This is a genomic window from Shewanella sp. KT0246 (genome assembly GCF_019654955.1).
GTDB lineage: Bacteria > Pseudomonadota > Gammaproteobacteria > Enterobacterales > Shewanellaceae > Shewanella > Shewanella goraebulensis.
Genome location: NZ_BPEV01000011.1, coordinates 1 through 57,671, shown reverse-complemented (window position 1 = coordinate 57,671; position 57,671 = coordinate 1). Strand labels below are relative to the sequence as shown.

The 57,671-nt window shown below is 41.6% G+C and carries 54 protein-coding genes (1 of these 54 running past the window's edge); 28 read left to right on the top strand and 26 right to left on the bottom strand.

Annotation, left to right across the window (positions count from 1 at the left end):
- Positions 1–287, top strand: the 3' portion of a protein-coding gene (menE, locus tag K5Q58_RS07195; RefSeq protein WP_220753269.1) for an o-succinylbenzoate--CoA ligase. 1,219 nt of this gene lie to the left of the window's left edge; the window shows 287 of its 1,506 coding nt (coding positions 1,220–1,506); its start codon lies beyond the left edge, outside the window; it ends in the stop codon at positions 285–287.
- Between the two features lie 177 nt (positions 288–464).
- On the opposite strand, the gene rpoH is transcribed toward menE, so the two are convergent.
- From rpoH to ftsY, 4 genes are all read right to left on the bottom strand, one after another.
- Positions 465–1,328 (bottom strand): RNA polymerase sigma factor RpoH, encoded by an 864-nt coding sequence (gene rpoH / locus K5Q58_RS07190; protein ID WP_220753268.1) that lies wholly within the window; start codon positions 1,326–1,328, stop codon positions 465–467.
- A 240-nt stretch (positions 1,329–1,568) separates the two neighbouring features.
- Entirely contained in the window at positions 1,569–2,534 is a 966-nt protein-coding gene (gene ftsX, locus K5Q58_RS07185) for a permease-like cell division protein FtsX (protein ID WP_220753267.1), read from the bottom strand.
- Positions 2,534–3,226 carry a cell division ATP-binding protein FtsE gene (gene ftsE / locus K5Q58_RS07180; protein WP_220753266.1) on the bottom strand — a complete coding sequence of 231 codons (693 nt, stop codon included), beginning with the start codon at positions 3,224–3,226 and terminating at the stop codon, positions 2,534–2,536. Before ftsE ends, ftsX begins: the two co-directional genes overlap by 1 nt.
- Before the next feature lie 6 nt (positions 3,227–3,232).
- A complete protein-coding gene (ftsY, locus tag K5Q58_RS07175; RefSeq protein WP_220753265.1) occupies positions 3,233–4,852 on the bottom strand; it encodes a signal recognition particle-docking protein FtsY in 1,620 nt (539 codons plus the stop codon).
- Between the two features lie 178 nt (positions 4,853–5,030).
- Between ftsY and rsmD the strand changes: the two genes are divergently transcribed.
- Both rsmD and K5Q58_RS07165 read left to right on the top strand, forming a co-directional pair.
- Positions 5,031–5,612 (top strand): 16S rRNA (guanine(966)-N(2))-methyltransferase RsmD, encoded by a 582-nt coding sequence (gene rsmD / locus K5Q58_RS07170; protein ID WP_220753264.1) that lies wholly within the window; start codon positions 5,031–5,033, stop codon positions 5,610–5,612.
- 9 nt (positions 5,613–5,621) lie between these two features.
- Positions 5,622–5,909, top strand: a complete 288-nt coding sequence (locus K5Q58_RS07165) for a DUF1145 domain-containing protein (protein WP_220753263.1) — start codon at positions 5,622–5,624, stop codon at positions 5,907–5,909.
- A 316-nt stretch (positions 5,910–6,225) separates the two neighbouring features.
- Here the strand turns inward: K5Q58_RS07165 and K5Q58_RS21340 are convergent, their stop codons facing one another.
- The 6 genes from K5Q58_RS21340 to K5Q58_RS07135 form a co-directional block, all read right to left on the bottom strand.
- Complete coding sequence (locus K5Q58_RS21340; RefSeq protein WP_220753262.1) at positions 6,226–6,324, bottom strand: NapC/NirT family cytochrome c; 99 nt, start codon at positions 6,322–6,324, stop codon at positions 6,226–6,228.
- Between the two features lie 98 nt (positions 6,325–6,422).
- Positions 6,423–6,521 (bottom strand): NapC/NirT family cytochrome c, encoded by a 99-nt coding sequence (locus K5Q58_RS21335; protein WP_220753261.1) that lies wholly within the window; start codon positions 6,519–6,521, stop codon positions 6,423–6,425.
- Between the two features lie 98 nt (positions 6,522–6,619).
- On the bottom strand, positions 6,620–6,718 hold the full coding sequence (locus K5Q58_RS21330; RefSeq protein WP_220753260.1) for a NapC/NirT family cytochrome c: 99 nt from the start codon (positions 6,716–6,718) through the stop codon (positions 6,620–6,622).
- A gap of 98 nt (positions 6,719–6,816) precedes the next feature.
- Positions 6,817–6,915: a NapC/NirT family cytochrome c gene (locus K5Q58_RS21325; protein ID WP_220753260.1), complete on the bottom strand. Its 99-nt coding sequence runs from the start codon at positions 6,913–6,915 to the stop codon at positions 6,817–6,819.
- A gap of 98 nt (positions 6,916–7,013) precedes the next feature.
- A complete protein-coding gene (locus tag K5Q58_RS21320) occupies positions 7,014–7,112 on the bottom strand; it encodes a NapC/NirT family cytochrome c (protein WP_220753260.1) in 99 nt (32 codons plus the stop codon).
- 98 nt (positions 7,113–7,210) lie between these two features.
- The gene (locus tag K5Q58_RS07135; RefSeq protein ID WP_220753259.1) at positions 7,211–7,774 is read right to left on the bottom strand and encodes a NapC/NirT family cytochrome c; all 564 of its coding nucleotides are present in this window, start codon (positions 7,772–7,774) and stop codon (positions 7,211–7,213) included.
- 761 nt (positions 7,775–8,535) lie between these two features.
- On the opposite strand from K5Q58_RS07135, the gene K5Q58_RS07130 reads away from it, so the two are divergent.
- The 4 genes from K5Q58_RS07130 to K5Q58_RS07115 all read left to right on the top strand — a co-directional run bounded on the left by K5Q58_RS07130 (position 8,536) and on the right by K5Q58_RS07115 (position 14,593).
- Positions 8,536–8,862, top strand: coding sequence for a hypothetical protein (locus tag K5Q58_RS07130; RefSeq protein ID WP_259651268.1), 327 nt, complete (start codon positions 8,536–8,538; stop codon positions 8,860–8,862).
- A 113-nt stretch (positions 8,863–8,975) separates the two neighbouring features.
- A complete protein-coding gene (locus tag K5Q58_RS07125; RefSeq protein WP_220753257.1) occupies positions 8,976–9,566 on the top strand; it encodes a heavy metal-binding domain-containing protein in 591 nt (196 codons plus the stop codon).
- Positions 9,567–9,589: 23 nt separating this feature from the next.
- Positions 9,590–11,437, top strand: a complete 1,848-nt coding sequence (locus K5Q58_RS07120; RefSeq protein WP_220753256.1) for an efflux RND transporter periplasmic adaptor subunit — start codon at positions 9,590–9,592, stop codon at positions 11,435–11,437.
- Positions 11,438–11,449: 12 nt separating this feature from the next.
- A complete protein-coding gene (locus K5Q58_RS07115) occupies positions 11,450–14,593 on the top strand; it encodes an efflux RND transporter permease subunit (protein WP_220753255.1) in 3,144 nt (1,047 codons plus the stop codon).
- Between the two features lie 86 nt (positions 14,594–14,679).
- Here K5Q58_RS07115 and K5Q58_RS07110 read toward each other — a convergent pair whose 3' ends face one another.
- The 4 genes from K5Q58_RS07110 to K5Q58_RS07095 form a co-directional block, all read right to left on the bottom strand.
- On the bottom strand, positions 14,680–14,946 hold the full coding sequence (locus tag K5Q58_RS07110; RefSeq protein ID WP_220753254.1) for a CorA family divalent cation transporter: 267 nt from the start codon (positions 14,944–14,946) through the stop codon (positions 14,680–14,682).
- Between the two features lie 119 nt (positions 14,947–15,065).
- Complete coding sequence (locus K5Q58_RS07105) at positions 15,066–15,854, bottom strand: VOC family protein (RefSeq protein WP_220753253.1); 789 nt, start codon at positions 15,852–15,854, stop codon at positions 15,066–15,068.
- Positions 15,855–16,158: 304 nt separating this feature from the next.
- Positions 16,159–17,382, bottom strand: coding sequence for an HlyD family secretion protein (locus K5Q58_RS07100; protein ID WP_220753252.1), 1,224 nt, complete (start codon positions 17,380–17,382; stop codon positions 16,159–16,161).
- On the bottom strand, positions 17,379–17,723 hold the full coding sequence (locus tag K5Q58_RS07095) for an MFS transporter (protein ID WP_220753251.1): 345 nt from the start codon (positions 17,721–17,723) through the stop codon (positions 17,379–17,381). The genes K5Q58_RS07100 and K5Q58_RS07095 overlap by 4 nt, the downstream gene beginning before the upstream one ends.
- A 158-nt stretch (positions 17,724–17,881) precedes the next feature.
- On the opposite strand from K5Q58_RS07095, the gene K5Q58_RS07090 reads away from it, so the two are divergent.
- Positions 17,882–18,925: a helix-turn-helix transcriptional regulator gene (locus K5Q58_RS07090; RefSeq protein WP_220753250.1), complete on the top strand. Its 1,044-nt coding sequence runs from the start codon at positions 17,882–17,884 to the stop codon at positions 18,923–18,925.
- A 33-nt stretch (positions 18,926–18,958) separates the two neighbouring features.
- On the opposite strand, the gene mtr is transcribed toward K5Q58_RS07090, so the two are convergent.
- Together mtr and plsB are read right to left on the bottom strand one after the other, a co-directional pair.
- A complete protein-coding gene (gene mtr / locus K5Q58_RS07085; RefSeq protein ID WP_220753249.1) occupies positions 18,959–20,203 on the bottom strand; it encodes a tryptophan permease in 1,245 nt (414 codons plus the stop codon).
- Between the two features lie 11 nt (positions 20,204–20,214).
- On the bottom strand, positions 20,215–22,635 hold the full coding sequence (gene plsB, locus K5Q58_RS07080; protein WP_220753248.1) for a glycerol-3-phosphate 1-O-acyltransferase PlsB: 2,421 nt from the start codon (positions 22,633–22,635) through the stop codon (positions 20,215–20,217).
- A 417-nt stretch (positions 22,636–23,052) separates the two neighbouring features.
- Here plsB and lexA point away from each other — a divergent pair, with 417 nt between their 5' ends.
- The 6 genes from lexA to K5Q58_RS07050 all read left to right on the top strand — a co-directional run bounded on the left by lexA (position 23,053) and on the right by K5Q58_RS07050 (position 29,262).
- Complete coding sequence (gene lexA, locus K5Q58_RS07075) at positions 23,053–23,670, top strand: transcriptional repressor LexA (RefSeq protein WP_220753247.1); 618 nt, start codon at positions 23,053–23,055, stop codon at positions 23,668–23,670.
- A complete protein-coding gene (locus K5Q58_RS07070; protein WP_220753246.1) occupies positions 23,667–24,173 on the top strand; it encodes a cell division inhibitor SulA in 507 nt (168 codons plus the stop codon). Before lexA ends, K5Q58_RS07070 begins: the two co-directional genes overlap by 4 nt.
- Before the next feature lie 442 nt (positions 24,174–24,615).
- Complete coding sequence (gene coxB / locus K5Q58_RS07065) at positions 24,616–26,193, top strand: cytochrome c oxidase subunit II (RefSeq protein WP_220753245.1); 1,578 nt, start codon at positions 24,616–24,618, stop codon at positions 26,191–26,193.
- Positions 26,194–26,202: 9 nt separating this feature from the next.
- Positions 26,203–27,825 (top strand): cytochrome c oxidase subunit I, encoded by a 1,623-nt coding sequence (ctaD, locus tag K5Q58_RS07060; protein WP_220753244.1) that lies wholly within the window; start codon positions 26,203–26,205, stop codon positions 27,823–27,825.
- Position 27,826: 1 nt separating this feature from the next.
- Entirely contained in the window at positions 27,827–28,390 is a 564-nt protein-coding gene (locus K5Q58_RS07055; RefSeq protein ID WP_220753243.1) for a cytochrome c oxidase assembly protein, read from the top strand.
- Positions 28,387–29,262: a cytochrome c oxidase subunit 3 gene (locus K5Q58_RS07050; RefSeq protein WP_153913047.1), complete on the top strand. Its 876-nt coding sequence runs from the start codon at positions 28,387–28,389 to the stop codon at positions 29,260–29,262. The genes K5Q58_RS07055 and K5Q58_RS07050 overlap by 4 nt, the downstream gene beginning before the upstream one ends.
- A 10-nt stretch (positions 29,263–29,272) precedes the next feature.
- On the opposite strand, the gene K5Q58_RS07045 is transcribed toward K5Q58_RS07050, so the two are convergent.
- Positions 29,273–29,500, bottom strand: coding sequence for a DUF2909 family protein (locus K5Q58_RS07045; RefSeq protein ID WP_220753242.1), 228 nt, complete (start codon positions 29,498–29,500; stop codon positions 29,273–29,275).
- On the opposite strand from K5Q58_RS07045, the gene K5Q58_RS07040 reads away from it, so the two are divergent.
- From K5Q58_RS07040 to K5Q58_RS07020, 5 genes are all read left to right on the top strand, one after another.
- Positions 29,499–30,320: an SURF1 family protein gene (locus tag K5Q58_RS07040; RefSeq protein WP_259651267.1), complete on the top strand. Its 822-nt coding sequence runs from the start codon at positions 29,499–29,501 to the stop codon at positions 30,318–30,320. The genes K5Q58_RS07045 and K5Q58_RS07040 overlap by 2 nt on opposite strands.
- Positions 30,321–30,360: 40 nt before the next feature.
- Positions 30,361–30,915: a hypothetical protein gene (locus tag K5Q58_RS07035; protein WP_220753240.1), complete on the top strand. Its 555-nt coding sequence runs from the start codon at positions 30,361–30,363 to the stop codon at positions 30,913–30,915.
- Positions 30,915–31,895, top strand: coding sequence for a heme A synthase (locus K5Q58_RS07030; protein WP_220753239.1), 981 nt, complete (start codon positions 30,915–30,917; stop codon positions 31,893–31,895). The genes K5Q58_RS07035 and K5Q58_RS07030 overlap by 1 nt, the downstream gene beginning before the upstream one ends.
- 14 nt (positions 31,896–31,909) lie before the next feature.
- The gene (gene cyoE / locus K5Q58_RS07025) at positions 31,910–32,851 is read left to right on the top strand and encodes a heme o synthase (RefSeq protein WP_220753238.1); all 942 of its coding nucleotides are present in this window, start codon (positions 31,910–31,912) and stop codon (positions 32,849–32,851) included.
- A gap of 96 nt (positions 32,852–32,947) precedes the next feature.
- Positions 32,948–33,568: an SCO family protein gene (locus tag K5Q58_RS07020; RefSeq protein WP_220753331.1), complete on the top strand. Its 621-nt coding sequence runs from the start codon at positions 32,948–32,950 to the stop codon at positions 33,566–33,568.
- Between the two features lie 169 nt (positions 33,569–33,737).
- Here K5Q58_RS07020 and K5Q58_RS07015 read toward each other — a convergent pair whose 3' ends face one another.
- Together K5Q58_RS07015 and K5Q58_RS07010 are read right to left on the bottom strand one after the other, a co-directional pair.
- Positions 33,738–34,103, bottom strand: a complete 366-nt coding sequence (locus tag K5Q58_RS07015; RefSeq protein ID WP_220753237.1) for a hypothetical protein — start codon at positions 34,101–34,103, stop codon at positions 33,738–33,740.
- A 44-nt stretch (positions 34,104–34,147) separates the two neighbouring features.
- Positions 34,148–35,038 (bottom strand): oxidoreductase, encoded by an 891-nt coding sequence (locus K5Q58_RS07010; protein ID WP_220753236.1) that lies wholly within the window; start codon positions 35,036–35,038, stop codon positions 34,148–34,150.
- A 225-nt stretch (positions 35,039–35,263) separates the two neighbouring features.
- Between K5Q58_RS07010 and K5Q58_RS07005 the strand changes: the two genes are divergently transcribed.
- Positions 35,264–36,181: an AraC family transcriptional regulator gene (locus K5Q58_RS07005; RefSeq protein WP_220753235.1), complete on the top strand. Its 918-nt coding sequence runs from the start codon at positions 35,264–35,266 to the stop codon at positions 36,179–36,181.
- A gap of 694 nt (positions 36,182–36,875) precedes the next feature.
- On the opposite strand, the gene K5Q58_RS07000 is transcribed toward K5Q58_RS07005, so the two are convergent.
- Entirely contained in the window at positions 36,876–37,922 is a 1,047-nt protein-coding gene (locus K5Q58_RS07000; RefSeq protein WP_220753234.1) for a polysaccharide deacetylase family protein, read from the bottom strand.
- 9 nt (positions 37,923–37,931) lie between these two features.
- Here K5Q58_RS07000 and K5Q58_RS06995 point away from each other — a divergent pair, with 9 nt between their 5' ends.
- Both K5Q58_RS06995 and K5Q58_RS06990 read left to right on the top strand, forming a co-directional pair.
- A complete protein-coding gene (locus K5Q58_RS06995) occupies positions 37,932–39,269 on the top strand; it encodes an MATE family efflux transporter (protein ID WP_220753233.1) in 1,338 nt (445 codons plus the stop codon).
- A gap of 96 nt (positions 39,270–39,365) precedes the next feature.
- The gene (locus K5Q58_RS06990) at positions 39,366–41,300 is read left to right on the top strand and encodes a S9 family peptidase (protein WP_220753232.1); all 1,935 of its coding nucleotides are present in this window, start codon (positions 39,366–39,368) and stop codon (positions 41,298–41,300) included.
- A 122-nt stretch (positions 41,301–41,422) separates the two neighbouring features.
- Here the strand turns inward: K5Q58_RS06990 and K5Q58_RS06985 are convergent, their stop codons facing one another.
- Complete coding sequence (locus K5Q58_RS06985; protein ID WP_220753231.1) at positions 41,423–43,561, bottom strand: TonB-dependent siderophore receptor; 2,139 nt, start codon at positions 43,559–43,561, stop codon at positions 41,423–41,425.
- Between the two features lie 575 nt (positions 43,562–44,136).
- Between K5Q58_RS06985 and K5Q58_RS06980 the strand changes: the two genes are divergently transcribed.
- The gene (locus K5Q58_RS06980; protein WP_220753230.1) at positions 44,137–45,219 is read left to right on the top strand and encodes a PepSY domain-containing protein; all 1,083 of its coding nucleotides are present in this window, start codon (positions 44,137–44,139) and stop codon (positions 45,217–45,219) included.
- Between the two features lie 111 nt (positions 45,220–45,330).
- On the opposite strand, the gene K5Q58_RS06975 is transcribed toward K5Q58_RS06980, so the two are convergent.
- Both K5Q58_RS06975 and nfuA read right to left on the bottom strand, forming a co-directional pair.
- A complete protein-coding gene (locus K5Q58_RS06975; RefSeq protein ID WP_259651266.1) occupies positions 45,331–45,921 on the bottom strand; it encodes a prepilin-type N-terminal cleavage/methylation domain-containing protein in 591 nt (196 codons plus the stop codon).
- 207 nt (positions 45,922–46,128) lie between these two features.
- On the bottom strand, positions 46,129–46,707 hold the full coding sequence (gene nfuA / locus K5Q58_RS06970; protein ID WP_220753229.1) for a Fe-S biogenesis protein NfuA: 579 nt from the start codon (positions 46,705–46,707) through the stop codon (positions 46,129–46,131).
- Positions 46,708–47,001: 294 nt separating this feature from the next.
- Between nfuA and K5Q58_RS06965 the strand changes: the two genes are divergently transcribed.
- A complete protein-coding gene (locus tag K5Q58_RS06965) occupies positions 47,002–49,578 on the top strand; it encodes a M14 family metallopeptidase (protein ID WP_220753228.1) in 2,577 nt (858 codons plus the stop codon).
- Between the two features lie 7 nt (positions 49,579–49,585).
- On the opposite strand, the gene K5Q58_RS06960 is transcribed toward K5Q58_RS06965, so the two are convergent.
- The gene (locus K5Q58_RS06960) at positions 49,586–50,380 is read right to left on the bottom strand and encodes a ComF family protein (RefSeq protein WP_220753227.1); all 795 of its coding nucleotides are present in this window, start codon (positions 50,378–50,380) and stop codon (positions 49,586–49,588) included.
- 58 nt (positions 50,381–50,438) lie between these two features.
- Between K5Q58_RS06960 and bioH the strand changes: the two genes are divergently transcribed.
- The 4 genes from bioH (at position 50,439) to K5Q58_RS06940 (ending at position 53,846) form a co-directional block, all read left to right on the top strand.
- Positions 50,439–51,239 carry a pimeloyl-ACP methyl ester esterase BioH gene (gene bioH, locus K5Q58_RS06955; protein WP_220753226.1) on the top strand — a complete coding sequence of 267 codons (801 nt, stop codon included), beginning with the start codon at positions 50,439–50,441 and terminating at the stop codon, positions 51,237–51,239.
- Between the two features lie 66 nt (positions 51,240–51,305).
- The gene (locus tag K5Q58_RS06950) at positions 51,306–51,839 is read left to right on the top strand and encodes a hypothetical protein (protein ID WP_220753225.1); all 534 of its coding nucleotides are present in this window, start codon (positions 51,306–51,308) and stop codon (positions 51,837–51,839) included.
- A 418-nt stretch (positions 51,840–52,257) separates the two neighbouring features.
- A complete protein-coding gene (locus tag K5Q58_RS06945) occupies positions 52,258–52,548 on the top strand; it encodes a putative quinol monooxygenase (RefSeq protein WP_220753224.1) in 291 nt (96 codons plus the stop codon).
- Between the two features lie 371 nt (positions 52,549–52,919).
- Positions 52,920–53,846: a hypothetical protein gene (locus tag K5Q58_RS06940; RefSeq protein ID WP_220753223.1), complete on the top strand. Its 927-nt coding sequence runs from the start codon at positions 52,920–52,922 to the stop codon at positions 53,844–53,846.
- 131 nt (positions 53,847–53,977) lie between these two features.
- Here K5Q58_RS06940 and K5Q58_RS06935 read toward each other — a convergent pair whose 3' ends face one another.
- Both K5Q58_RS06935 and K5Q58_RS06930 read right to left on the bottom strand, forming a co-directional pair.
- Positions 53,978–56,326, bottom strand: coding sequence for a Tex family protein (locus K5Q58_RS06935; protein ID WP_220753222.1), 2,349 nt, complete (start codon positions 56,324–56,326; stop codon positions 53,978–53,980).
- A 470-nt stretch (positions 56,327–56,796) separates the two neighbouring features.
- On the bottom strand, positions 56,797–57,671 hold an 875-nt coding region (locus tag K5Q58_RS06930; RefSeq protein WP_220753221.1), incomplete at its 5' end, for a helix-turn-helix transcriptional regulator.

The window sequence follows — 57,671 nt, the reverse complement described above, 5'->3', positions numbered from 1 at the left end:
ACCCAGAAGAGATTGAAGCAGCGCTAAAATCTCATCCTCAGATCGACAATGCTATTGTATTTGCGCAGGAAGATGCCAAATTTAGTTTATTGCCTGCGGCTATTATTCAGTTTACTCAACCAGAGCAAATATTATCACCAGCAATACGTGATTCATTAGAGCAGCATGTGCTTAATCAGATTGCTCGTTTTAAACGACCTCGTCAATATTACCCTTGGCCAAATGATGTAGTCACTACCAGCCTTAAAGTCCCTCGCAAAGCGATCATTGCAGCTGTTACAAAGTAATCTGTTTAGGCCATTGCTACTTAAACTAGCTTTCAATTCGAGTAATTTCATTGAAACAGCCTGCTCAATGACACCCGCAAAAGCCAACCAGCTATCACGCATGAAGATAAATTTTAGCCATAAAAAAACCTGCCGTAGCAGGTTTTAATGATGTCGTTTCATTTGAAACGCAGGAAACTAGATTTCCATACAAGATTTAAGCTTGTTCATCGCATTTTTTTCAAGCTGTCTGATACGCTCAGCAGACACTTGGTAAGTTGATGCTAATTCTTGCAAAGTGGTTTTATCATCGTCTAACCAGCGCGCACGTAAAATGTGCTGACTACGCTCGTCTAATGTTTTAATTGCTGAGAATAAACGTGCTTGAGAATCAGATTCCCAGTTTTCGTTTTCGACTTCAACAGCTACATCAGATGAATGATCTTCTAAATAATGAACTGGTGCAAAATCAACACTGCTGTCATCGTCATTGTCGCTGGCTAAATCAAATGCAGGATCCTGCGCCGCCATACGCGACTCCATTTCGGTGACGTCTTTTTTAGACACCCCTAGGTTCTCTGCTACCATGCCGACTTCTTCATCGCTAAACCAGCCCAAACGCTTTTTAGTTTTACGAATATTGAAGAATAATTTACGTTGCGCTTTAGTCGTGGCAACTTTCACGATACGCCAGTTTTTAAGCACATATTCATGAATTTCAGCTTTAATCCAATGCACAGCAAAAGACACTAAGCGTACGCCAACACCAGGATCAAAACGTTTTACCGCTTTCATCAAGCCGATGTTACCTTCTTGGATAAGATCTGCTTGTGGCAAGCCATATCCAGAATAACCTTTCGCCACATGCACAACAAAGCGCAAGTGAGACATAATCAATTTCTTTGCAGCTTGTAGGTCGCCCGTCTCTTGCAAGCGCTTGGCTAGCTCATGCTCTTCTTCTGCCCCAAGCATTTCGATGCCTGTGACTGATTGCATATAAGCTTCTAAGCTGCTACTTCCCCTAGGGACAGTGAGTGACATAGATTGCGATTGAAAGGCCATTAAAGCTCCTACTATTTACTGCGTTTTTAACACTTATGTAACTTAAATATTTTAAGTCAAGTGGTGAACTATCTATTATCGGACAACATATGTCAACAGTGGTTCAACACAAGTCTGCGCACAAATCGAGCGCTGAATTATACTCTGCTGAAATCAAAGCAATTGCAAGTGAACAAATGTTCATTTTTAGTCCAAAATAATCTTACCAGCGTATTTTACTCACTTTGTACGACAGTAATATTAAGATGGTTCAATCGCACGTAAATGCTGTCTAACCGACAAATATGAGCCTAACCAGCCCAAGAAAGAAGCCAGTAAAACCAACTTAACTAACTCAGCAAGACTTAATGCCTGAATTTGTAGTTGGCTGCCATATAAGCCCAATAGTTCAGCTAAAGCAGAATCAAGATACCAGACTAAAATATTAATGATGATCCATGCGAGCACGCCGCCAATCACCCCATACCAGATTCCGGTATATAAGAAGGGCCTTTGAATAAAGGCCTCAGTTGCACCGACTAACTTCATCACTTCGATTTCGGTGCGGCGGTTCATAATCGCTAATCGAATCGTGTTACCAATCACCAATACCACAGCCAAGACTAATAAGGCGGCAATAGCGAGCACCGTACGCTCAATGAGTCTCACCATAGCTTGTAGACGCTCTAACCATTCAATATCTAAACGGCCAAAACTCACTTCAGGCTCACGCTCAAGTTGTTCCAGTAGCTTTCTGGCACCTTCTGGGCTTGAGTGACGCGCTAACGGTGTAACAACCACAACTGCAGGTAACGGGTTACTGTCTAAATAAGATAGTGCTTCACCGAAACCTGAAAGACGCTGGAACTCTTCGAGTGCTTGATCGCGATTGATGTAATGCACCACATCGACTTCGGAATAGACATTGATCCGCGAAATCAGGCTTTGTATTGATTGCTCACTACGACCTTCATTAATAAATAATGAAATCTCAGCGGCGTTGTTCCAAGACTGAGTAATATTTTCGGCATTTTTAACCAACACTTGTAATGCAGCCGGTAGGCTCAAGCTAACTCCAAGGACAGCCATGGTCATAATGGATGACACAGGGTTACGCCATAATTCACCAATACTCGCCATGGCTTGTTGAATATGACGCACAAAAAACATCACCAAGCGTCCAGTAAAAGGCAGTTTGCTGGCTGTAATCTTAACTTTTTTAGTCATTAAATCTGCCCCTGCGTTTCAGCTGAATAGATTTCATCACCACCAAGCATTTTGCCTTGGCGTAAAGTTAAGGTGCGGTATTTCATTCGTGCAATTAAACCCAAATCATGGGTCGCAATAAGAACGCTCGTCCCTGCATCATGGAAGGTCTCAAATAAACGTAGAATATCCATTGATAGCTTAGGGTCTAAGTTACCTGTTGGCTCATCGGCTAGTAACAAAGGTGGTTTATTAACGATAGCACGAGCGATACCTACACGTTGTTGCTCACCACCAGATAACATCACCGGTAAATGACGTTCTTTGCCGTAGAGGCCAACCATATCTAATGCGCCAGCCACACGTTTACGAATTTCGCCGTGGGAAAAGCCTTCAATCACTAATGGTAGTGCCACATTATCGAACACGCTCTTATCCATTAACAAGTGATGATTTTGAAAAATCATACCGATATTACGGCGAAGGTACGGCACATGTTTCTTACCAAGCTTGGCAGTATCATGACCGTTAATGGAGACCTTACCAGCACTAGCACGCTCAATAACTGTGATCAATTTGAGCAAGGTACTTTTACCTGCGCCAGAATGTCCGGTTAAAAAGGCCATTTCACCTTGTTGAAGACGAAAATTCACTTCAGAGAGTGCTTTTTGGCCACCCGGATATATCTTACTGACTTGCTCAAAATGGATCATATGTGACTATTCTGCCTTATCCTGACTAAATAATGCTTCGATAAAATCGTTTGAATTAAAGGTACGTAAGTCGTCAATCTGCTCACCAACACCGATGTGGCGGATAGGGATATTAAACTTATCTGCAATGGCGAAAATCACCCCGCCTTTTGCCGTGCCATCTAACTTACTAATCGTGATACCTGTAACGCCTACCGCTTCTTGGAATAACTGCGCTTGGCTAATGGCATTTTGCCCCGTACTCGCATCAAGGGTTAGCATGACTTCGTGCGGTGCATTCGGGTCAAGTTTTTTCATGACACGAACCACTTTCTTGAGCTCTTCCATCAAGTGACCTTTGTTTTGCAAGCGCCCTGCTGTATCGGCAATTAATACGTCAACATTACGCGCTTTAGCCGCTTGAAGTGCATCAAATAATACTGACGCACTATCGGCACCAGTGTGTTGAGCAACAACAGGGATTTCATTGCGCTGTCCCCATACTTGTAATTGCTCAACAGCTGCCGCGCGGAAGGTATCACCCGCAGCTAACATGACAGATTTGCCTTGTTTTTGATACTGTTTTGCCAATTTACCAATGGTAGTCGTTTTACCTACGCCATTGACACCAACCATTAAAATAACGAATGGGCCGTCGGTATTTTCAGGCACCAAAGGAATGGCCACAGGATCAAGAATCGTCTGCATTTCATCACGCATTAAATCATAAAGCGCTTCGGCATCTTTAAGCTGTTTACGTGACGCACTGTCAGTAAGGCTGTCGATCAGACGTGTTGTGGTTTCTACGCCAACATCTGCAATTAATAGTTGTTCTTCTAGCTCTTCAAACAACTCATCATCGATTTTTTTACCGCTGAAGATCCCCATAAAGCCACTACCAATGTTTTCACTGGTACGTTTAAGACCACGCTTTAAGCGAGCAAATAGGCCTTCTTTAACGGGTTTAGCTTGAGGCTCTGATACTGCGCCTTCAGTTTGAGCAGTTGCTTCATCTTCAAGTCGCTGTGCTTCTATTCCCTCTGCCTCAACACGTTCAGCTTCTTCTTGTGCTAACTGCTCTTCTGCCAAGCGAGTTTGTTCAGCAACGCGTTGTTGTTCAGCTAATCTATCTGCTTCAATTTTTTCTTGGGCCGCTTTTTCTTGAGCTGCTTGCTCAGCAGCAAGACGTTCTGCCTCTATTTTTTGTGCTTCAGCTTTTTCTGCAGCTAAGCGTTCAGCCTCTAAACGCTCCATCTCTAGACGCTCTGCTTCTAATCGCGCTAACTCGACGCGCTCAGCTTCCAATCTTTCCGCTTCAAGCTTTTCTGCTTCAAGTCTTTCTTTTTCAAGACGGCTTTTCTCTTCAATACGCTGCTGTTCAGCTAAACGCTCTGTTTCAGCACGTTCTTCTGCTGCTTTTTGTTCTGCAGCAAGACGTTCGGTTTCCAAACGCTCTGCTTCAGCTTTATCGGCTGCGGCCTTTTCTTGAGAAGAATGATCGGCAACTTGTTGCTCAACAACCGCTTGCTCAGAGGTTTGCTCTATACTTGTAGTATCTATTTGCTCTTGTGCGTTCTCGGTTGTAACGTTCTCTTGTTCTTTGGTTTTGTCTTTACGAAACCACGAAAAAAAACCTTTCTTTGCCATGTCTACTACCAGTGCTTATTGAGCTAAAAAATTCGGAAAAATATTCTCGATAACCTATAACCTATAATGTCAGAAGGATTGCTCACCTTTACGCATCAGTTTGGTATAAAATATCGAGTATTCTAATTGGTTGCATAGTCTACCACTTTCTTTGTTCAGGCAAAATCACGAGGGCAAAATGTCCAAAAATAAGTCCGCCAGCGGCCAAGTCAGGATCATTTCAGGACAATGGCGTTCAAGAAAACTTCCTATTCATGACCTTGAAGGCCTTCGTCCAACCACAGATCGTGTTCGTGAAACCTTATTCAATTGGTTGGCTGGTGATATCAGTGGTGCAAGAGTATTGGATTGCTTTGCAGGTAGTGGGGCGCTTAGCTTAGAAGCATTATCACGCTATGCTACCTACGCTCGTATTTTTGAACTGCAAGCCAGTGCCGCTAAACAACTACAACAAAACTTACAGACATTAAAATGTGAAACCGCCGATGTCGTTAATGGTGATAGTTTAGCGCTGTTAGGAAATGTTAATAAAGATAAAGGGTTTGATATCGTATTCGTCGACCCTCCTTTTCGTAAAGGTCTCGCTAATAAAACCATTGCATTGCTGGATGAAAAACAATGGTTAAATGAAAATGCACAAATTTATGTCGAAACGGAATCCGACCTAGCTCACCTCGAAGTCCCGAATACATGGGTTGAACTTAAACGAAAATCGGCAGGACAAGTCACCTACCGTTTATTCCAATATCAAATCGATTAAAGGTTAACGATGAAATTTTTTATTCTGGCAGGTAAAAGCTTTACTCTGCTTACTTGGTTGGTGATGTTTTATAACCTGTTCATGCCATTTGAAGGTCAAGTGAGCATTATTCTCAACATTCTGTTGTTGATTACTGCTTTTATGCACTTTTTCCAATTACTGATTTTCCATACTATGTTCAGCACGCTACTGAAACTTAAGTTTGTGGATTTCATTAAAGTCTATTTCACTGGGGTATTCGGCTTACTTGAGTATCGCCAAAAAGTTATCGACTTACCTAAAACTGAAGGTGAATAAACAACTTTAATCAATGAGATAGTTTATTTAATCCAGCTTATTAGCCTCACATTAGTGGGGCTTTTTTGTATATTCAAGTCATCATATCTCTACCTTTAGTTCATCACTCCAACCTGAAAGCTACCGAATGATGCTCAACAAACAAAATAGTTATGACAATCTACACAAGTCTTTCTGCCTAGAATAAAAGTCGCCTTCTTGCAGTGCTTTGAGCTCACAACACTAAATCGCAGCCATAAAAAAACCTCACCGAAGTGAGGCTTTATTATATCTTCGGGTCATCACTCCCGATTCACTCTCTATTGTGAAGGTCGACTTACTTTTTAGGGTAAAGGTGAGCAACACCTTTATGACAATCTACACAAGTTTTTCTGCCTGGAATAAAAGTCGCCTTCTTGCAGTGCTTTGAGCTCACAACACTAAATCGCAGCCATAAAAAAACCTCACCGAAGTGAGGCTTTATTACATCTTCGGGTCATCACTCCCGATTCACTCTCTATTGTGAAGGTCGACTTACTTTTTAGGGTAAGGGTGAGCAAAACCTTTATGACAATCTACACAAGTTTTTCTGCCTGGAATAAAAGTCGCCTTCTTGCAGTGCTTTGAGCTCACAACATTAAATCGCAGTCATAAAAAAACCTCACCGAAGTGAGGCTTTATTACATCTTCGGGTCATCACTCCCGATTTACTCTTTATTGTGAAGGTCGACTTACTTTTTAGGGTAAGGGTGAGCAACACCTTTATGACAATCTACACAAGTTTTTCTGCCTAGAATAAAAGTCGCCTTCTTGCAGTGCTTTGAGCTCACAACACTAAATCGCAGCCATAAAAAAACCTCACCGAAGTGAGGCTTTATTACATCTTCGGGTCATCACTCCCGATTCACTCTTTATTGTGAAGGTCGACTTACTTTTTAGGGTAAGGGTGAGCAACACCTTTATGACAATCTACACAAGTTTTTCTGCCTAGAATAAAAGTCGCCTTCTTGCAGTGCTTTGAGCTCACAACACTAAATCGCAGCCATAAAAAAACCTCACCGAAGTGAGGCTTTATTACATCTTCGGGTCATCACTCCCGATTCACTCTTTATTGTGAAGGTCGACTTACTTTTTAGGGTAAGGGTGAGCAACACCTTTATGACAATCTACACAAGTTTTTCTGCCTAGAATAAAAGTCGCCTTCTTGCAGTGCTTTGAGCTCACAACACTAAATCGCAGCCATAAAAAAACCTCACCGAAGTGAGGCTTTATTACATCTTCGGGTCATCACTCCCGATTCACTCTTTATTGTGAAGGTCGACTTACTTTTTAGGGTAAGGGTGAGCAACACCTTTATGACAATCTACACAAGTTTTTCTCTTGTCGCCTTCTTGCTTCGCGTTACGCTCATGCATTCTTTTCGCCATTTTCTTCATATCTTCTGGTTGGTTTTCGTAGATACGAGTATGACAATGTTGGCAGTTAGCAGAATCAGTCGCTTCGAAATATTTAAGCGCTAAGTCAGCTTGCTCTTTACGGTTTTCATCTAACCAAGCCTGCGTATTGAAATCTTTAATTGTCATGAAACCATATAAATCTTTAGATACAATGATTTTCTTAACCAAGTAATCAACTGGGCCGTGTGGAAGGTGACAATCTTGACACTGAACAGTCACACCAGCGCGACCGCCGCCATGTGCCGAAGCTAATACTTCATCTTTCAATGAATGGTTACTGTGACAAGTCATACAGAACTCATCTGTACTTGTCGCATGTAAAGTCTGTTGGGTAGCGAAGTAACCCACTACGCCCATAACCACACCGACTATAATCAGTGCGATAATTGAATATTTTGCGCTTGGTTTGAAAAGTGCACGCCAGTTCATCGGTCATCTCCAGTAAAAATTTTTAATTTATAATTCTTAAACTCTAAAATATAATTTTTAAATTCTAAAAAATAATAATTGTATTCTAGGTGGTTTTAGCCTTAAAAAAACGATTTAAGGACATGTTTTAATTAATAAGTTGCCATATTATGCTCAAAATGAGAGCTAGATCTAATAAACCACAATATTAGTGATACAATCCAACTTACTTAAACCTAATACAAGCCGAGCATATTGGCAAAGATTCTTTAACATTCTTAGTAAGGTTCATATAAATCACATTCATGATAAAAGTAATGAACTATCATTAACTTAATGACTCTACATTTTAGGTTCTTGATTGGTTCGAGGCTTTAGACAATTGTTAAAGTCTGAAAGTGTTAACAAAACATACTTACTTGGTTGGATATGAACACACTCATATTGTTATCACTGTTTTAATTAACTGAAATTTACCAATATAGGGTCAAGGTGAAATTAACTAACAAGGTTGTTATTCGCTCAAAATGGCAATTCGGTTAGTGATTGTTTTAGTGCTATCACTTAAGACGTCGATATCAGCTCTGTAGTTTACTGTTTTAACGACAGAATCCGTACAAAGTAAAAACGTGAACTTTATCAACACATGATGTGAGAACTATTGCTAAACTCAACGCTGCTTTTTTATTGGAATATTCATGTTTAACAAACTTCGTCATTCATTTATAGTTTTTACACTGCTCACAATGTTGAGCCAGGTGATGCTAACTAATGGTTCATTGATGATAAGCAACGCCCAAGCTCATGAAGCTCCAATGCAAAGCATGCAAGTCGAAACACATCACCAGCAAACCAATCAAGCCGCAAATACTGACTGTTGTAAAACAGCGCAGATTGCACAGCAAGCTATTGAATCAACGCACTGTTGTGAAGGTAAGATGAGCTGTGAACTCGATTGTAATCATTGTTTGGTGATAACAGTAACAGGTACGTTGTTAAGCTTTTCACCTTGGCCAGGTAACAACATATCCGACATTGCAATGGCTACTCCAATGCCTCATTTCCACTCTATCTCTTTGCTGCAAGATCTAAGACCTCCAATAGCCTAATTCGCATCGTTTTAGCCCTATTTTAATCTTTTTAATTTCGCAAAATATTTGTGCCGCCTTGCTATTGCGCTGATACGCAACAGTTCCGGCCATCTCTATGATGGAGTTACGTTATGAAAACCTTTATTAGTATGGTATTAACTACCTTTCTGTTTTTTACATTGTCCCCTGCGGTTTCTGCACACGAGCATAAACATGATCACGGCATGCATCAGAGTTCATCAACTCAGACTCATGCTGAATATGTCTGCCCAATGCATAAAGATGTCACAGGTAAAAAAGGCGACACCTGTCCTCAGTGCGGTATGTATTTAGAGCAAACCCAAGCTCCAACTAAATGCTGTGACAACTACCCAAACAAGGCTGAGTCAAAAGGCAAATGCTGTGATAACTGTCCGAACAAGGCTGAATCAAACGGCAAATGCTGTGATAACTGCCCGAACAAGGCTGAATCAAAAGGCAAGTGTTGTGATAATTGCTCGAACAAAGCTGACTCAAAAGGCAAATCTTGTGACAACTGCCCTAACAAAGCTGAGTCAAAAGGCAAATCTTGTGATAATTGCCCGAACAAAGCTGAGTCAGCTCACACACATGCGTGCCCAATGAACCCCGCTATTACAGGGAAAGCTGGAGACACATGTCCAAAGTGTGGCATGAACCTAGAGCCAATCGCTAAGCAAACAACAGAGCACCAGCATCACTAAGAAATAAAGTGGAGATAGGCATTATGAGTACATTCATATTTTCAGCATTCAGGAATTATGCTGTTGGTGCATTAAGTTTGGTATTAATAGCGACGCCACAAATAGGACTAGCCCAAGAGTCACAATCAATGGCAAGCGAAGCAACATCATCGCAGAAACTACAAAACAATTATTACTGCCCAATGCACCCCGAAGAAACCAGCCATGAGGCTGGACGATGCTCGTTGTGCAATATGTTTTTAGTCAAAGAAGAGGCTGCAATTAAAGATGAACATGCAGAGCATACACATAACTCTGCACAAACATCATCACAGAACCAGCAAAACAATTATTACTGCCCAATGCACCCCGAAGAAACTAGCCATGAGGCTGGACGATGCTCGCAATGTAATATGTTTTTAGTGAAAAACGAGACAACAAATAAAGATGAGCATGCTGAGCATGCACAAACATTACCACAGAACCAACAAGACAATTATTACTGCCCGATGCACCCTGAAGAAACTAGCCATGAGGCAGGACGATGTTCGCAATGCAATATGTTTTTAGTCAAAGAAGAGGAAGAGGAGTCAAGCGTAGATGAACATGCTGGTCATGCACATCAAGCTGTATCAGAGCAACAATCGGCTTCGGCTTCAAATGCAACTGGAACTCAAACCAAAGCAGACGCATTACTCAGTCAGCCCAAGCCTACATTGAAAGCAGCTCAGTCAAATGATGAAGCCAATATAAAATACGTTTGTCCAATGCATCCCCATGTCATTTCAGATGAACAGGGTACCTGTCCAATATGTGGGATGGATTTAGAAAAAGTTACCATGGGCGCTTCAACAGGTGAAGAGCTCACCGTTGATGTTTCAGGCGGGATGCAGCAAGCCTTAGGCATGCGCAGTGAACAAGTTACCAAAGGAACCTTATGGAAGCTTGTCAAAACCATAGGCACCGTCGAATACAATGAAAACCGTATCGGTCACGCCCATACTCGTGTTGACGGCTGGCTTGAGACTTTAATGGTGCACAATGTCGGCCAAAAAGTGAAGAAAGGCCAACTGCTCTACGAGCTTTACTCACCTGAGTTAATCACCGCCCAAGATGATTACATGCAAGCTGTTGACTACCTTAAGCAAGATAAAAACCGCGGCGCGAGTTTACTGCGTAAAGCGCGTATGCGCCTTGAATTGTTAGGCGTCAGCAATAGCACAATTAAGCAACTTGAACGTACTGGTGAAACCATTTACCGCGTCCCTTATTATGCGGACCAAGACGGCTTTGTCAGCAAGTTATCTGTGCGTCACGGCATGTTTGTAGAGCCTGGCACTACCTTATTTGAAATCGTCGATTTAAAAAGTGTCTGGGTCATTGCAGATGTATTTGAAAACGAACAAAGCTGGCTTGAGCTAGGTCGACCAGTTGAAGTCACTTCAGCTGCTCAAGGTATTTTCGATTTAGAATCGACTATTGACTACATTTACCCTGAACTAGACCCTGTTTCGAAAGCTATGCGTGTGCGCATCAAGCTCGATAACCCAAGTAAGCTGTTGAAACCCGGCACATTAGTGGATGTGAAATTGTTCGGTGGCCCTAAGCGCGGAGTATTATCGATCCCAACTGAAGCCTTAATCCAAACTGGTCGAGAAAATCGAGTCGTTGTGCAGCGTGACGACAATAGCTTTGCCTCTGTCGCAGTAAAAGTTGGCATGATAGCCCAAGGCAAAGCCGAAATTATCGACGGACTGCAAGATGGTGAAAAAGTGATTGTTTCAGGACAATTCTTACTCGATTCAGAAGCCAGTATTCAAGGTAGCTTACAGCGCTTAAGTGGTGGTAACACCAAACCTGAACTTACACCTGATGCGCACGCACATCACTAATCGGAGACTGCTATGTTAGAAAGAATTATCAGCGCCTCGATTAGACAAAGGGCGATGGTGTTAGTGCTTACTGCAGTGATTGCCTTAATTGGTTATCAAGCCATGCGCATGACACCACTCGATGCACTACCTGACTTGTCAGATGTGCAAGTGATTGTAAAAACCTCTTATCCAGGACAAGCACCACAATTAGTTGAAGATCAGATAACTTACCCGTTATCGACCGCAATGCTCGCCGTACCTGGAGCTAAAACTGTCCGCGGCTTTTCAATGTTTGGCGACTCTTACGTCTACATTATTTTTGAAGACGGCACAGACATTTATTGGGCTCGATCACGAGTATTGGAGTATTTATCACAAACCCAAGGTCAACTACCTGACAATGTCACCCCCACTCTGGGGCCTGATGCATCAGGGGTTGGTTGGGTATTTCAATACGCTTTGGTTGATCGAAAAGGCCAACATGATTTAGCCCAGTTACGCTCATTACAAGATTGGTTTTTAAAACTTGAATTGCAAAGCGTCGGCGGCGTATCAGAAGTGGCCACTATTGGCGGCATGGAACAGTCATACCAAATCATTGTTGATCCGCATAAGTTGGCTTTGTATCAAATTGATTTAATGACTGTAAAAAATGCCTTAGACAATTCCAATAGCTCAACTGGTGGTTCAGTCATTGAAATGGCAGAAGCCGAGTACATGATAACTTCAACAGGTTATCGTCAAACACTGGCTGACTTTAGGGAAATTCCGTTAGGCATAGTCTCTGAATCTGGCACACCAATATTGATGAAAGATGTGGCGCAACTGCGCACAGGACCTGCGGCAAGGCGAGGCATTGCAGAGCTTGATGGCAAAGGTGAAGTCGTCGGCGGTATTGTCGTCATGCGTTACGGCGAAAACGCTCTCGCCACCATCAATAACGTTAAAGATAAACTCAAAGAAATTGAAAACGGTCTACCTGACGGCGTTGAGTTAGTTATCACTTACGATCGCTCTGAGCTTATCCTCAATTCAGTGGATAACCTCAAAAACAAAGTACTCGAAGAAATGATGGTCGTCGGCATTATCTGCCTGATTTTCTTACTCCATGCTCGCTCAACACTCGTAGCCATTATCTCGTTACCAATCTCAATATTAATCAGCTTTATTGTGATGAATATTATCGGGGTAAACGCCAACATCATGAGTTTAGGGGGGATAGCCATTGCCATAGGAGCGGTGGTGGATGCCGCCATTGTGATGGTCGAAAACGTTCATAAACATTTAGAGCAATATCGGGAAAAACATAATGGCCAAACGCCCACTGGCGAAACCCATTGGGAACTAGTCCGTAAAGCGTCTGTGGAAGTGGGGCCAGCACTGTTTTTCAGCTTATTGATAATCACCTTAAGCTTTGTGCCCGTATTTGCCCTTGAAGCTCAAGAAGGGCGATTATTCCACCCTCTGGCATTTACTAAAACCTTTGCCATGGCTGCCAGTGCAATTCTCGCTATTACTTTAATTCCGGTATTAATGGGTTACTTTGTTCGAGGCAAAATCCCTGATGAGAAGAAAAACCCTCTTAGTAGATTTTTAATTGCCATTTACGAACCAATACTGCGCTTAGTGCTGCGTTTTCCAAAGTTCACCATTTTATTGGCCATCATTGCTCTTGGCAGTGCGGTTTATCCAATGACAAAAATGGGCAGCGAATTTATGCCTGAACTTGAAGAAGGTGATTTGCTTTATATGCCAACCACCCTACCAAGTGTTAGCGCTGGTAAAGCCGCTGAAATTTTGCAGCAAACCGACCGACTCATTAAAACTGTCCCTGAAGTTAAACGGGTATTTGGTAAAGTTGGCCGAGCAATGACAGCTACCGATCCTGCGCCGTTAACTATGTTAGAAACCACGATAATGCTTAATCCTCGTGATACATGGCGTGAAGGAATGACACTTGAAGGGATCATTGCTGAGCTGCAAAAAACCGTCAAAGTACCGGGCATGACCAACGCATGGGTGCAACCGATTAAAACCCGTATCGACATGCTATCGACAGGAGTGCGAACACCAGTAGGAATTAAAATTTCTGGCGCAGATATTGATGAGTTACAACGTATCGGCACTGAGATTGAAGCTGTGGTGAGCCAGTTACCAGGGACTAAGTCAGCCTTTGCACAGCGAACCAGTGGTGGGCGCTATATTGATATTGAACCAAACCTTAAAAATGCAGCTCGATACGGTATGACCCTCAAAGACATCCAAGATGTGGTGCAAATGGCCATTGGCGGTATGCAAGTGGGTCAATCAATTCAGGGACAGGAACGCTACCCGATTAATATTCGTTACCCACGCGAATTACGTGACAGCATCGAAAAACTACGTGACTTGCCTGTGATGACTAAAACAGGGAAATACCTACCATTGGGCAATTTAGCTACCATCACTATCAGTGATGGCGCGCCTATGTTGGCTAGTGAAAACGGTCGACTGATCAGCTGGGTATTTGTCGATTTAGATAACATATCCATAGGTGAGTACATTACCACGGCGAAAGAAGCTTTAAATGAGCAAATTCAGTTACCTCCTCGATACAGCTACAGCTTTGCAGGTCAATATGAGTACATGCAGCGAGTTGAAGCGAAAATGGGGCTAGTGATCCCGCTCATGCTGGCAGTGATCTTCATGCTATTAATGATGACCTTTAGTTCATTTATTCAAGCATCGGTGATCATGCTAAGCCTGCCGTTCTCATTAGTAGGCAGTGCATGGTTATTGTACTTATTAGACTTTAATTTCTCAGTTGCAGTATCCGTTGGGATGATTGCGTTAGCTGGTGTTGCAGCTGAGTTTGGTGTGGTTATGCAAGTGTATTTAAATAACAGCATTAAGGACAGACAAGCCAAGGGGCAATACAACCAACGTAGCGATTTAAGTGAAGCATTAATTCACGGCGCCGTAATGCGAATACGCCCAAAAGCCATGACTGTAGCCACCATATTTTTCGGCTTACTGCCTATTATGTGGGGAAGTGGTACGGGTAATGAGGTGATGCAGAAGATTGCTGCCCCGATGGTGGGCGGTATGGTCACAGCGCCGCTACTATCATTGTTTGTCATTCCGGCTATTTACTTACTGGTATATGGCAGGAAGTTGCCTAAATCGCTGAGCTAAACGATAACAATTTGCGAATAAGCACATACTAAAAAGGCGCCTAGGGCGCCTTTTTTACTGATACTCTCACCATAGTTTGCTAGTCACTATGACTCATCATTCTGAACTTGCTGTTTCAGCTTGGCTAATTGGAACATTTTCATCAGCCCCCACAACATAATCACTCCACCTATACCTAACATGGCAAAATGGACATTGGAGTTATCTAACATTGGCATCGTCTCGATACCAAAGCCTGAAAATATGCCATATAAGCCCGCGGCTACTAACAAAGTACCAGGAAAATCAATCACTGCCACCATGGTCATTTTCTTTTGAATATCAGCTAATTTTTGTTGTTTTGTCTGCTGCATGCTGCTTCCTTGAGCTTGGTTGATTAGAGGTAAAGCTTTGCTTTCTTTATAAACAAAAGTGATAAGCAAAGCTAACTTAAGCTAACAAACCCTTAGCCTTGGTTAAAGCAAATTATCTTTTAGCAATCAGTAGCAGCCAATTTAATGATTGAAAATGTCCCACCTTGAGGGTCGTCTATCACCGCAAAGCGCCCCACATCAGGTATATCAGTCGGTGGCACACAAATCTTGCCACCCAATTCATCTGCTTTAGCCGCCATCGCATCACAATCATCAACGCTAAAGTACAGCATCCAGTGGGATGGCATATCACCGAATTCTTCGGTCATTTCCATCATGCCACCAACGGCTTGCTTGGCAACCATCCATTGCACGTAATCTCCAATACCCATTTCTGACATATCCACCGTTTCGGTATCAAAACCCAATACTTGGCAATAAAAGCTTTTAGATACAGCAGCGTTTCGGCACATGTATTCAACCCAACACAGGGTATTAGGCTCAAAAGTACGTTTAATTCCGATATGCTCAATGGCTTGCCAAATGGAGAAACGCGCACCTTCAGGATCATGGCACACAGCCATTCGACCGGAGTCGCCAACCTCATGGGGGCCTGCAATAATTTCACCGCCTGCATGTTTAATGGCTTTTACCGTTTCATCGACATTATCAACGGCAAAATATAACTCCCAATGAGTCGGCTGTGACGCCATCTCTTTTGGCATTTGATACATTGCACCTATATCATCACCGTCGATTTGCAACATGGTGTAATGCCCTTCAGGCATCGGCATGTCGTCAGCATGCCATTGAAATAAATTCTGATAGAAACCTTTAGCAGAAAACCAGTCATGGCTTGCCAGTTCTACCCAACATGGTTGCCCTTGTAAGTATTGAGTCACGTTCATAATGAGCCGTCCTTGAACTATTAATCATCGTAATCCGCTGCAGTATTGCCAATGGCAACCTGTCCATGGATAAGGAAGAGTGAGGATGAGTACTATAGTTAAGACCGTTTTAAGCCTGCTGTCGAGTGACTTTGGTAACTATTTATCCCATAAAAAAACGCCCTCATTGGAGGACGTTTTTATGATGGTGTAATCTAACCTTCTAATTATCAATATTTATTAGCTATACATTTAGGTTTACAGTAAGCAATGATTATTGATTCGCTGCAAAACAACCTTAAAAGATCAGCAGGTCCTAATTTCGTTATATAGACCAAATGTAGTAAATCTGAGATTTCATTCGAATAATAATGCCGCGAATCACATCTAAAAAGCCCATGAACTCAGCAGGTTTAGTACCCGATACCCAAGCTAAGCCTACCGAGCCTACTGGAATATCATAGTTGTCTGACTCATGTAGCTTCAAGCGGACAAAGTGATGCTTATTATTAATATTCTGCCCAGTAGTTTGCCTTACATTGTCATCACGGGCCAGTAAACTGCCTTGTGCTTCACCTGTCGCTTCAATAATCCCTTCAACCTCAGCATTGAAGATCTTGCTTGGGTAAACCGCCGATGCAAATTCAGCCATTTGCCCTACTTCTACATTACGAATGGCTTGATGATTCACTCGCATCAACACATACTTTTCATCGGTATACATTTGAATCCGCGGTGCCACACCAACATACTGGCCTTCACGCATGATAAAGTTCGTCAAATAACCATTGGCGGGTGCGTAAACCTTCGTATTATCAAGATTCCACTGGGCTTGAGCCACGTTTTCAATTTCACTTTCTAAGTCCGATTGACGGCTTTCAACAGTTAAGTGGGCCTTTTGAATATCAAGCTTAGCTTTTTGCACTTCAGTTTTAGCTTTTGCTATCTGAGTGGTGTATGAGTCCACTTTAGCTTGAGCTAAATCCACACTAGTTTGTTGCTCATCTAACTGACTTTCAGTGATGGTATCTGGAACTTTACTATTTTGCTCTACATAACGCGCAAGAGTTGTTTGTTTCCACGCTAAATCTTTCTGCGCTGCATGTAACTGGTTTTTACTTATGGCTTCATCAGAATCCGCTGCTTGTAGTTCTTTCTCCGCAATATTGATATCTTCTTTTGCTAAAGATAATGCGACTGCAGCAGTTTGCTTACCAACAACAGCCTTATTTAGCGCTATTTGATACGGCTCATCATCCAATTCATATATCAACTGCCCTGCCACTACTCTTTCATTAGGTTCAACATAAATGCCCTTTACATTGCCCTTGATTTTTGTTGAAGCAGGACGCAATTGAATATGAGGTGATTGCACCACCGAACCGCCTGTTATATCCATAGGTGCGTAATTTAATAAACCGACCCAAACAAACATTAACCAACCTGTTCCACCTAAATAGGCAAACGCTTTAGTACCTTTATTCCACGGCATACCAACCATGCGTAGAATATAAATAAACAGTGCCCAAACGGCTAAACCTTCAATCATGAGCTAGTCTCCTCTTTTTCGGGAGTGGCGGTAACAGGGACTTCCCGTTCATTCTCTCGCCAAATATCTCTTATCCTTCTTAGCGCTTTTCCGCTGTCAATGAAGGCAACCATCACAGCTAAAACCCACACCCAATGCCACAGAAACCCTATCCAGGTGAGCGCAGTAATCAACCCTATTTGCTGATGGTTTTCTTTGTGCGCCTTATCAATTGGCAGCTCATGGACCTTCCAAAATCCAATACCTGCGGCGGCAACCACACCTACAAGTACCACTAAGGCTACGCCATGAAGTGCAGCATCAACACCTGTATCGACGAATGGCATACTGAATAAACTCATATTGATCTCACCTCGGTAAACTTAGATGTTGCGTAGTTTGCATCCAAAACCCAAAAGAGCAACACTAAGTACCCATAGGTATCAATATTCGACTATTTTTGATATGTTTAGACATCTACATATCGTTAACCTTTTCAATAAATCTATGAGAAATTGACATGGCATTTGATGTTTCTTTTATCCGCGTTTGCTGTATTTTACCTGTGCTTAAAGGGGTTCAAGAACACTTTAAGATAAGCCATAAAGACTTATCGATACCTGAAAGCTTGCTTAATGAGCCAATGACGCTAATTCCCTTCACTGAAGTATCCAAATGGCTGAGCAAAATAGAGCAATTGTCTAACTCTCAGGATTACATGCTAACAATCCAAAATGATTTAAAAGTCAGTCGATTTAACATGCCTAATAATTGGTTCCTTGCCACACCGGATTTAGCCATTACTTTTAGGCGAATCAATTATGCGATGGCCTGCTTTCATTCAGGCGCAAGTTATTACGGCGCTCAGTCGAATAGAATCATAAAGTGGTGTTACCGTAATGATTATGTCAGCTCAAAAGCTAAGTCACATGACTCATTAAGAGTAGCGCTAACATTATTAAACACTTGCAAATATTTTCTCGGTAAAGATTACCAACCCAAGAAAGTACTATTAAGTGGACCTTCGATGGGACAACTAGGAGTTGAGAAAGCGTTTGGCTGCCAAGTCAGTTGGAATGCACCACTGACGGAGATTTGGTTAGATATCGATTCACTCATTAGCTCAGAGCAGAATTTTTTAGCCTCATTTTCTACCTCAAGTCACATTCAAAAAAGCAACTCCAGCAGCATTACCCTCAACCAACTTGATTCATATTTAAATATGCCGCAAACCCATGACACCCCTAAGGTACTTTATGAATTAGTGAATTATATTCGCTTTTACGGATTACCCACATTGGACTCACTTGCTGATCAATGCGGCCTTTCACGGCAGCAATTACAACGCCGCTTGCAAAGTAACGGATTCAGTTTTACAGAGTTAATGCGTTATATTTTGGGGAATTTAGCAATTAAATACATGCTGGAAGGAAAAACAGTAAAGGAGATATCGCAACTACTTGGCTACGCAAGTGTGCGCAGTTTTAGTAAAAGCTTTCATCGATTACACCGACAATCACCGACACAATATGTTGAAAAATTGCATCAAAAAAGCCCTCAATAGAGGGCTTTTTATTATTAAACAATAAAAAATTAATTACTTATACACAGGCAATAAATCAGCCATAGCCAATAAATGACATGCTGCAGTTAATACACCAAACAAGATAACAATCACAACTAAAGGCGTACCGCCCGGGACTCGGAAACTATTTTCGTCAGGGAACATTTTACGCGACTTGTACGCCATCATAGCTGGCACAATAGCTGCCCAAATGGTTGCCGCTAATGCTGCAAAACCAATTGCAATCAAAAAGCCGTTCGGGAATAACAAACCTAAAACCGTAGGAGGAATAAAAGTAACTGCTGCTGTTTTAATTCGTCCATTAACCGACTCATCAAAACCAAATAGATCAGCAAGGTAATCGAATAAACCTAAGGTAACGCCTAAGAATGAAGAAGCGACTGCCAAATTAGCAAATAGAGTCAGCATGGTGTTCAACCAAGCGTTAGAGATTACATCCGATAATGCACCAACCAATACGCCCATATTACCACCTTGAGCAATAATATCGTTGAAATGACTGCGAGGAATATTACCCATGGTTGCCACTAACCAACAGCTATAAATCACTAACGCGATAAAGGTACCAATACAGATGGCTTTAATAATTAAATTAGGCTGCTTGCCGTAATACTTAACTAAACTTGGCACATTGCCATGGTAACCAAAACTGGTTAAACCAAATGGAATGGCAGCTAAAATATAAGGTGCAAAACTCGCTTCGCCATCAGGCACTAATAACTTAACGCTATCAACATCAATGAGCAGATTACCGACTGCTAAAAAGAAGGTAATGATCATGCCGCCCAGCATCACAGTAGTAATGCGATCGACTACCTTAGTACTGATCATCACAATAGCCGCCAAGACTAGCGCAAACACTAAGCCAGCAATACTTTGTGGTAAATGGATTCCCATACCGGAAAGCGTATGGTTTACGATTGAACCACCGCCACTGATGTAGGCGTAGGTGAGAATATAAAGCACGAAGGTAATCGACAGGCCGTTAACAATACGCCAAAACTGGCCTAAGGTAACTTTGGTTAAGGTGTCAAAACTATCACCTGGTTTAAAGTGCAAGTTAGTCTCAAGCAACATTAAGCCAGACACCAACATACAAAACCAAATACCTATCAGTACTGCGATTGAGTAGCCAAACCACATACCGGCACTGACGACAGGAAGGGAAAACATGCCAGCACCGACCGTGGTACCAGCAATAATCATTGCGCCGCCTAACAAAGATTTATTTTTCGGCTGCGTTTGTGTTGAACTCATAAAGTTATTCGTTACCCATGTTCCATAGTCACACTGTCGACTATGGTTTTACGAACAGATAGTCGCAACATACCATTGGCATGATCGCGGATTCGGATGACAGCAAATTGATTGTCACTACCCGATAAGTGCCCTAATTCTTTTAATTTTACACTCAAATTATTGTAGAGTTTTTTATCATAAAACTCTGGCGCAGTAATTCCGTGTAAAGCACCTAAACGCTGAGCTAGCATGTGGCTCGCGCTTTCTAGATCTGAACGTTCAATATCCGGTTTGTAAGCCAGTAAATTAAAGATAATCGCGTAACGTTGTAATGTCTCACTGACAGTTTCAGACAATAACATTAACTGGGTAATATTACCTTGATTGACTTCAAACTCAATTGTTCCGGTAATCAGCCCTTGCTCAACAAACAAGTCTAAAACATGATCTACATAAGCTGGTAAATCTTCAATCCCCATAAACAATTCTGCTTTTAGTAATGGGTAAAAATCATTGACGATGCTATGGATCTTCTCACGGCTATGTTCTTCGTATTGCACTAAACAACTAGCAATTAACGAAGGTACGGCCATCAAGTGAATAATGTTATTACGGTAGTAACTCATTGCAATGACAGCATGCTCTTCAATCGCAATAATTTCACCAAGCTGATCGCTAGTTGAAGTGAACTTTTTAAGCGACAAACATTGTTCAACCACTTCAGTAGGGTTACCTTCCGCCACTGAGGTATAACCGGTATAAGGCACCTCTTTTAATAGCTTAAGATATAAACCTAGCTGTCTTTCAAGCTCACCGCGCTCCAGCGCATTTTGCTCAGAAGCCAATAACACCATACTGGTTAGTGTGACTGAACTAGCCGCAGCAGCGCTATTAATGTTAGTCATCACTTTATTGGCAAGTGTATTTACCGCTGGGGTTAACCAAGTTGGTTTTTGCTCAGGATCTTGAGCAATTTCTTCGCGCCAATCAGGTGCTTGCTGGTTTAAGAATTGCTGCACGTTAATTGGCTCACCAAAGTTCACATAACCTTGGCCAAAGTTACCTAATTTACGCAGTGCACCAAATACCTGCCATACCGATTCTTTTTGCTTTTTCTTACCGCTTAATTCTTTGTGATAAGTCGATACTTCCATCACGTGATCGTAGCCTAAGTAAACTGGCACCAGCGTTACAGGGCGCTCGATACCTCGTAGTACACTGTTCACTGTCATTGCTAACATGCCAGTTTTAGGCGCAAGCAAACGGCCTGTACGTGAACGACCACCTTCAGTGAAGTACTCAACTGAATAGCCTTTGGCAAATAGTTGATCTAAATACTCTCTGAATACTGCGGTATAAAGCTTATTACCGTTAAAACTACGACGGATAAAGAAGGCACCACCGCGGCGGAACATCGGCCCTGCAGGCCAAAAGTTCAAGTTAATACCAGCCGCAATGTGCGGAGGAACCATCCCTTGATAATAGAGGATATAAGATAGTAATAAGTAATCCATGTGGCTACGATGACATGGCACATAGACAATTTCGTGACCATCATGATGCAGTTTACGAACTTGCTCAGCACTCTTAATGCTAATGCCGCTGTATAACTTGTTCCATAACCAAGTTAAAAAGCGCTCTGCAATACGAATCAGGTTATCTGAGTAGTCAGCTGCGATTTCATCTAAATATTCAATGGCCTTTTCACGCGCCTTTTCTTCAGAAATCTTCTTGTTCGCTGCTTCTTCTTGAATCGCTTTGGTGATCGATTCTGATTTAAGTAACGAGTTAAACATGGCTTGACGGTTAGGCAACTGTGGCCCCGTCATCACTTTGCGTTGACGTCGGAAATGCACACGGGCAACACGAATTAACTTGTGAGCAATGCTGACATCTGTACCGTGTTCATCGGCCATATAACGTAAAGACATGGCATTTGAGAATTGAATAAAGTTATGACGACCTAAAAATAAAATCATTAGCCACTTGCGTAGCCAAGTCGGATTTTCACGCTCAAATACTGCAGCTGTCATGGTGTCATCTTCTTTACCCGGGATACGTCCCCAATAAAGGCTAACTGGCACCAATTGAATATCTAACTGCTTATTCTTTTGGTGTAAGTCGAGTAATTTGGTGAAGTTAGCAACAAACTTCTCGCCACTATGACGTTTGCCAAATAAGGGTTTACGGCCTTCAACACACACAATTCTTGGCGTGTTCAGCCCATCGATGTCCAAACGCTCATAAGGACTAGGTAGATTGTACTTTGCAGTAATTTCATTTAGTGCCGCGATATCACTCAGCGACTCTGTCTTCATGACATAGACCACTGGTTTTTCAGGATCTAGGTTTAAGTCAGCGAACGGATCTTGAGGTACAACAACACTGTGTACCATTAGTTTCTGAATCCAACGCAACGATTTAGCAATGATAGAATCTGGTTTTAGCATGAGTATTCGCATTATCAACAACGATTTATTGCGCATAGGATACCAGAATCTAGGTGGGATTCACTAACCTGCGTATATGTAGTTAACAATTAAGCATCAAACTAAATCCCTTTAAGGCTAATTATATAAGCAAATAAGTCACTTATTTATACTTATCAAAAGTGAACATCAGTACTGTATAAATATACTGTATCGACGAAAAACCGAATCATTTGTTTATCAATGTTAATTTAATCAAAATAAATCCCCTTCCAACGGGAATGACTTAAATAACTGTTTTTAAACAAATTTAAATTTTGTCAATCTGTTAAAAATGAACTTTAATCGGTATCATCCTTAAAATTCATTGGTTAATACTTGCACGACCAAGGATACTGTATATAATGACAGTCACTGTATAAAAAAACAGGAATCAACATGAGACCTTTAACGCCACGACAAGCTGAAATTCTAGAACTAATTAAATGTAATATTGCCGAGACAGGTATGCCACCAACTCGTGCAGAAATTGCCACTAGATTAGGCTTTAAAAGTGCTAATGCTGCTGAAGAGCATTTAAAAGCACTTGCTAAAAAAGGTTGTATCGAAATTATTCCTGGTACTTCACGCGGCATTCGCATGATTCAGGAAGAAGAGGAAGTCGAAGAAGGATTACCGCTTATCGGTCAGGTTGCGGCTGGTGAACCTATCCTCGCAATGGAACATGTTGAACAGTACTTTCAAGTCGATCCTGAAATGTTCAAACCTAATGCTAATTTCTTACTACGCGTTCGTGGCGACAGTATGAAAGATATTGGCATTATTGAAGGTGACTTATTGGCTGTGCACAAAATGCAGCAAGCCAAAAATGGACAAGTTGTCGTAGCTCGTGTTGACGATGATGTCACCGTTAAACGTTTTGAAAAGAAAGGCAATGTTGTTTATCTGCATGCAGAAAATGAACAATATTCGCCGATAAAAGTCGATTTAACATGCCAGAGTCTCACCATTGAAGGACTTGCTGTTGGCGTTATCCGAAATGGAGGTTGGTTATGAACACATTATTAGGTAATGCACCACGTCACCCTGGCTTGTGGGTAGACATGACATCAGCCACAGCGCCTGTTAAACAAGGTATTGAAACCAAACAAAGTGCTAATCAAGGCATCACTGAGCTAACCCAGTTATGCAGCCAGTTAGCAGTGTTAAGCCAACAAGGCCGTTGGATTGTATTAATTAATCCACCACATATTGGCTATAAGCAAATATTGGCCAATGCCAATGTTCGTATGGATCGAGTATTGCTTGTTCATACCAAAGATGAAGTTGAAACACTTTGGGCAATGGAAAAAGCATTAACAAGTGGTACTTCCAGTGCAGTTATTACATGGACAACACCATTAGATGCTCGCGATAATCGACGCATTCAGTTAGTCGCTAAAAGTGCTTTGGCACAAGGTGTAATCATTGAGGATGTAAATACTCACTTACATGATGAACATATGAGCGACAATACTTTAGCAGCACCATCACGGTTAAATTTATCTGCTTTCCACTAAACTAATCTCTCTTAAAAAAGCCCTTCATTACTGTGAAGGGCTTTTTTTACGCCTTTTTTCAGCAAATTAGATGATAAAGTGATCTTGATCAATATTTAATCTCCAAGTAATGTAGTTAACAAGAGGCTAACAAATTGTTATCACTCTTGAGTTAGTAAAACGATAAGAAGCTACAAAACGCTGTAAAGATTGTGCTGGTACCATGCGGTATAGAAAGCCTTGAATAAAAAGCGTCAATTTAAGAATTGAAAAGTTCAGTATTAGGTACAAGTGTGGCCACCATAACCCAATAAAATAATCGAGTATTGATACTCGCAGCCACCGTGTACTTTGAAGTGATCAAACTTTTTCGGGAATTAGAGAAGTTTGCATAGAGCAGAGTATTACTGTGTGACTTTTCCTTGTTGTTATTGCAAATCGCAATTGGCAGAGGAGTGGTCTTGTGAAGCGATTGTTGTATGGATTAATGGTGCTGCTATTTGCAGTGCCGCTTGCTGCGGCTGATATGCCGCTTAACATGACACAAGGTGTGACAGAAATCAGTGGTAGGGTTTATGACCTCCATATGATTATTCTATATATCTGTTGTGCGATTGGTGTTGTGGTCTTTGGGATCATGATTTACTCGATGATCTATCACAGAAAATCTAAAGGCGCTAAACCTGCCGATTTTCATGACAGTACCAAGGTTGAAATAGCATGGACTGTCGTGCCATTTATCATCCTTATCGGTATGGCAATTCCTGCCACTAAAACTCTGATAGCTATGGAAGATCCTAGCGATGCAGATTTAACCATTAAAGTTACCGGCTCTCAGTGGAAGTGGCATTACAGCTATTTCAATGAAGACGTCGAGTTCTTCAGTTTGCTTTCAACTCCAGCAGATCAAATCCAAGGTTCTGCTGAAAAAACTGAAACTTACTTGCTAGAAGTTGATAAGCCGCTCGTATTACCAATCAATCGTAAAGTGCGTTTCTTAATGACCAGTGATGACGTTATTCACTCATGGTGGGTACCTGCTTTTGCGGTTAAAAAAGACGCTAATCCCGGTTTCATTAATGAAGCATGGACACGCATTGATAAAGTTGGCACCTACCGCGGCCAATGTGCTGAGTTGTGCGGAAAAGATCACGGTTTTATGCCTATTGTGGTCGAAGCACTTTCTGAAGCCGATTATGACCAATGGTTACTTGACCAAAAGCAGCTAGCTGTCGATGCTAAAGCTGCTGCAGAAGCCTCGCTTTCGCAAACACTCACATATGATGAGTTAATGGCTCAAGGTGAGAAAGTCTATATGGGCGTTTGCGCCGCATGTCACCAACCTAATGGTGCAGGCCTTCCTGGTGTATTCCCATCTCTTATTGGTAGCCCTCTGATTAAGGGTCCTGTTAGCGATCATGTTGATATTGTGGTTAACGGTAAACCAGGCACTGCGATGCAGGCATTTGCTAAACAGCTTACTGCGACTGAAATTGCTGCAGTTGTGACCTACGAGCGAAATGCTTGGGGTAATGACTCTGGCGATGTAGTGCAAGCAGCTGACATCAATGGTGGCGGTTCAGCAAGCTCAACTGAGACTACATCAGAACAAACCGCTACGCCTGTGACCTTACCTGCTGAAATTGATCCATCAAATGTAGAGCAAGCCGTAACCGAAGCCGCTGCAGAAGTTGTGAAAGAAGTTAAAGCTGAAGTCGTACTAGATGATTTAACCATGGATGAACTCATGACCATGGGCGAGCAAGTCTATATGACCAATTGCGCTGCATGTCATCAGGCTGCAGGCACAGGATTACCGGGGGCTTTCCCTTCATTAATCGGTAGCCCAGCTATTACTGGACCAGTTGAAGGACACATTGAAGTTGTTGTCAATGGCAAGGCTGGTACTGCAATGCAGGCATTTGGTTCTCTACTCACACCGCAACAACTCGCAGCAGTGATTACTTATGAGCGTAACGCTTGGGGTAATGACTCGGGAGATGCTGTACAGGCTTCTGACGTTGATGGTCATGGAAAGTAAGGGATTAAAATGAGCACTATTACACAAGATACAACCGAAGCTCATGATGGTCATTCTCACGATGACCATGGCCATGATGATCACCATCATGGCGCGCCGAAAGGCATCATGCGCTGGATTTTAACCACTAACCATAAAGACATCGGCTCATTATATTTGTGGTTTAGTTTTCTAATGTTTCTCACGGGCGGTGCAATGGCGATGGTTATCCGCGCCGAATTGTTCCAGCCGGGTTTACAATTAGTTGATCCAAACTTTTTCAACCAAATGACCACAGTTCACGGACTTATCATGGTATTTGGTGCCGTTATGCCAGCCTTTACCGGCTTAGCTAACTGGCTTATTCCTATGATGATTGGTGCGCCGGATATGGCACTGCCTCGAATGAATAACTGGAGTTTTTGGATCCTACCATTCGCGTTTGCCATTCTATTAAGTTCGTTATTTATGGAAGGCGGCGGCCCTAACTTTGGTTGGACGTTCTACGCTCCACTCTCAACGACCTACAGCCCTGATACCACTGCACTATTTGTATTCTCAGTACACATTATGGGAATAAGCTCAATTATGGGCGCGATCAACGTGGTCGTGACAATTGTGAATATGCGTGCACCAGGTATGACTTGGATGAAGTTGCCACTGTTCGTATGGACTTGGTTAATTACCGCATTCTTATTGATAGCGGTGATGCCAGTGCTTGCAGGCGCAGTGACCATGGTATTAACCGATAAATACTTCGGTACCAGCTTCTTCGATGCTGCAGGTGGTGGCGACCCCGTCATGTTCCAGCACATTTTCTGGTTCTTCGGCCACCCCGAAGTTTACATTATGATTTTACCCTCATTCGGTATTATCTCAGCGATTGTGCCGACCTTTAGCCGCAAAAAGCTATTCGGATACTCCTCCATGGTTTACGCCACCTCAAGTATTGCGATTCTGTCTTTCTTGGTGTGGGCGCATCACATGTTTACCACGGGCATGCCAGTATTTGCAGAGTTGTTCTTCATGTATTGCACCATGCTCATTGCGGTGCCCACAGGGGTTAAGGTATTTAACTGGGTTGCGACGATGTGGCGTGGCTCAATAACCTTTGAAACCCCAATGTTGTTTGCAGTTGCCTTTATTATTCTGTTCACAATTGGTGGATTCTCTGGATTAATGCTGGCGATTACACCTGCGGATTTCCAATACCATGATACTTACTTTGTTGTGGCGCATTTCCACTACGTACTAGTAACGGGCGCAGTGTACTCCATTATGGCCGCAGCTTATTACTGGCTGCCGAAATGGACAGGCCACATGTATAGCGAAACCTTAGGCCGCTGGCATTTCTGGTGTAGCACTATTTCAGTCAACGTGTTGTTTTTCCCAATGCACTTCTTAGGACTTGCGGGTATGCCGCGTCGTATTCCTGATTATGCGATTCAATTTGCTGATGTTAACCAAATTGTCTCAATTGGTGGGTTTGCATTTGGTTTATCACAACTAATCTTCCTTGCTGTTGTTATTAAGTGTGTTCGAGGCGGTGAGAAAGCTGCGGATAAACCTTGGGAAGGCGCTGAAGGACTAGAATGGACCATCCCAAGTCCAGCACCTTATCACTCATTCACTACACCACCAGAGGTAAAGTGATATGAGCCAGCCAACAAAATCAAACCGTAAATTATTAATAGGTCTCGTACTGGGTTCTATCGGTATGTTCGGCTTTGGTTTTGCGCTAGTGCCGCTTTATGACGTGCTGTGCGATACCTTGGGCATTAACGGAAAACCCCAAGGTACCGCAAGTAGTTATGAAGCGGTGGTCGTTGATAAAGACCGCACCATTACTATTGAATTTATCGCCCAAGTACAAGGCAGCATGCCGTGGGAATTTGGCCCTAAGGTGAACAGTATTCAGGTTCACCCAGGCGAGCTCACTCGCACAGCCTTTTTAGCAAAAAATCTATCTGCTAATCCCCTTGTTGGCCAAGCCATACCTTCGGTATCACCAGGCCAAGGCGCGGCGTATTTCAATAAAACAGAGTGCTTTTGTTTTAATCAACAACCCCTAGCTGCAAAGGCTGATGCTGAACTGCCATTAATCTTTTATGTGGATCCAGACTTACCAGATTCCATTAAAACTTTGACTCTCTCTTATACCCTCTATGACATCACAGACAAACAAACTGCGGCCATAGAGCAAGGAGCAGCAAGATGACAACCAAACATGAAAACTACTACGTGCCAGCGCAAAGCGTTTGGCCCATTACCGGCGCAATTGGGTTATTCCTCATTGCTTTTGGCGCTGGTTCTTACGTTCAACAGTTAGCCACTGAAGATACTTCAGGTGGTTATATATTAGTGGCTGGTATTGCAGTCATTATCTTTATGCTATTTGGCTGGTTTAAAAATGTCATTGATGAATCAATGTCAGGCTTATATTCAGCGCAAATGGATCGTTCATTTCGTCAAGGAATGAGCTGGTTTATTTTCTCTGAAATTATGTTCTTCGGCGCATTTTTTGGCGCCTTGTTCTACGCCAGAATGGTCGCAATCCCTTGGCTTGGTGGTAGCTCGAACAACGCCATGACCCACGAGGTGTTATGGCCAACCTTTGAAGCGATGTGGCCTCTTATTAAAACGCCTGATGGCACCACTACAGAAGCTATGCCTTGGACAGGGTTACCACTGTATAACACCCTCATCTTATTAGCCTCTTCTGTCACATTGCACTTTGCTCATGTGTCTTTAGAGAAGTCTAAACGCGGCGCATTAAAAGTCTGGCTAGGGCTTACCATTTTATTAGGTATTGGATTCTTATTCTTGCAGGTAGAGGAATATGTTCATGCATACCAAGAAATGGGGCTAACGCTTTCATCAGGTATTTACGGTAATACCTTCTTTTTGCTTACTGGCTTTCACGGCATGCACGTGACCTTAGGAACGGTCTTTCTAATTATCTTGTTCTTTAGGGTGCTCAAAGGTCATTTCACCCCAGAAAGCCATTTTGCCTTCCAATCAGGTAGTTGGTATTGGCATTTTGTCGATGTAGTTTGGCTATGTTTGTTTATTTTTGTCTACGTGATTTAAATAAATCTAACTAGTACGGCCTAGGGTTGGGCGTTACCCAACCTAGCCCTAAGGCCAGTAATAGCAGCAACATGACTAAAGCAGAAAAGATAACTCTACGTCCTAAAAATTGACTCATAGGTTGTTTCGTTTCAGCTTTCACCATAATAAACAGGGCTCTAGCTAGATTAAATAATATGAATACAAGCAGCAGTACTAATACAAGCTTGAAAATAACTAAGGTATCTAACGCTGCCATGGGCTCTCCTTTGCGAGTCTGGCGACTATCTACTGGGTTATTGCTAGTTGTTACTGTGAGTGTGTTTTGTATTTTGGTCAAGTTAGGTGTTTGGCAACTTGATAGAGCGGAGCAAAAAACTGCGTGGCAAGCGACGTTATCAGCAAGACAAGCAGCCAGTGAATTAAGTTTTGATGAATTGCTTGCTTTTGACGCTGATGAAAGACTCAGTGGTTACCGTTTAAGCGTCAACGCTACGCCTGTTAATCAGCAAATATTGCTACTCGATAACCAAGTGTTTGAAGGCCGAGTTGGTTACCTGGCCTACCAAGTATTTCAAATTTCAGATTCTGATTTGCAAGACCTGCCTTGGCTAATGGTTGAGTTAGGGTTTGTCGCAGCCAATATCGATCGTCGAATTTTACCTGACATTACTCCAGTGCCATTGTCAGCCATTGACCTTAATGGCCGCGTTTATCAAAAACAAGTTAACCCCTTAAGCCACCAGCTCCATTCAGAAGACGGCAATGTTATGCGTTTTCAAAACCTTAATTTAGCGGCCTTAGCTGAGAAAATAGGCCACCCACTGGCACCAGTAGTACTGCAGCCAGATTCAATCCCTAAGATTGCATTACCTAAGCCTTGGACACCGATTCCATTATCAGCCCAAAAGCACCAAGGCTATGCACTACAGTGGTTCACTATGGCGGCGGTATTTTTATCGTTAATGCTATGGATTGGATGGAAATACTTGATTAAAGCAACACCTGAAAGCACTACTAGCAACGCAATTGACACTAATAACACCGTAAAAAATGAAACAAAAACTGAAAACGAATAAAACCAAACTAATAAATTAAGCCGTAACAAGAGGAGCAAGTATGAACTCCCCAGCAAAACCTAAAAATAACAAGGCATTGTTTGCCCTAGTACTGGTATTTATCTTACCAGTGGCCGTCGCCAAGCTGGTATTAAGCATGGATTTATATAATGGCGCTGCGACCAATAAAGGCCAACTCATTCCTCCAGAGGTGAGCTATCAAAGCTTAATGATGGATAACCCGCACCCGCAATCTTGGCAGCTGTTATATCTATTGCCAAAAGAATGTTTAGAACAGTGTCAGCAACGCTTATATGTATTGCACCAAAGCCATGTCGCCTTAGGTAAGCATCAAGATCGTGTTAGCCCAATTATCATGTTGCAACCTGATAGTGACACCGCAATCCTTGAAAAGCTCCAAGTACCATTTGAAACAGCCAATGCAAGCCAAGCCATCATTGCGATGATGACTGAGCAGCAAATGATTATTGTCGATCCGCTTGGCAGCTTGGTAATGGAATACCCTGGGATTATCGGCGAGCAAGAAAATATGGCTCAAGGTAAGTCGATGATTGCAGATTTAAGAAAGCTACTTAAGCTATCGAGGGTCGGTTAATGGATATAAAAAACCTCCTCAAATTTACCTTAGTATTTACCTTTGCCGTGATTTTGATGGGCGCTTATACCCGCTTATCAGATGCTGGTTTAGGCTGTCCTGATTGGCCGGGTTGTTATGGTCATATTGGTGTACCCAGTGATGCAGCCGACTTAGCTAAAGTAGAAACCAACTTTCCTGATCTCACTGTCGAGCCAGAAAAAGCTTGGCTTGAAATGATCCACCGTTATATCGCAGGCACATTAGGTTTATTAGTATTAACGATTTTAATCATTTGCTTAAAGCGTGCTGATGCGCCGAAAAAACTTCCAATCTTCATTTCCGCACTGATCTTATTTCAAGCGGCATTAGGCATGTGGACAGTCACCATGAAGCTCATGCCCATTGTGGTCATGGGGCATTTAATTGGTGGCTTTAGTTTATTCGCTTTGCTGTTGTTACTTTATCTACGCACCAAACCCTTACGGATCCCCGGTGGCGATACCTATGCCAGAAAACTCGGCCCATTAGCGATGGTCAGTTTAGTTGTGTTAGTGGTGCAAATTATTTTAGGCGGTTGGACATCATCAAATTACGCGGCATTAGCCTGCACCACATTACCTATTTGTGAAGGTAACTGGATAGATAATTTACAGTTTGCCAAGGCTTTCTCACCCTTCCAAGGTGACCATCCAAGTTTCGAATTTGGCGTACTTGAATACCCTGCTCGAATGACCATACATGTTACCCATCGTATTTGGGGGGTGATTACTGCCATCAGTTTATGCTGGTTAGCGTTTAAATTACTTAAAGCTCAATCGTCAATCATGCGACAAAGTGCATGGGTTTTATTTGCCCTTGTGGTGTTACAAGTGGGTTTAGGCATAAGCAATATTGTAATGCACCTCCCTCTTGGTATTGCAGTCTCACACAACGGCGGCGCAGCGTTACTGTTGTTAACCGTTATTTTTATTAACTATGCGCTGTGGCGTAAAGCATAAGCAAGGATTCTATTATGGCTAAATCACTATCTTTACCCGCAAGTGCAACCAAGACGGCTGACGTCAGCTCAATGTCGAGTGCTAAAAATGACACTATGCAATGGCGCGCTTATTTTGAAATGACCAAACCCAAAGTGGTCGCACTGATGCTGTTAACTGTGCTGGTCGGTATGTGTCTTGCGCTTCCCGGCGCTGTTCCACTTCAACCGCTTATTTTCGGGATGATTGGCATCGCCATGATGGCAGGTGCTGCAGCAGCTTATAACCATTTAATTGATCGCCGTATAGATGGCTTAATGGCACGTACCTACAACCGCCCACTACCTAAAGGGAAAGTATCAGCAATCAAAGCCATGACCTTTGCCACCTCAATTGGCCTAGGTGGTTTTATTATTTTATACGCGCTGGTAAACCCGTTAACTGCATGGCTAACCTTTGCCAGTTTAATCGGTTACGCCGTGGTCTACACCGCATATTTAAAGCGTGCCACACCACAAAATATCGTTATTGGCGGATTAGCTGGCGCCATGCCACCACTCTTAGGCTGGACTGCAGTCACTAACGAACTGCACGGCAATGCCCTGCTTTTAGTTATCATCATCTTCACATGGACACCGCCACACTTCTGGGCTTTAGCGATTCACCGTAAAAAAGAATACGCCAAAGTCGATGTGCCGATGCTGCCAGTTACCCATGGTGTAGAGTTCACTAAAACTTGCATATTGCTTTACACATTATTACTGGCTATCGCCTGTTTATTACCTGTGCTGGTTGGCATGTGCGGCCCAGTTTATTTAGTCGGTTCAACCTTATTAAGTTGCGGCTTTATCTATAAAGCATGGCAACTTAAATATCACGACAAACCAGGACTGGCGATGGATGTATTTAAGTTTTCGATTTACCACTTAATGATTTTATTCTTGGTGCTACTCGTTGATCACTACTTGTGGGTTTAAGCTATGGGCTTAAGTTATGCGCATAGCAATAACCAATGCTGCAATGAATAAACGGGGAGTGACCGATTGAAAAAAATCCTTTTATTAGCCGTCATCATGTTGGGTTTGGGCGTTGCGGTTGCAGCGCTATTCCCTCGCCAATCAGCAAATACGGCATTGATGACTCAGGTGCCAGATTTAGCCCTTCAAAGTAGTTATCTTTTTGATAACCCAAGACCACTGGCACCGTTTACCCTACATGATCAGTTGGGCAATGAGTTTGGCAATCAACAATTACTCGGTAAGTGGAGTTTACTGTTTGTCGGTTTTACCTCGTGCCCTGATGTGTGCCCGACAACGTTAAATAAGCTCAATGCTGCTTATGCTGAACTGCAATCGGTATCAGAAGATATTCAGGTTGTGTTTGTTTCAGTCGACCCAGACAGAGACTCGCAAACAAAGCGCTTAGATTACATCAACTTTTTTAATCGAGACTTTAAAGCTGTCACAGCTGACCACACTCAACTGTTCCCGTTCACCCGTGATTTAGGCTTCGCCTATGCCATGGTGGGTGACGGCGCTGACTATCAAGTCGACCACAGCGCCAGCTATGTTTTAGTGTCACCAAAAGGGGAAAAGTTTGCTGTGTTTAAACCCAAGCAACAACCAGGGAAGATCCCACAGATTTTGAATAAAGAACTGGTTGCTGATTTGAAATTGATTATTGAAAGTGCATAGTGTTTTTTGATTAGAAATTGAATTATGACAAAGCCTCAATAAGAAAATATTGAGGCTTTTTTAGAAGGTTGATACTGAGAGCTAACTTATATATGTGGACAATTCTGTGTCAGTGACATTGTTAACTTAACAACCAATGAATTAGCTTAGATATGGGACAACCGACTGATTATAAGCGTTGCTTCGCATACCAAATTCCGAAACCAACGACCATAACTAGCTCAACAGCAACCCACATCCAATGCCTTGGTACAGAACCATCAAGGAAAATACCCATTACGCGCGAAATTAGCGCCCCCAATGTTAATGTCATACCGGCTGCAGCAACAGTAAACAAATATGGGGTAATTTGATGATGAAAAATAAGTAACATACCTATCCCCATCAAAAAGCCCCACTGAACTCTTCTTTCAACAGCTTGGAAGGCATCCTCTGGGATGGGTTTATTACTCACTAGTTCAGGGTTATAACTAAGAATACCCCCTAGCAATAAAATGATAAAACCCACCACCTGTAACACGAGTTTATTTTCCATAAATACCCTTAAACCTACGTAGCGCAAAGCCGCCATACCATTGTTTAGTATTTTATTCCTGTTAGTTCTTCAGATAGCGTCCATAGCTTTTGCGCAGCACTGGCATCATGTGACAGCTTGCTTGATTCGACCTTAATAGGTGCCCCGTGCAGTTCAAAGAAATCCTGCGGGCCGAAAAAATCTCCCGACGATGCACTCTCGTCTATTGCCGCACGCAGTGTTGGCAGTGCTCCCATTTCTTTACTCTGCCCGAAAAAGATATTTAGAAACTTCACAAACCCACGCTGAAGTTCTGATGTCGTCCACCCTGGGTGAGCAGCTGTAACCATCGGGTTTCCACCTTCGGATTCAAGTCGTCTTTTCAGCTCATAGGCAAAATAGAGGTTCGCCAGTTTACTATCTGCGTAAGCCGTAAAATTGCTGTATTTTCGTTTTCCCCAATTTAGATCACCCAAATCTAACTTCGAGGACTTGTGAGCGCCAGCAGAAACAACCACCACACGGGAGTTTGCTGTTTTCTTAAGAGTTTCGAGTAAATGACCGACCAATGCAAAGTGACCTAGATGATTCGTCCCCATCAGGATTTCAAATCCGTCCTCAGTCTCTGTATAAGGACACGCTACTCCGGCATTGTTGATCAGTAAATCAAGTCTGTCGAAATTGGCTAAAAACTTGGAACTGAACTCTTGGACGGAACGAAGGCTGGAAAGATCCATCTGCATGACCGAAATGTCAACATCTGGATAGTCTGCTCGGATGTCCTCAGCCACCTTCTCACCTTTTGGCACATTTCTAACAGCGAGTACCACTGTCGATTGTTTCTGTGCTAAGACTTTGGCTGTTTCTTTACCTATACCACTAGATGAACCAGTAACGATAGATACCCTGCCTTTTTGACTCGGTATTTGTTCAGCACTCCAAGATGTTTTTGACATGAATTTTAGTCCTCAAAATGTTCAATAGAGTTATCTTAGAACTAATGGCCAAAGTAAGCAGTACACAAAACAGCAAGAGTTGTATACGAAATAACGAAACGAATCACTACGTTATTTCGTATACACAATACATTGATTAATGCTCTGGGTTTTCAATGCTACTCAACCATAATATGCTTAAACTAGAGGACTATGCTGTGAGACGTCATACTAAAAGGTGAAGCAATGAAAAGGTTCCATTTTGATAGCATTAAAGAACTCAATGCTGTTCTTGGTATACGCCCACCAGAGCGTCCTTTAGTTGATGTAATGAAACTAAAGCCAAACAGTGATGACAATCAATTACTCAATGGTGAGAGCATTTCACTCACCACCAGTTTCTACGCGATATCATTCAAACACATCACGTCAGGCGAAGTCATGTACGGTCGTACCCAATACGATTGTTCAAATGGGACGGTGCTTTTTATTGCTCCTAATCAAGAGCTGACAGCCAGCGGTATAATAATCGACTCAGTTGCCCGCACTATCTGTTTTCACCCCGATTTCATTCGAGGTCATAAGCTACAAGACGAGCTCAAAAAATATCAATTTTTCAATTATTCGGTTAACGAGGCTCTACACCTTACACCAAAAGAAGAGCAACATATGGTTGCGATGTTTGATGCACTTGAGGCAGAAAACAACATGAGCCTAGATGCCTTTAGTAAAGAACTCATTTTATCGCAAATTAGTACCTTATTGATGTACGCAAATCGCTATTACCACCGCCAATTTATGATGCGTAAAGAAGCAAACACATCGGTTTATGACAAGTTTTCAGCGCTATTGGAGGCTCGCTTAGAGGCTGTAATTCAAGAGTCAGCGACCATTCCTGAAGTGGAAGATATGGCGCAAGACATGAATATGACCAGTCGATACTTAAGCGATGCCCTGAAAGCTGAAACAGGTAAAACAACAAAGGATTGGATCCATTATGCTCTGATTGATAAGTCAAAAGATCGCTTACTCTCTAGCAAGGATTCTGTGGCGACCATTGCCTATAGTTTAGGCTTTGAGTACCCACAATATTTTTCTAGATTATTCAAGAACAAAGTTGGAGTGACTCCTTCAGAGTATCGATTACAGAATACCCGGCATTAATATTGCTACTTGAGGGTAATATGCAATTATGAACTCTATTGGCTGGAAATGTCTATTTAACTCACTTTGGGGCAAAGATGAGCTAGCTCTGAAATTTGTAAAACACATGCTTGATTATGATCGTCATTTCCCAAAATTCATTTCCAAACTTCGTTTGAATTAGGATCAAGGTCGTGGTGCTTCGCCCACACCCAACGAAAGGGAAACAACAGCATTTCCCTTTTCGCTGATTTTCATAAGAGCCTTGCCGCCCCTACGAAATTGCTCTTAAAAGCGAGCAAGCCTCATGCTTATTCAATGGGGAATTGTTGTATCCGCAGGTTTGTTTGTCCCAGTTAAGTACGAATAAAAGTCTTAAAAGGCTTGAATGCTCCAATTGAATTGAGGTAAGCAAGAAAATTACGTGAGTCCAGACATGGATGTCTGGCTAGCTTTCGAGGGGAAGGGACGCCCCATCGGAAGCGTTAGTGATTTTCACAGCTTGCCGAAGCTGGCTAAATAAAAGTTTAAAGCTGGATGGTTCTCCATTGAAATAATCGTTTTTCAGATTATTTCGTGGGAGCGGCAAGGGTGATGCAAGAGGGGGATTGCTGTTGTTTCCCCTCTTGCTCTGGTGTGGGCGAAGCGCCACGATCTTGATTTGGCTTCTGCTCAAAAAACTAAACTTATTTAGCCATCAGGCTAAACCAAAAGACTATTCTTTTGGCCAACTCCCATCATTATTAGGTCTCACCCACGCTTGTGAAAACCAATAGTAACCACTTTGAGTTTTACTCGGTGCAGTACAGTTATAACGACTGCGTCCTGCGGGTAAATTCGCTGGCGCTTGAACACTAAATTCAGTTTCAGAAATCCAAGTCGGCTTTTTAGCCCCTTGTCCTTGAACAAAGCACATCACCTGATGTGGGTAAATATCAGTGATATCTAACTCGACTTTTAACTCTGGACGCCAGTTGCCCGAGGTTAATAAAGGATCGGTCATATTCTGCTTAACCACTGGCATGTTCAAACTAGTAAATTTAACTTTTAAACTATCCAAATCCGCATAAGGTCCTGCAACAGGGAAACGAGGTAACGCTGTTAAAATGGAGTATTTACCCGCCGCACCTGATTGTTGGCCTAAACCAATAAAATCATGCTTTTTAAGAATGTTTTCAACGTCAGCATTGTACTCACCATATGGATAAGCCAGCATTCTTACACTTTGACCCGTATGCTTTTTAATCTCAGCTTCGGTGTCTAATAAATTGTTCTCAATACGTGTTAACCATTGCTGATCACTTTCACCATCAAGCTTGCGATTAAGATGCTCATGAGCCCAGCTATGATTGGCAATGGTCGCACCATCTTTAGCTAACTGATTAATATCATCCCAACTCATCATTCCTGAATAACCTTTTTCAATCGGCTCTACCGAAACAAATAAGGTATAGGAGAAATCATGCTTGGCTAGAATCGGCGCTGCTGCCTTAGCAATGCTGTCGTAGCCATCATCAAAGGTAATCACAATGCTTTTTTCAGCAATGGGCTTATTGTGTTTTATAGCATCTACCGCCTCTGTCAGACTAATGATGGTAAACTCATTATCTGCAAGGTACTGCATTTGCTCTTCAAATTGCGCCGGTGTAACACTAGTACTTGCTGGCGTTGTTTCTGATACATGGTGATATTGCAAAATCACCACTGCGCTGGCATTAAATGAGAGTAACCACATTAATCCTAAGAGACTTTGTTTTAACATAAGATTCCTATGTCCATAAAAGCATTATTATTTAACAGCCAAAAAAACCGTCAGCTCTTTGCATTAGCACTGCCGATGATTTTATCCAATATCACTATTCCTCTGTTAGGTTTAGTCGATACAGCTGTCATTGGTCATTTATCTGAAGCCTATTATTTAGGCGGTGTGGCACTAGGCAGTACAATTATTACCTTAATTGTCTGGCTATTGGGCTTTTTAAGGATGTCTACAACAGGTCTAGTCGCCCAAGCATATGGTGCTAATGATAACGTAACTCAGCAAAAATTGCTGGTACAAGGTTGTAGCCTAGCACTGATATTTGGTTTAAGTGCGATCATTTTACAGCAGCCCTTGCTTGAGTTTGCCATGTCGCTAAGCCAAGCCAGTGAAGAGGTAAAGCACTTCTGTAGCGAATACGTCAATATTCGTATCTGGTCTATCCCTTTCGCACTTTTGAATTTAGTCTTATTAGGCTGGCTATTAGGCAGACAAGCGCCAAAAGCTGCCATGTGGCAACTCATCATTGCCAACATTGTTAATATCGTGCTCGATGTGGTGTTTGTTATCGGTTTCGAATGGAACGTAAAAGGCGCGGCATTAGCATCGGTCATCGCTGATATTTGTGCTTTCACTGTTGCTGCGGTGATTGTTAAACGTGCTTTGTACCAGCAAAGTGACTTCAATTTAGGCAAGCTGTTTGTCCACTTAAGCTTTAAAGGCTATTCGCAATTACTCAAACTCAATCGTGATATTTTTATCCGTAGTTTATGCCTGCAAGCAAGCTTTACCTTTATGACCTTTTACGGCGCAGGCTTGGGCGATGATATCATTGCCGCCAATGCCGTACTTTTAAATCTTTTAATGCTGATTTCCTATGCATTAGATGGCATTGCCTATTACGCTGAAGCGGAAGTTGGGCGGGCTGTGGGTCAAAGAAACCTAACGTTGCTGCAAGATTCAGTATTACTTGCTGGCTACTGGTCAGCACTATTCTCGTTTGGCTTTTGCTTATTATTCTACTTTGGCGGCAGTGGCATTATCAGTCTGCTCACTAGTATTGAGATTGTGCAGCAGCAAGCCAATATTTATCTCATGTGGTTGGTGTTCATGCCACTACTGGCGTTTGGCTCATACTTATTTGATGGGGTTTATATTGGCGCCGCCCAAGGACGCGCCATGCGAAACAGCATGATTATCGCCACTTTTGTAGTGTTTTTCCCGTGCTGGTACCTACTACAAGATTATGGCAACCATGGTTTATGGGCAGCAATGAGCGCCTTTATGTTATGCCGCAGTGCCTCACTTGGACTCCATTACAAGTACAGTCAGGCTTTCAAGCAAATATAATCATTACATAGGTTTAGCGTTAGTAAAACTGGATTTGTCCATCTTTTTACTGATAACATGTGTGCAACATATTTATGTTCAACACGGAAAGTTTGAATGAAAAGGATTTTACTTATACTAACAGCATCAATGTTGCTGTTATCTTCACTGATGTCATTTGCAGAAAATCAGCAACTACCTGTTGAAGCGTTTGCCAGTATCCCTGATGTCAGTCATGTCACTATGTCTCCCAATGGCACTAAAATCGCCTCTTTAGTTCGCTCTGAAGCTAAAGGAATGGAAGGCACGTTAGTCAATATTCTCGATATTGATACTCGTGAATCTTCTTACCCCATTCAAACTGACAATGAAAAATTTGTTATTTTATCCATGAGCTGGGCAAATGATGATTTGCTACTCATAAAAGCTAAGTTTCCCGCTGTTCGTTTCGGTACTCCAACCACAGAAACTCGCATCATTAAGTATTCTCTGAGTAAGAAAAAAACCTCTAACTTACTAAGTCGTTTTGGACTTAAAAAGTTTAAATGGATGCCACAAATCCAATCAAATATTATCGATTACCTTCCCGATGACGACAAATACTTGTTACTGGGTACTAATGGCATTGGTAATAAAGCTCAATTTGAGTCGGTCATCCAAGTTAACTTAAATAACGGCAATATCCGTTTTGAGCAACCTGCTGAAGCAAACGTTACAAACTGGATAACGGATAGACAAAATAGAATTCGAATTGGCATTTACCGTAAAGAAACCCAATACCGAATTTACGAGCAAGAAGATGCCCACAAAGATAGAAGAATTTTATGGGAGTTCGAAGCTTTCGAGGAAGATCAGGTTTGGCCAATGGGCTTTGCTCAGGATAAAAACATCCTCTATGTTCAAGCTTATCATGAAGGTTTTGAAGCTATCTTCAAGGTTGATTTACGCGACCCTGAGCTTGCTAAAGAATTAGTATTCAGTAAAGAGTTTAACGACGTCGAAGGTTCATTGATTTATTCAAAACTCAAACAAAAGATTATTGGTATTGATGATGGCGATGAGTCTGAATATACCTTCTGGGATGAAGAGTATATCGGCCTCGTTAATGGCCTAAACAAAGCTCTGCCTGAATACCGCAATTATATAACCCAGTTTAGTGATAATGAGCGTCGATACATTGTGTATTCAACCAACTCAAAAGAAGCAGGCACTTATCTATTTGGTGACCGCGATGCTGGAGAACTATTCCCGATTGCTTATCGATATAAAAAACTAACACCTGATTTATTGGCTAACACCCAAACCTTATCGTACAAAGCTAGAGATGGTTTAGAGATCCAAGCCTTCTTAACCACACCGTTAGATAAAGAAGCTAAAAAGCTACCAACCATTATCTTCCCCCATGGCGGTCCTATTAGCTATGACTCCAATAGCTTTGACTACTGGACTCAGTTTTTAGCCAACAGAGGCTATGCAGTCTTTAGAATGAACTTTCGAGGCTCTGCAGGATATGGTTACGACTTCATGAAAGCAGGCCTTAAAAACTGGGGGCTCGACATGCAAAATGATGTCGAAGATGGCACTCGCTGGTTAATCGATGAAGGCATCGCCGATCCTGATAAAGTGTGTATTGTTGGCGCCAGTTATGGCGGGTATGCAGCCCTAATGGGAGTGGCTACGACTAAAGATTTATACCAATGCGCAATTAGTGTTGCTGGTGTCACCGATGTTGAATATCTGGTTAAGTCATCTCGACGTTATAGCAATTTCGATATCGTAAAAAAACAGATTGGCGATGATTATGATGCGCTTTATGAACGGTCTCCTTTAAGCAAGGCCAAAGATATCAATGTGCCAGTGTTACTTATTCATGGCGATAAAGACCGCGTTGTTAGGGTTCAACACAGTGAAGATATGTTTGAAGAGTTAGAAGACCTTAAAAAACCAGTTCAATATATCGAGCTTGAAAATGGCGACCATTACCTTAGTAATAATGATCATCGAGTTAAAACCTTTATGGCCATTGAAGCATTTTTGTCGAAAAACTTATAACACCGTAGCTAAGTATTGGACAATAAAAAAGGCCCTAGTGTAATCACAATACACTAGGGCCTTTCACTATAACGCTTTACAAATATTTGGTGCTTAATTCTGTGAACTTAACAACCTGTAAATTAGAACTTTGCTTCAAACGCTAAGCTAAAGTTTCTACCTTCACCCACAGTGACGTCAGTGTTAGTACCGCCACCTAAGTAGTCAGTATCAAATAGGTTTTTAACGTTAAAACGCACGCTCATATCAGTATTTTGTACGGCAAATGTATATGCTGCACCAAAATCAAAACGAACATAATCATCTTTAACAATGGTGTTTTGTGTATTAGCAAAACGCTCACCCACATAAATTGCACCAATGTTTAAAGCTAAATCATCAGTGACTTCGTAACGTGTCCAGATATTAGCTGACCACTCAGGTGCATCAACAGGCGTTTTACCGTCAAGCTGTGCAGTATCTTCTGCACTAGTAATGTATTCAGCATCTAAGTACATCATTGAGCTCGTTACGAACACATTGTCGCTAACTTGACCTTGTGCACCCATTTCGAAACCACGGTGTTGCTGCTTACCACTTTGAGTCGTGATGTATTCTTTATCGCCAATTGGTTGTTCAAGTTGTTCTTGCACAGTCACGTTTGTCACTGTGGTATCGAACACGGCACCCGTTAACAATAAGCCACCATCAAACAGTTCCCACTTAGTACCGATTTCGTATTGCTCACCGTACTCAGGCTCTAAATCCATACCATCATTCACATCGTTATCACTGTTAACGATTGATTGAGGGTTGAAACTCTTTGAGTAATTGACATAAATACTGCCATTCTCAGATGGTGAGTAAATCACACCAAACTTAGGTGATACAGCGTAACTGTTCTCACCTTCACCATCTTTCTTTTGCTCATCATAACGAACACCAGCAAGCACTTGCCACTCATCGTTGATGGTCATTAAATCTTGTACATAGAAGCCATAATGCTTATAGCTAGACTCGTATTTAGTGGTGTCATTGTTGTAATCTAGACCTGGATTTGGTACCGATTCCCCAGGTTTAACAATTTGCGCTTCGCCACTGTCTTTAAGCTGACCGTAATAATAGTCAAGCATATTAGCGCCGACTAATAATTGATGTTCCATACCAAAGGCATTCACAATACCCGTGAAATCCATATAACCTGTTTTGTGTTGCCAATCATCGTAACGGTCAAAGGCATTAATTTGGTAACCTTCGGTCACAGGATCCATACCCGACACCATAGAAGGAGACGAATCTAAACGTTGGCGAGTAAAGGTTTGGTGGTTATAACCAGTGGTCATTTTCCAGTCGTCAGAAATATACCAAGTTAAGTCAGCACCTAAGTTTTCTACGTTGTTGTCAGTGAATGCCCAAGACATATCCCAGATATCTTCACGGTCGCCAACTAAGTCACCATTGTCGTCTAACCAACCACCTCTATCGATACCCGTTTTGTCATCGGTGTAATCATATTTAACCGACAGCATCACGTCATCGTGTAAGTCAAATTCAAGGTTGATGTAACCTAAAAAGCGGTCACGCTCTTGTTCTTGCTCACCGTTACCGTCTTGGTATTCACGCCAGTATTTCGTATCTTGCTTCACTAACACTGTGCGGTAGCGAATAGATTCAGCATCGTTTAACGCGCCTCCTGCATCTAACTGAAAACGAGTAGAACCGTGAGCATCGGTATCAAATGCGACATCAAATAACGTGTCATAGGTAGGCTTTTTGGTCACCATGTTAATCAAGCCACCAGGACCTGACTGACCGTATAACATGCTTGATGGACCTTTCAACACTTCAACTTGTTGTAGTGTTTCAATCGGTTGAACGTAGTGAGACCATTGTTGCTGACCATTAATTAAAAAGCCGCTACCTGAATCTAATTCAAAACCACGAATGTTGAATACTTGGCGGTTCCACTTTTCACTACCACCCGTCACACTTGAATCATTGACCAATACTTCTGAAAGGTTTCTTGCTAACTGCTCGTCAGTCACAAAATCTGGAATGACGTTAACCGATTGCGGCGTGTCCATTAAATCAATGTCACCACGCATAGCACCTGAAGAAGAGCCAACTTTGTAGTTATTGAAGTTCATACCCGTTACTTGAATACGCTCAATTTCAGCGGTAAACCCCTGACTTGATTCAGTGTTATTAGCAGCTTCTTCTGCTGCCACTGATGCTGACGCTAAGCTTGCTACAACAGCGAACGCAATTGGTGAAATTCTCATACAAAATAGCCCTTAATTTGGCAGTTATCGTTAATGAGATGGATTATCATTTGCGTTTCGTGTTTTGGGAAGTGATTTTTAACGCACAAATAGAGATTTGTGAACAACCGCACTAATGCGATTAAATCTCATTACAATTGTTGAATAGTTATTGCATATTAACTTAAATTAATGTTAATGATTCTTATCTCGTTTATATGATTCACATATACATCTGAAATACTCCTTGATAACAAGAATACACAAAATCAAAATTAACAATGACTTAACAAACTGAATTTTTCATAGAAATACTTATACACTTCACTTCCTTTGCCATTTAATTATCGATTCCACCGAACATTTAAGTGAATAGTTATTCAAATGTAAAATCCACTTATCGACGATTTTAAAACCAATGTGTGATCTTAATAGCAATAATTTGGATTAAACCTCTTCTTTACATTTCTTTAATTGTGTAAATAAATGAGATTAATTATCATTCTCGAAATTTTACTTTTGACGTTAATTTGTTCCACTTGAACTGGTTTTCCGTCACCAATTGGTCACTATTAACGTACTTTGAGAACTTCACTATGAATGTAGTCCCTGCTTTAAAATGGTTTCATAACTGGGTTGGTTTCGTCATCAGTGTTTCTATGCTGATTGTATTGACGACTGGTGTTTATCTTGGCGGCATGGATATGCTTAAAAGAATGGACGACAAAGGGCAGCAATATGTGCCGTTAACGTCTGAGCAAAAAGCACACGTTACCGAAACACTTTTTGAACGTTACCCTGACATGAGCACGGTTCGCTTTCCAACTGAATACTCTCCGTATGTCGAAATTGCCGCAAGAGGTCACTCGATTGCTTTTGATAACGACTTAAATGAACTCTCAACCTATAAAATGAGAGACATTCCACTCTATAGCACCATGTTCTGGCTACACCGTAACTTCTTATTAGGTGATTTTGGTAAATACCTTAATGCATGGGCATCGATGATCGGTGGTGTTATTACCTTAGTGGGTATTTATCTTTGGTGGCGTGTTCGCAAAACATTCAGGTTAAAACATTCAATCCCAAGCAATACTAAGTCAAGCAGCTTAGTAAAAAGCCACATTCAACTAGGGCTTTTCATCTCAGTTCCTTTGTTTTTACTGTGTATTACTGGCTTTTTAATTACCTATAAAGGGTTGTGGACAGGCGCACTTAAAACAACGCCCGATAGCAGTATTCAATACCCAATCAGCCAAGCAAAAGATTGGCAAAGCCAAATTCAAACGGCACAAAGTGTATGGCCAGATTCTGAGTTAGTATCAATCAGCAAGCCACGTCAGCCTAGACCCGATCCAAAAGCGAAGGCAGAGGCACCGAAAAAGCCTGTTGACGCAATTTATAGCTATCGATTTAATACCCATAATGACGTCTGGTTACGTCAAGCTGATAGCATCAACATGAACTATGACAAAGGCACGATTAAGTCGGCACTGCTTCATAGCGAAAGACCACTTTCAGGCCAAATTGCTACGTTTGTTAGACCTTTGCATGACGCGATGAATATGCCGTTTAAGTATGTGGCATTTATCACTGTCATCGCATTGATTGGCACTGTGATTTTAATATTCAGCGCCGTGACTTTTTACCGACGAATTTTTAAAAAGAAGCGTAAGTAACCAACCGTTTGGTTACTCCCTTTAGTTGGGGCTAATGTTTAAACGTTAAAAAGCGGCTTACTGATTTCAGTAAGCCGCTTTTTATATGTTTACGCTTTATTTACGGTCATATTAATCGTCAATGAATTCGTTGACAGTACCTGCTACGGAGTCATAAACAATCTTTATTTCTGCTCGGTTTCTGCCCCGAGTATCACCCAATGTACGCAATACATATGTACACTGCGTCGCACCAGAGCCACCATCAGCACTATGGCGATATGACTCGAAGTCCACATTATCAGCAGTATTTCTTATAGCAACTGAGGGTGGGTCTTCAATAAGGCTATTCCACAAATCAACGCAACCAGCCTGGCCTTGGCCGATGTTGACAGGATTACCCATTGGATTGCCTTTCCCAGTTCCTAATGGATAACCAAAGGCATTCATGTCTAAATCATCATCAGCAAAATCAGGCAAATCATTCATGGCGCCATTTGCACCAATCACTTGCCAACGAGTATGAGAAAAAGTCACTGATTGCTGAAATGATGCCGCAATCGCCTGTACCCGACTGATTTCGGCATCTCGTTTAAGATCAATAAACTTACTAACAGCTACCACAGCCAAAATCGCGAGTACGATAATGACTACCACCAACTCAATTAAGGTAAAGCCTGCAGAACGTGCCAATACATTGTTATTTTTTATTGAAATAAGCACATGTTACTCCTGTGTTACCTCTTTAGATTTAACACAAGCTTGACACTGACGAGCAGTTACCTCAACCCAAAGTGCTATATTTATTCTCTAAATGGAATGATTTTTGACTATTATGCGACCCAGCCTATTCCCTCTAGGCATAAAAAAACGCAGCTTATGAGCTGCGTTTTTATTGTCTATCTTAGTATTAAGATATCACCTTAGTGATTACTGGTAAGAGTGAGAACCATGTTGATGATCTGTCACGTCTTTAACGCCCGATAATTCACCTGGGAACATGTCTAATAATTGCTTCTCAATACCATCTTTCAAGGTGATATCAACTTGAGAACAACCATTACAACCACCACCAAACTGAAGTACTGCAGTACCTTCTTCAGTGATTTCAACTAACATGATGTTACCACCATGGCTGGCTAACTGTGGGTTGATTTCAGATTGAATCACATACTCAATACGCTCTTTTAGCGGTGCATCAGAAGCCACTTTACGCATTTTTGCGTTAGGTGCTTTAAGCGTTAACTGTGAGCCAAGTTGGTCAGTCACAAAATCAATGCTCGCTTCTTCTAAAAATGGCGCACTCTTTTCATCAACCATGGCACTGAAACCAGTAAATGGTAATTCAGTATCGTCAGCTTCAACAGCATCAGGTGGACAATAAGATACACCGCACTCAGCTTGAGCGGTACCTGGACTGATGACAAACACACGGATATGAGTGCCTTCAGGTTGATCGGCCAGTAATTTTACAAAATGAGCCTGAGCCGTATCAGTAATGTTGATCATAAAAACTGCTCCGTTGGGTAGTACTTGAGTAAGGACCAACTTAATTAAGAATCACCTTAAATAAGCTAGTACTTGAGTAATTTAGTAGGTTTAGCGACATGATACTCTTAGTTGCGTCGGCTTTATAGTCCTGCATGAAGCAACTGTGACAAAAAATAGTCTATTTAGGTCGGTTTTTAATGGAGATTTAAGGCTAATCACTTTATTGTTATTACATGGTTTTCTTTTTATGATCTTGTTTCTCATATGATTAGCTTACATGCCTTACTTGCGCGTTTGTCAGTTAGAACACTGATGACTTTTTTTATCTGTATACCTGCTTTGGCCTCTGCCAGCGATCTTTCACACCCAGAAACACGTATTGAGCAACGCCTGCAAGCTGAAGATATTAATACACGTTTGACTCAGCCCGCCCAATACCTCGGCTATCCATTGGGCGAGTGGCACTTGCGACATGATCAAATTAACCATTATTTGCAAAAGCTCGCGAGTGAAAGTAGTCGTGTCTCCTTGGATTCAGCAGGATTCAGTGAAGAGCGCCGCGAGCAATTAACTGCTGTGATAACGTCAGAAGAAAACCAACGAAACCTCGCTGACATTATCGAATACCGCAGCAACATCAAATATGGCACCATGCAAACTAAACGCACCAATAGCAATCCACTGGTGGTGTGGCTCGCTTATTCAATCCATGGTGATGAAGCCAGTGGTGCTCACGCAGCTATAGCATTAAGCCATTACCTCGCCGCAGCCAATGAACCCTGGGTAAAAGAGTTACTCGACAATACCGTAATTTTACTTACACCCACTCAAAATCCAGATGGTTTTGATCGCTTTTCAAACTGGGCTAACAATAATAGAGGTAAAGTTATTGTCACTGACAATAACCATCGCGAGCATAACCAAGATTGGCCAGGCGGACGTTTTAATCACTACTTAGCTGATTTAAACCGCGACTGGTTATTTCTACGCCATCCAGCATCACAAGGTCGAGTGGCCTTTTTCCATAAATGGCAGCCCCACTATGTGGGCGATTTCCATGAAATGTGGCACCAGCAATCTTACTTTTTTCAACCCGGTGTGCCAGACAGAGTGAACCCGTTAACCAAGCCGGAAAATCAGGCGTTATCTAATGAGTTAGCAGCCTTTCATCGCAAAGCATTAGACGAAGTCAAACAAGTCTATTTTAGCGGCCAGATGTTTGATGATTTCTTCTATGGTAAGGGATCAACTTATCCTGATATTAACGGTGCTATCGGGATTTTGTTTGAACAAGCCAGTTCTCGCGGTCAAGCACAGGATTCTCCAAACGGAGTTGTGACTTTAGCAGACAGTATTGATAATCAATTTGCGACTTCACTGTCTAGCCTCAAAGGCGCCCATGCATTACGCAAAAAGTTAATGGCTTATCAAACTAACTTTTTCTCAAGCAATGTTAAACGATTCCGTGACGGTAAACAGTCTGGCCGACTGGTAAAAGCCCATAATGGTTCAGCGCACATTAGTGAGCTTGTCAGTATTCTTGAGCAACATAAAATTAGTTTTAAATATGTGAGTAAATTAATTGAAGATGATGGTATTAATTTTACTCCTCAAGACAGCTTATTTATTCCAAACAGCCAGCCACAGCATGATTTACTGCAGGCGTTATTTGATAAACGCACAGAATTTAAAGATGAAACCTTTTATGACATTTCCACTTGGAATTTTGAATCAGCATTAGGATTAAGCGTCGTCAACAAAGCCAAACCTAGTGCCAAATCCTTATCTGACAAACCAAGCTTTAGCGTTGCTAAATCAGCTTACCCAGCGGACAGTGTGGCGTTGATAATCGATTGGCAGCAAGCTGCAGCAGGGCCAATGCTTCAGCAGCTATTAAACCAAGGCGTATTGGTAAAATACGCACAAAAGCCTTTCAGCCTTTATTCACATGAAACTGCAGATTCGAATAAAAAAGATGATAAAAAGCAGCCGACTAAACTTGTGGCAGGCAGCTTACAAATTCCGTTAAAACAACCCCAATTTAGCGCTACTGAACTTGCTGATATTGTTGCTAACGCTGCACAAAAGTACCAAGTTAATGTCATCGCCTCTGCAAGCTCACATACCGCAACAGGGATGGACTTAGGCAGTGATGATTTCATCAAAATTAACCCGGTCACTCCTTTAGTGATAACGGGAGCTGACACCAATGCCTCAGAAACCGGTCAAATCTGGTTTTACCTTGATAAGACCCTAGGTATTCCCACAACCATGGTCAACACTGAGCGTTTAGTTTCGCTGGATTTATCCGCTTATAGTCATATCTTTATGGCAGATGGACCTTATCATTTAATCAGTGATGCAACATCGAGAAAGTTAGGTAAATACGTCACTGAAGGCGGTACCATCGTGGCGCAAAAAAGGGCATTAATTTGGCTTAATAAGCGTAATATTTTAAATTCTGAACCGAAAACAAAACGCGAATTAGCAAAACTGTTTAGCACCACGGGGATGGATTTCGGTGACAAATCAAAACTGAAAGCCCGCCAATCAATCGGCGGGGCGATTGTATCGTTAAAACTTGATAGGACTCACCCTATTGCCTTTGGTTTGCCTAATCCACTACAGGTAATGAAAAACCGTGAAATTAGTTTTAACCTCACTTCGACGCCATTTATTGTGGCAGCAGAATACGAGAATGACTTATTAGTCAGTGGCTTCCTTGCTAAAGAATATCAACGCTCTTTTGCTAATACGCCAGCAATGATTGTTGAAACAAAAGGCAAAGGGAAAATCGTCGCATTAACCGATAATTTGTTATTTAGGAATATATGGCTGGGCTCAGAAAAGGTCTTCGCCAACGCACTGTACTTTGTGCCCACGATATAACTCTTACTTATAACAGTCCTGGTGCTTCTGCTCTGGCTAAGCACCAGCATTGAACATGCACATATTCTGCAGTAAACAGTTTACTGATTTCATTGATGGTTGTGCCTGTTGTCACGACGTCATCAATTAACGCGACTCGCTGAAAAGTTATTTTCTGGGTTAACTTAAATGCGTCTTCGCAGTTTAAACGCCTTGCTTTACCATCTAAACCTGCTTGCGCTTTGGTATCAAGGTGCCGTCTGAGTAATGCATCATCCATCTTAATTCCCAATTGCTGGCTCAGTATATTGGCAATCAACCATGCTTGATTAAATCCGCGGGATTTTAAACGATTAACATGTAATGGCACAGGAATGATCACCTGTGGTAATTGAATAATACCCCTTGCAACCAAATCCATTACTCGAATAGCCAATACCTGCACTAGCGCATGCAATGGGGCGCACTGTTGCCGATATTTTATCGCGGAGATTAACTCGCCTAGGCCTTGATGATAACTACATGGAGCGACTACCATTATTGGCTCACGCCGCTGACATTGACCGCAATATCGCTGCAGTATTTGGATACCTTTGCCACAACCTAAACACACTTCATGCTGATATAAGCCTGCAATAAGACAGTATTGGCAGATACCTGTCTGTGGTTTTTGTTGTTCAAACCCTTGCAGTTCGTTTTGAAACGGCCTGTAGTGTGGAATGTCTTGGCGACACAACAAACACCGGTTCGGCAGGTTGCGCAAAATCGTGTATTTAATCGCACGTAAGCCTGAATAACAGACTTGTGGGAGTTGCCAATCCATATAATATCCTTATCCTGTATGGAAATTACCCTCCATTACTCAACCGAAAGGGAATCCTGTGCAATCCAATTTACCAAAGCTAGATGCTCATACTATTGGTGAAGGCCAAGATCTTATTTTACTTCATGGTTGGGGGGTAAATTCTGCCGTTTTTCATCCATTACAAACGGCGCTTAGTGAGTATAGAGTGCATTATGTGGATCTGCCGGGATTTGGTAACAGCAAAGAAAATAGCGGAGATATTAGCGCTTGGGCTGCACAACTTTCCGCCCAATTACCTAAAAACGCTATTTGGCTCGGCTGGTCATTAGGTGGATTAGTCGCCAGCCAAATTGCCATTAATCACCCTGAATCTGTCAAAGCATTAATTACAGTCGCTTCATCGCCATGTTTTATGGCACAAGAGGCGAAAACGGACTCAGAGCAAGTAACTTGGCCGGGTATCGCCCCCAAAGTTTTAGCCCAATTTTCCGCTCAACTTAATGTGAATTTAGCTAAAACGGTCGAGCGATTTCTAGCAATACAAGCTATGGGTAGTGACTCAGCTAAAGATGATATTGTCACGATTAAAAAGCTAGTGTTAGCCAAACCATTACCGAGTCAGAGCGTATTAGATCAAGGATTAAGTATGCTACGCACTGTTGATTTGCGTGATCAGCTGCATTTGATTGAACAACCATGGTTAAGAATTTGGGGTAAATGTGACAGTTTGGTGCCGAAGAAGATCCCAACTATTTTACCTCAAGTAACAAATACAACAGACGTCATTCACAATAAAGCATCCCACGCACCGTTCATTTCACACCCTCAGGCGTTTTTGGATGAATTACTACCATGGATCAAAAAACAAGCAACTTAACCCTATAAAACCTCTTGCTAATTGACTATAATTTAAACGTTATTAGCCATTGCTTAAGTGAGTTTTATGCTGGTTGTCACCAATTATCCCCAAGTACCGATTGCGACAAGTAATGTTGCAACCGATCTTGCGCGCGCGGATAACCAGCAAGCTAAACCGATATTGCCGCCGCAAGAATTATCTAAAGCACATCAAGAACGTGCTTACAATCAACAAAATGAGCGACTAACACGTCATGAGTTGATCGAGCAAAAACAGCAGCAAAAGCAATCTAACGAACAACAATTAACGCAACAGCAAGCTCAGCAACAAGCTTTGGGGCCAAAAGGCATATTCCCACAATTATTACGAGTTGCGGCTAACAGTAACCCAACTATTCAGCGCCGTGATATTCAACAGAAAAATGCTCAGTCGACCAATGTTGAAGCAGAGAAAAGCACCAACAAAGATAACTCCCGTGCGATTCAAAGCTTATTGTTAAATGAAGCCTCTGCAGAACAGTCAGAAGCGTTTTATCAGCAGCTTGGCGAGCGTGTTGGTCAGTTTTATCAGCAACAAACTACCCCTTCAAGTCAAAACCAACTATTTGCTCTCGTTTAACCCTAAGTTAAATATTCAAGCAAACTTCGTTGCGATTCAGCAAATCTAGATTTTTCTTCATTTAGTGTACTTGATTTAGTGTACTTGAACCTTTTCGTTTCCATAGCTCAGCAACCTGTAGCCTTATTTATTTGAAAGTCAGCATATGATTCGCTTAGAAATATCATCATTCAGCTAGCCACTGATAGTTTTTAGCCAGTTCATCACTTAGTGGCTGTCTATAGCTACACTCTAGCTTACTGCACTTGATTCATTAGGTTTCTGATTGAACAATTATCAATTTTTATTTGATAATATTTCAAACTTTACCCTGTTTATTAGGTCTCTTGAAAAGCCTAATATAGCTACATCAAACGGAAACACGCTCACACCAATAAGCCGTTTCTGTTTTAAACTCACAAGCTATAGGACATCCAACATGACTAAATTAACTATCGTTGCCAACATTATTGCTAAAGCCGACAAAGTAGATCTCGTAAAAGCCGAGTTGCTTAAACTGATTGAAATGACTCGAGCGGAAGCAGGTTGCATCAATTATGACTTGCACCAAGACAACGAAAACCCAGCTCACTTCATGTTTTACGAAAACTGGGATACACGTGAATTATGGCAAACACATATGGGTAACACTCATTTAGCTGAATACATGGCAGCAACCGAAGGTGCAGTTGATCAATTCATTTTAAATGAAATGACCCAAATCGCTTAAGTTAGACTTCCTCCCCTTTTGTTATAAATGCGCTAAGCCTGAATTGGTTTAGCGCTTTTTTGCCATAGTAATGACATAGTAATCGCATAGTACTGTCCTTCTGAATAATCAATTGGTGTTCGATACCGTGCAACGGCAACTCATTCTTCTTAAATCAGTACCAACTGTAGAGCAGATACAGCAAGCTATTAAATGAGGTATAACGTCTACTTCATCAACTGCAGAAACAAATGAAATAACTCTTTATGCCATTCAGGGCAAGGTCAACTAAAGTTGACCTGAGATTTACGCTTTTATTGTTATTGAGTATTGATAACTAATTAATTATATTGGGATAGTAATTCAATAAAATACAAATATCGGAGGCAAAAATGACACGTTCAACGTATTTCCTTGCCACGATTATTTGTTTATTTTCCAGCTGTTTTTTTATCGCAAACACCACTCTTGCCAAAGATGTGGTTATTTTCAACCAACCCGCATCAAGTAAAGACTCTCGCTACCAATATAGCTTTGAATTAATGAAGCTCATTTTAAAACAAACAGAGAATGATTTCGGTGACTGGGAAATTGCGCATTCTGAAGTATTTATGACCCGCGATAGAGTGCTAAGCGAATTAATCAGCGGTTCATTAATCAACGTAATAGCCGAAGCTCCAAAAGTGGGTTGGAATGAGTCACTTATTCCAATTAAGCTCCCCCTGCGCAAAGGTATTCAAGGCTTTAGAGTTTTCATCATAAAACAAGAAAACTATGAAGCATTTCAACAGATTCAAACCTTAGCTCAACTTAAAAGTTATCCCACTGGCTCTGGTATATTTTGGTCCACAAGAAATGCCTTAGAACAAGCTGGTTTTGACGTTATTGTTGGTTCAAGTTATGAAGGCTTATTCCATATGCTTGAACGAGGTAGGTTTACTAGTTTTGGCCGCGGTATTAATGAAGTGTCAGATGAACTTGCTATCTATTCTCAATCGTTTCCTGAGCTCGTATTAGACGATAATGTACTTCTGCATATTCCACTGATCACCATTTTTTATGTCTCGCCCAATAACCCTAAATTAGCTGAGCGAATTCAAATCGGCATGGAACGAATAATCGCCAATGGTCAATTCGATCATGCTTTTTATCAGCAATATTGCCATGCACTTGAAAACATCAATTTAGACTCGCGAATTATTTTTAATATCGACAACCCATTGATGGAAAACGAAGAGTTCATTCAAATGCAGCAACAAGGGTTATTGCTATCACCAAAGATGAATTTTGATGAGGTTTGCCAAATTCATAGCCAATAACTTATGAGCTGTTTAAGTTATGAACAATTAACGTAGACCATTGTTTCTAAATTAAATAAAAAAGCCCAACAACTCAGTTGTTGGGCTTTTTTATTTTGCAGACTTTGCAGTTACTTGCCGCTATTCACACGTTACTTCTTAAGCTTGGCAAACGCATTAGCAAACGCATCACCCATTGCCGCATTGGCAGGGGCTTTATTTTGCTTACGTTGACCACTCTTAGCTACTGGTTTATTACCTGCAGGCTTATTCGGCTGGCCTTTATTTGATGAAACAGGCTTGTTACTGCTCGCTTTTGCTTGTAATGGCTCATCTAAGCGCATGCTTAATGCAATACGGCGACGTTCAACATCCACTTCCATGACTTTCACTTTAACCACATCACCTGCTTTAACAATCGTGTGTGGATCGCTGACAAACTTGTCTGTCAGTGAAGAGATATGCACTAAACCGTCTTGGTGAACACCAACATCAACGAAGGCACCAAAGTTAGTCACATTAGTCACCACGCCTTCGAGGATCATTTCAAGCTTAAGATCTTTAAGCTCTTCAACGCCTTCTTTAAAGCTGGCGGTTTTAAACTCACCACGGGGATCACGTCCGGGTTTATCAAGCTCAGCCAAAATATCGGTAATGGTTGGTAAACCAAATTCTTCAGTAACAAATTCAGCGGCATTAAGCTGGGTTAACAGATCGCTATTCCCCATGAGCTGCTCAACTGTTTGTTGCTTCGCATTAGCAATCGACTCAACTAGCTTATAAGCTTCAGGGTGAACTGATGAGCCATCTAACGGATTTTTAGCTTGGTGAATACGTAAGAAACCTGCTGCCTGTTCATAGGCTTTAGGGCCTAAACGCGCCACTTTAAGTAGCTGTTTACGTGATTCGAACTGACCGTTTTCATCACGGTAACTGACTACGTTTTTGGCCAAGGTTTTATTTAAACCTGCCACTTGAGCCAGTAATGGGGCAGACGCCATGTTCAAGTCGACACCAACACCGTTTACACAGTCTTCAACTACAGCTTCAAGTGAGCTAGATAACTGGCTTTGGCTAACATCATGCTGATACTGCCCGACACCAATTGATTTAGGTTCAATCTTCACCAGCTCTGCTAGCGGATCTTGTAAACGACGTGCAATTGAAACGGCGCCACGAATAGATACATCAAGATTAGGAAACTCTTCCGATGCTAATTCAGAAGCAGAATAGACTGAAGCACCCGCTTCGCTGACCATAATTTTAGTCAAACTTGGGTGGGTTTCTTTCATAAAGCTAATCACTTCAGCTGCCAACTTATCGGTTTCACGAGAAGCTGTACCATTACCAATAGCAATCAACTCTACCTTATGCATTTTCACAAGATTAGATAAAGTTCGAATTGATTTATCCCACACATTTTGCGGTGCATGAGGGAAGATAGTGGTATGAGTGACAAATTTACCTGTGTTATCCACAATCGCCACTTTTACGCCAGTGCGCAAACCAGGATCAAGCCCCATGGTGGCTTTAGCGCCAGCAGGAGCAGCCATTAACAAGTCACCTAAGTTACGGGCAAACACGTTAATCGCTTCTGCTTCAGCACGTTCACGCATTTGGCTAATAAACTCAGTTTCCATTTGCAGCGCAATTTTAATACGCCATGTTGCTGTCACAACCGTTTTTAACCATTGATCGACATCAGAATCGGTCAATTTAAGATTAAAGTGGTCAGCAATAATCACCACACAATAACTGCTTTGCGCCCCTTCCGCTTTAGGGTCGGCGTTCATTGATAAACTCAATACGCCTTCGTTGCGGCCGCGGAGCATGGCTAAAGCCCGATGAGACGGCACTTTAGTGATCGCTTCAGTGTGTTCAAAGTAGTCGCGGAATTTAGCGCCTTCTTTCTCTTTTCCTTTTACCATACGACTTTCAAGCACAGCTTGTTGGCTAAGATGCTTACGTACCTTTTGCAAAAGGTCAGCATTTTCAGCAAATCGCTCCATTAAGATGAAACGTGCGCCGTCTAATACTGCTTTGGTGTCAGCAAAACCAGCTTCTACATTAATAAACTCGCTTGCTTTAGCGTCTAGATTGGCTTGGCGATTAACGATTAAGAAGTCTGCCAAGGCCAATAAACCCGCTTCAATGGCAATTTGCCCTTTAGTGCGGCGTTTAGGCTTGTAAGGCAGATAAAGATCTTCAAGACGGGTTTTACTGTCTGCACTATTAATCGCCCGCTGTAATTCTGGGGTCAGTTTACCTTGGGTATCAATGCTAGAAAGAATCACTTGTCTTCTTTCAGCCAGTTCACGTAAGTAGCCTAAACGACTATCGAGTGTTCTTAACTGAGCATCATCCAATCCACCTGTCGCCTCTTTACGGTATCGAGCAACAAACGGGACGGTGGAGCCATCATCAAGTAACGCAATGGTATCTGAAACTTGTTGCTCACGGACATTCAATTCCTGAGCGATAATCTGAGCAATACTAAGCATAAAAGGTCTTATTCGGTGTTGAATAACAAATATCGCCCAAAGATAGCATAACCAGCAAAAAACGTTTATTGAGAAAGTAAATTTTTACAGAGTATTTTTAACCTAAGATAGGATGCCAGCTCAGTTTAACGGTAATTTAGCTAGATCTTTTAGGCATTAGCAAAGCTACAGAACGGACTAAATTCTTAAAACAGAACAATCAAAATACAGGTTCGTATCAAATTTTAATTTAACGCTAGTAGACTTACTTATAGCAGGGTTATAAAAAACAATGAGTTATTATGGTTAATGAAAATTAAAAACGAGGAAGTCAATAAACAAAAACCAGCTTATACCCATAAAGAGGTACGTTAATTATTTTTATTTATTTAATTTTCTTTAAAAGAAAAAATGTACTAACAAATAACCGTAAATGATAACCATTACCATATGTAACATTTGATACATTTATTTATATACAAAAAATAAACTTATTTATCGTTAATTCGACTGACATATTCAGATGGGCAACATCCAATATTATTAGAAAAGTGACGACTAAATATTGCCAAGCTTTTAAAACCACATTCATATGCAGTAACTTTTATATTATCTTGGTTTTTCTTTAATACTAATTTTAATCTATTTGCTTTCACTTCTTTAATAATATCTTTGACACAAAGACCCATAGATTTCACTTCTCGCTGCAAGCTTCGTGTCGACATTCCTAATGCAACAGCTAATGTATCAACAGATAACTCTGCAGGAATCATACTCTTAGCAGCGGCATGAATCCTGTCTAAGCTAGTAATCGTTTCAATGCATAATGGCCTAATATCATACTGCTTACCTGGTGTTTTTTGGGCAAAAATTGACAAGTTCTGACAGTTAAATTTAACATTTTCTAATATAGCAACATTGTAACCATAAAAGCCACGCTCAAAAGGTAACTCTATAATTATATTGCAATTTACTTCTTTGTGAAAATTCAGGATTTGCATCACAGAGAGATAAACAAATAGATCATCATACTTAGAAGCACGTTCAATAGGATTTCGCTTAGCCACTAGCCCAATGTAGTCACCCGTATCAAGATTCACCCAATTTAGATCAGATACTTGGCTGTAAAACACTGTGAAATCAATCAACTTCTGAGCGATATCAACATCATCAGATAAGTCTATTTTAGTAAACTCAGTCACTCTTTTAATAAAATATTTCGCTAAATTAAGAAAGAAATAAGGGTCTTCAATATTATTTTCAATATAATTTAATAACTTGGTTATTATATTTATACCTACCCATTCTGTGTCATCAAAATATTTAAAATGGGCAAATTCCACCGGCAAATGAAAATCAATACTAT

What these genes read in the sequence shown, in the direction of transcription:
- K5Q58_RS06990 (WP_220753232.1), top strand. Translation starts at nt 39,366, where the DNA reads ATGAAAAGGATTTTACTTATACTAACAGCATCAATGTTGCTGTTATCT.
- K5Q58_RS07165 (WP_220753263.1), top strand. Translation starts at nt 5,622, where the DNA reads ATGAAATTTTTTATTCTGGCAGGTAAAAGCTTTACTCTGCTTACTTGG.
- K5Q58_RS07010 (WP_220753236.1), bottom strand. Translation starts at nt 35,038, where the DNA reads ATGTCAAAAACATCTTGGAGTGCTGAACAAATACCGAGTCAAAAAGGC.
- K5Q58_RS06960 (WP_220753227.1), bottom strand. Translation starts at nt 50,380, where the DNA reads ATGGATTGGCAACTCCCACAAGTCTGTTATTCAGGCTTACGTGCGATT.
- K5Q58_RS07115 (WP_220753255.1), top strand. Translation starts at nt 11,450, where the DNA reads ATGTTAGAAAGAATTATCAGCGCCTCGATTAGACAAAGGGCGATGGTG.
- K5Q58_RS07035 (WP_220753240.1), top strand. Translation starts at nt 30,361, where the DNA reads ATGAACTCCCCAGCAAAACCTAAAAATAACAAGGCATTGTTTGCCCTA.
- K5Q58_RS06985 (WP_220753231.1), bottom strand. Translation starts at nt 43,561, where the DNA reads ATGAGAATTTCACCAATTGCGTTCGCTGTTGTAGCAAGCTTAGCGTCA.
- K5Q58_RS07040 (WP_259651267.1), top strand. Translation starts at nt 29,499, where the DNA reads ATGGGCTCTCCTTTGCGAGTCTGGCGACTATCTACTGGGTTATTGCTA.
- K5Q58_RS07070 (WP_220753246.1), top strand. Translation starts at nt 23,667, where the DNA reads ATGAACACATTATTAGGTAATGCACCACGTCACCCTGGCTTGTGGGTA.
- K5Q58_RS07020 (WP_220753331.1), top strand. Translation starts at nt 32,948, where the DNA reads ATGTTGGGTTTGGGCGTTGCGGTTGCAGCGCTATTCCCTCGCCAATCA.
- K5Q58_RS07050 (WP_153913047.1), top strand. Translation starts at nt 28,387, where the DNA reads ATGACAACCAAACATGAAAACTACTACGTGCCAGCGCAAAGCGTTTGG.
- nfuA (WP_220753229.1), bottom strand. Translation starts at nt 46,707, where the DNA reads ATGATCAACATTACTGATACGGCTCAGGCTCATTTTGTAAAATTACTG.
- K5Q58_RS07000 (WP_220753234.1), bottom strand. Translation starts at nt 37,922, where the DNA reads ATGTTAAAACAAAGTCTCTTAGGATTAATGTGGTTACTCTCATTTAAT.
- K5Q58_RS07005 (WP_220753235.1), top strand. Translation starts at nt 35,264, where the DNA reads ATGAAAAGGTTCCATTTTGATAGCATTAAAGAACTCAATGCTGTTCTT.
- K5Q58_RS07030 (WP_220753239.1), top strand. Translation starts at nt 30,915, where the DNA reads ATGGATATAAAAAACCTCCTCAAATTTACCTTAGTATTTACCTTTGCC.
- K5Q58_RS06950 (WP_220753225.1), top strand. Translation starts at nt 51,306, where the DNA reads ATGCTGGTTGTCACCAATTATCCCCAAGTACCGATTGCGACAAGTAAT.
- plsB (WP_220753248.1), bottom strand. Translation starts at nt 22,635, where the DNA reads ATGCTAAAACCAGATTCTATCATTGCTAAATCGTTGCGTTGGATTCAG.
- cyoE (WP_220753238.1), top strand. Translation starts at nt 31,910, where the DNA reads ATGGCTAAATCACTATCTTTACCCGCAAGTGCAACCAAGACGGCTGAC.
- K5Q58_RS06945 (WP_220753224.1), top strand. Translation starts at nt 52,258, where the DNA reads ATGACTAAATTAACTATCGTTGCCAACATTATTGCTAAAGCCGACAAA.
- ftsY (WP_220753265.1), bottom strand. Translation starts at nt 4,852, where the DNA reads ATGGCAAAGAAAGGTTTTTTTTCGTGGTTTCGTAAAGACAAAACCAAA.
- K5Q58_RS07015 (WP_220753237.1), bottom strand. Translation starts at nt 34,103, where the DNA reads ATGGAAAATAAACTCGTGTTACAGGTGGTGGGTTTTATCATTTTATTG.
- ftsX (WP_220753267.1), bottom strand. Translation starts at nt 2,534, where the DNA reads ATGACTAAAAAAGTTAAGATTACAGCCAGCAAACTGCCTTTTACTGGA.
- K5Q58_RS06965 (WP_220753228.1), top strand. Translation starts at nt 47,002, where the DNA reads ATGACTTTTTTTATCTGTATACCTGCTTTGGCCTCTGCCAGCGATCTT.
- K5Q58_RS06995 (WP_220753233.1), top strand. Translation starts at nt 37,932, where the DNA reads ATGTCCATAAAAGCATTATTATTTAACAGCCAAAAAAACCGTCAGCTC.
- rsmD (WP_220753264.1), top strand. Translation starts at nt 5,031, where the DNA reads ATGTCCAAAAATAAGTCCGCCAGCGGCCAAGTCAGGATCATTTCAGGA.
- K5Q58_RS07130 (WP_259651268.1), top strand. Translation starts at nt 8,536, where the DNA reads ATGATAAGCAACGCCCAAGCTCATGAAGCTCCAATGCAAAGCATGCAA.
- K5Q58_RS07105 (WP_220753253.1), bottom strand. Translation starts at nt 15,854, where the DNA reads ATGAACGTGACTCAATACTTACAAGGGCAACCATGTTGGGTAGAACTG.
- rpoH (WP_220753268.1), bottom strand. Translation starts at nt 1,328, where the DNA reads ATGGCCTTTCAATCGCAATCTATGTCACTCACTGTCCCTAGGGGAAGT.
- K5Q58_RS07110 (WP_220753254.1), bottom strand. Translation starts at nt 14,946, where the DNA reads ATGCAGCAGACAAAACAACAAAAATTAGCTGATATTCAAAAGAAAATG.
- ftsE (WP_220753266.1), bottom strand. Translation starts at nt 3,226, where the DNA reads ATGATCCATTTTGAGCAAGTCAGTAAGATATATCCGGGTGGCCAAAAA.
- K5Q58_RS07125 (WP_220753257.1), top strand. Translation starts at nt 8,976, where the DNA reads ATGAAAACCTTTATTAGTATGGTATTAACTACCTTTCTGTTTTTTACA.
- mtr (WP_220753249.1), bottom strand. Translation starts at nt 20,203, where the DNA reads ATGAGTTCAACACAAACGCAGCCGAAAAATAAATCTTTGTTAGGCGGC.
- K5Q58_RS06940 (WP_220753223.1), top strand. Translation starts at nt 52,920, where the DNA reads ATGACACGTTCAACGTATTTCCTTGCCACGATTATTTGTTTATTTTCC.
- K5Q58_RS06935 (WP_220753222.1), bottom strand. Translation starts at nt 56,326, where the DNA reads ATGCTTAGTATTGCTCAGATTATCGCTCAGGAATTGAATGTCCGTGAG.
- K5Q58_RS07120 (WP_220753256.1), top strand. Translation starts at nt 9,590, where the DNA reads ATGAGTACATTCATATTTTCAGCATTCAGGAATTATGCTGTTGGTGCA.
- ctaD (WP_220753244.1), top strand. Translation starts at nt 26,203, where the DNA reads ATGAGCACTATTACACAAGATACAACCGAAGCTCATGATGGTCATTCT.
- K5Q58_RS06980 (WP_220753230.1), top strand. Translation starts at nt 44,137, where the DNA reads ATGAATGTAGTCCCTGCTTTAAAATGGTTTCATAACTGGGTTGGTTTC.
- lexA (WP_220753247.1), top strand. Translation starts at nt 23,053, where the DNA reads ATGAGACCTTTAACGCCACGACAAGCTGAAATTCTAGAACTAATTAAA.
- K5Q58_RS07090 (WP_220753250.1), top strand. Translation starts at nt 17,882, where the DNA reads ATGGCATTTGATGTTTCTTTTATCCGCGTTTGCTGTATTTTACCTGTG.
- K5Q58_RS07055 (WP_220753243.1), top strand. Translation starts at nt 27,827, where the DNA reads ATGAGCCAGCCAACAAAATCAAACCGTAAATTATTAATAGGTCTCGTA.
- K5Q58_RS07095 (WP_220753251.1), bottom strand. Translation starts at nt 17,723, where the DNA reads ATGAGTTTATTCAGTATGCCATTCGTCGATACAGGTGTTGATGCTGCA.
- K5Q58_RS07045 (WP_220753242.1), bottom strand. Translation starts at nt 29,500, where the DNA reads ATGGCAGCGTTAGATACCTTAGTTATTTTCAAGCTTGTATTAGTACTG.
- K5Q58_RS07100 (WP_220753252.1), bottom strand. Translation starts at nt 17,382, where the DNA reads ATGATTGAAGGTTTAGCCGTTTGGGCACTGTTTATTTATATTCTACGC.
- K5Q58_RS07135 (WP_220753259.1), bottom strand. Translation starts at nt 7,774, where the DNA reads ATGAACTGGCGTGCACTTTTCAAACCAAGCGCAAAATATTCAATTATC.